This window comes from Rhodococcus sp. IEGM 1379 (assembly GCF_030056815.1).
Lineage (GTDB): Bacteria > Actinomycetota > Actinomycetes > Mycobacteriales > Mycobacteriaceae > Rhodococcus_F.
In genome coordinates this window covers 1-57,671 of record NZ_JASHKR010000029.1, presented here as the reverse complement: position 1 = coordinate 57,671, position 57,671 = coordinate 1, and the positions used below count along the sequence as shown (strand labels likewise).

Annotated in this window: 55 protein-coding genes (1 of these 55 running past the window's edge); 23 read left to right on the top strand and 32 right to left on the bottom strand. The window is 57.8% G+C overall.

From position 1 onward, the window contains the following. Both sufB and QM600_RS17065 read right to left on the bottom strand, forming a co-directional pair. On the bottom strand, nt 1-1,310 hold the 5' portion of the coding sequence (gene sufB / locus QM600_RS17070) for a Fe-S cluster assembly protein SufB (protein WP_283262687.1). Its footprint begins 151 nt before the window's first position; the window shows 1,310 of its 1,461 coding nt (coding positions 1-1,310); its start codon is at nt 1,308-1,310; its stop codon lies beyond the left edge, outside the window. Nucleotides 1,311-1,442: 132 nt separating this feature from the next. Further along, entirely contained in the window at nt 1,443-2,189 is a 747-nt protein-coding gene (locus QM600_RS17065) for a helix-turn-helix transcriptional regulator (RefSeq protein WP_502943009.1), read from the bottom strand. Between the two features lie 129 nt (nt 2,190-2,318). Between QM600_RS17065 and mptB the strand changes: the two genes are divergently transcribed. The 3 genes from mptB to QM600_RS17050 are packed head-to-tail and all read left to right on the top strand — an operon-like array spanning nt 2,319 to nt 5,850. Beyond that, nucleotides 2,319-4,073, top strand: a complete 1,755-nt coding sequence (mptB, locus tag QM600_RS17060; RefSeq protein WP_502943008.1) for a polyprenol phosphomannose-dependent alpha 1,6 mannosyltransferase MptB — start codon at nt 2,319-2,321, stop codon at nt 4,071-4,073. Continuing rightward, nucleotides 4,070-5,011, top strand: a complete 942-nt coding sequence (locus QM600_RS17055; RefSeq protein ID WP_283262685.1) for an ABC transporter ATP-binding protein — start codon at nt 4,070-4,072, stop codon at nt 5,009-5,011. Before mptB ends, QM600_RS17055 begins: the two co-directional genes overlap by 4 nt. Beyond that, nucleotides 5,008-5,850: an ABC transporter permease gene (locus QM600_RS17050; RefSeq protein WP_283262684.1), complete on the top strand. Its 843-nt coding sequence runs from the start codon at nt 5,008-5,010 to the stop codon at nt 5,848-5,850. The genes QM600_RS17055 and QM600_RS17050 overlap by 4 nt, the downstream gene beginning before the upstream one ends. On the opposite strand, the gene QM600_RS17045 is transcribed toward QM600_RS17050, so the two are convergent. Further along, nucleotides 5,843-6,040 (bottom strand): hypothetical protein, encoded by a 198-nt coding sequence (locus QM600_RS17045; protein WP_283262683.1) that lies wholly within the window; start codon nt 6,038-6,040, stop codon nt 5,843-5,845. The two genes, QM600_RS17050 and QM600_RS17045, sit on opposite strands and share 8 nt — an antisense overlap. A 614-nt stretch (nt 6,041-6,654) precedes the next feature. On the opposite strand from QM600_RS17045, the gene QM600_RS17040 reads away from it, so the two are divergent. Both QM600_RS17040 and QM600_RS17035 read left to right on the top strand, forming a co-directional pair. Beyond that, nucleotides 6,655-7,356, top strand: a complete 702-nt coding sequence (locus QM600_RS17040; protein ID WP_283262682.1) for a GAF domain-containing protein — start codon at nt 6,655-6,657, stop codon at nt 7,354-7,356. Between the two features lie 163 nt (nt 7,357-7,519). Then, complete coding sequence (locus tag QM600_RS17035; RefSeq protein WP_502943010.1) at nt 7,520-8,992, top strand: sugar transferase; 1,473 nt, start codon at nt 7,520-7,522, stop codon at nt 8,990-8,992. 10 nt (nt 8,993-9,002) lie between these two features. On the opposite strand, the gene QM600_RS17030 is transcribed toward QM600_RS17035, so the two are convergent. Next, nucleotides 9,003-10,172 carry a polysaccharide biosynthesis protein gene (locus QM600_RS17030; RefSeq protein ID WP_283262679.1) on the bottom strand — a complete coding sequence of 390 codons (1,170 nt, stop codon included), beginning with the start codon at nt 10,170-10,172 and terminating at the stop codon, nt 9,003-9,005. Nucleotides 10,173-10,737: 565 nt separating this feature from the next. Here QM600_RS17030 and QM600_RS17025 point away from each other — a divergent pair. Both QM600_RS17025 and QM600_RS17020 read left to right on the top strand, forming a co-directional pair. Continuing rightward, the gene (locus QM600_RS17025; protein ID WP_283262677.1) at nt 10,738-11,874 is read left to right on the top strand and encodes a hypothetical protein; all 1,137 of its coding nucleotides are present in this window, start codon (nt 10,738-10,740) and stop codon (nt 11,872-11,874) included. Next, on the top strand, nt 11,871-13,358 hold the full coding sequence (locus tag QM600_RS17020; RefSeq protein ID WP_283262676.1) for a tyrosine-protein kinase domain-containing protein: 1,488 nt from the start codon (nt 11,871-11,873) through the stop codon (nt 13,356-13,358). The genes QM600_RS17025 and QM600_RS17020 overlap by 4 nt, the downstream gene beginning before the upstream one ends. Before the next feature lie 26 nt (nt 13,359-13,384). On the opposite strand, the gene QM600_RS17015 is transcribed toward QM600_RS17020, so the two are convergent. Both QM600_RS17015 and QM600_RS17010 read right to left on the bottom strand, forming a co-directional pair. Continuing rightward, nucleotides 13,385-15,007: a glycoside hydrolase family protein gene (locus QM600_RS17015; RefSeq protein WP_283262675.1), complete on the bottom strand. Its 1,623-nt coding sequence runs from the start codon at nt 15,005-15,007 to the stop codon at nt 13,385-13,387. After that, nucleotides 15,004-16,167, bottom strand: a complete 1,164-nt coding sequence (locus tag QM600_RS17010) for a glycosyltransferase family 4 protein (RefSeq protein WP_283262674.1) — start codon at nt 16,165-16,167, stop codon at nt 15,004-15,006. The genes QM600_RS17015 and QM600_RS17010 overlap by 4 nt, the downstream gene beginning before the upstream one ends. Before the next feature lie 252 nt (nt 16,168-16,419). Between QM600_RS17010 and QM600_RS17005 the strand changes: the two genes are divergently transcribed. Continuing rightward, nucleotides 16,420-17,535 (top strand): glycosyltransferase, encoded by a 1,116-nt coding sequence (locus tag QM600_RS17005; protein WP_283262673.1) that lies wholly within the window; start codon nt 16,420-16,422, stop codon nt 17,533-17,535. A 344-nt stretch (nt 17,536-17,879) separates the two neighbouring features. Here the strand turns inward: QM600_RS17005 and QM600_RS17000 are convergent, their stop codons facing one another. Next, on the bottom strand, nt 17,880-18,122 hold the full coding sequence (locus tag QM600_RS17000; RefSeq protein ID WP_283262672.1) for a DUF2188 domain-containing protein: 243 nt from the start codon (nt 18,120-18,122) through the stop codon (nt 17,880-17,882). Between the two features lie 494 nt (nt 18,123-18,616). Between QM600_RS17000 and QM600_RS16995 the strand changes: the two genes are divergently transcribed. Further along, nucleotides 18,617-19,783 carry a toll/interleukin-1 receptor domain-containing protein gene (locus QM600_RS16995; protein WP_283262671.1) on the top strand — a complete coding sequence of 389 codons (1,167 nt, stop codon included), beginning with the start codon at nt 18,617-18,619 and terminating at the stop codon, nt 19,781-19,783. Between the two features lie 39 nt (nt 19,784-19,822). Here QM600_RS16995 and QM600_RS16990 read toward each other — a convergent pair whose 3' ends face one another. The 10 genes from QM600_RS16990 to QM600_RS16950 all read right to left on the bottom strand — a co-directional run bounded on the left by QM600_RS16990 (nt 19,823) and on the right by QM600_RS16950 (nt 27,824). After that, complete coding sequence (locus QM600_RS16990) at nt 19,823-20,227, bottom strand: hypothetical protein (protein WP_283262670.1); 405 nt, start codon at nt 20,225-20,227, stop codon at nt 19,823-19,825. Next, entirely contained in the window at nt 20,224-20,592 is a 369-nt protein-coding gene (locus QM600_RS16985; RefSeq protein ID WP_283262669.1) for a hypothetical protein, read from the bottom strand. Before QM600_RS16985 ends, QM600_RS16990 begins: the two co-directional genes overlap by 4 nt. Before the next feature lie 27 nt (nt 20,593-20,619). After that, nucleotides 20,620-20,946 (bottom strand): hypothetical protein, encoded by a 327-nt coding sequence (locus QM600_RS16980; protein ID WP_283262668.1) that lies wholly within the window; start codon nt 20,944-20,946, stop codon nt 20,620-20,622. 187 nt (nt 20,947-21,133) lie between these two features. Continuing rightward, nucleotides 21,134-21,994, bottom strand: a complete 861-nt coding sequence (locus tag QM600_RS16975) for a phage major capsid protein (protein WP_283262688.1) — start codon at nt 21,992-21,994, stop codon at nt 21,134-21,136. A gap of 189 nt (nt 21,995-22,183) precedes the next feature. After that, the gene (locus tag QM600_RS16970) at nt 22,184-22,621 is read right to left on the bottom strand and encodes a phage scaffolding protein (RefSeq protein ID WP_283262667.1); all 438 of its coding nucleotides are present in this window, start codon (nt 22,619-22,621) and stop codon (nt 22,184-22,186) included. Next, nucleotides 22,618-23,994: a phage portal protein gene (locus tag QM600_RS16965; protein ID WP_283262666.1), complete on the bottom strand. Its 1,377-nt coding sequence runs from the start codon at nt 23,992-23,994 to the stop codon at nt 22,618-22,620. Before QM600_RS16965 ends, QM600_RS16970 begins: the two co-directional genes overlap by 4 nt. A 45-nt stretch (nt 23,995-24,039) precedes the next feature. After that, nucleotides 24,040-26,112 carry a phage terminase large subunit family protein gene (locus tag QM600_RS16960; RefSeq protein ID WP_283262665.1) on the bottom strand — a complete coding sequence of 691 codons (2,073 nt, stop codon included), beginning with the start codon at nt 26,110-26,112 and terminating at the stop codon, nt 24,040-24,042. Continuing rightward, nucleotides 26,109-26,549, bottom strand: coding sequence for a hypothetical protein (locus QM600_RS16955; protein ID WP_283262663.1), 441 nt, complete (start codon nt 26,547-26,549; stop codon nt 26,109-26,111). Before QM600_RS16955 ends, QM600_RS16960 begins: the two co-directional genes overlap by 4 nt. A gap of 306 nt (nt 26,550-26,855) precedes the next feature. Continuing rightward, nucleotides 26,856-27,254: an HNH endonuclease signature motif containing protein gene (locus QM600_RS29925; protein WP_502943007.1), complete on the bottom strand. Its 399-nt coding sequence runs from the start codon at nt 27,252-27,254 to the stop codon at nt 26,856-26,858. Nucleotides 27,255-27,623: 369 nt separating this feature from the next. Beyond that, nucleotides 27,624-27,824, bottom strand: coding sequence for a hypothetical protein (locus QM600_RS16950; RefSeq protein ID WP_283262662.1), 201 nt, complete (start codon nt 27,822-27,824; stop codon nt 27,624-27,626). A gap of 1,310 nt (nt 27,825-29,134) precedes the next feature. Between QM600_RS16950 and QM600_RS16945 the strand changes: the two genes are divergently transcribed. Next, on the top strand, nt 29,135-30,592 hold the full coding sequence (locus QM600_RS16945; RefSeq protein WP_283262661.1) for a hypothetical protein: 1,458 nt from the start codon (nt 29,135-29,137) through the stop codon (nt 30,590-30,592). Between the two features lie 454 nt (nt 30,593-31,046). On the opposite strand, the gene QM600_RS16940 is transcribed toward QM600_RS16945, so the two are convergent. Then, on the bottom strand, nt 31,047-31,790 hold the full coding sequence (locus QM600_RS16940; protein WP_283262660.1) for a tyrosine-type recombinase/integrase: 744 nt from the start codon (nt 31,788-31,790) through the stop codon (nt 31,047-31,049). Nucleotides 31,791-31,870: 80 nt separating this feature from the next. Between QM600_RS16940 and QM600_RS16935 the strand changes: the two genes are divergently transcribed. Then, complete coding sequence (locus tag QM600_RS16935) at nt 31,871-32,836, top strand: COX15/CtaA family protein (RefSeq protein WP_283262659.1); 966 nt, start codon at nt 31,871-31,873, stop codon at nt 32,834-32,836. Nucleotides 32,837-32,906: 70 nt separating this feature from the next. On the opposite strand, the gene QM600_RS16930 is transcribed toward QM600_RS16935, so the two are convergent. Continuing rightward, nucleotides 32,907-33,275: a hypothetical protein gene (locus tag QM600_RS16930; RefSeq protein ID WP_283262658.1), complete on the bottom strand. Its 369-nt coding sequence runs from the start codon at nt 33,273-33,275 to the stop codon at nt 32,907-32,909. Between the two features lie 95 nt (nt 33,276-33,370). Here QM600_RS16930 and QM600_RS16925 point away from each other — a divergent pair, with 95 nt between their 5' ends. Further along, nucleotides 33,371-34,336, top strand: a complete 966-nt coding sequence (locus tag QM600_RS16925) for a quinone oxidoreductase family protein (protein WP_283262657.1) — start codon at nt 33,371-33,373, stop codon at nt 34,334-34,336. A gap of 22 nt (nt 34,337-34,358) precedes the next feature. Here QM600_RS16925 and QM600_RS16920 read toward each other — a convergent pair whose 3' ends face one another. Then, complete coding sequence (locus QM600_RS16920) at nt 34,359-35,342, bottom strand: heme o synthase (protein ID WP_283262656.1); 984 nt, start codon at nt 35,340-35,342, stop codon at nt 34,359-34,361. Between the two features lie 218 nt (nt 35,343-35,560). On the opposite strand from QM600_RS16920, the gene tkt reads away from it, so the two are divergent. Genes tkt through pgl form a run of 5 tightly spaced genes read left to right on the top strand, consistent with a single transcriptional unit; the run spans nt 35,561 to nt 41,983 of the window. Next, on the top strand, nt 35,561-37,663 hold the full coding sequence (gene tkt, locus QM600_RS16915; RefSeq protein WP_283262655.1) for a transketolase: 2,103 nt from the start codon (nt 35,561-35,563) through the stop codon (nt 37,661-37,663). A gap of 5 nt (nt 37,664-37,668) precedes the next feature. After that, nucleotides 37,669-38,793, top strand: coding sequence for a transaldolase (gene tal, locus QM600_RS16910; RefSeq protein WP_283262654.1), 1,125 nt, complete (start codon nt 37,669-37,671; stop codon nt 38,791-38,793). Between the two features lie 4 nt (nt 38,794-38,797). Next, a complete protein-coding gene (zwf, locus tag QM600_RS16905; RefSeq protein WP_283262653.1) occupies nt 38,798-40,342 on the top strand; it encodes a glucose-6-phosphate dehydrogenase in 1,545 nt (514 codons plus the stop codon). Next, nucleotides 40,342-41,250, top strand: a complete 909-nt coding sequence (opcA, locus tag QM600_RS16900) for a glucose-6-phosphate dehydrogenase assembly protein OpcA (RefSeq protein ID WP_243621809.1) — start codon at nt 40,342-40,344, stop codon at nt 41,248-41,250. The genes zwf and opcA overlap by 1 nt, the downstream gene beginning before the upstream one ends. After that, the gene (gene pgl, locus QM600_RS16895; protein ID WP_283262652.1) at nt 41,243-41,983 is read left to right on the top strand and encodes a 6-phosphogluconolactonase; all 741 of its coding nucleotides are present in this window, start codon (nt 41,243-41,245) and stop codon (nt 41,981-41,983) included. Before opcA ends, pgl begins: the two co-directional genes overlap by 8 nt. Nucleotides 41,984-41,991: 8 nt before the next feature. On the opposite strand, the gene QM600_RS16890 is transcribed toward pgl, so the two are convergent. Then, entirely contained in the window at nt 41,992-42,117 is a 126-nt protein-coding gene (locus tag QM600_RS16890; RefSeq protein ID WP_283262651.1) for a hypothetical protein, read from the bottom strand. A 170-nt stretch (nt 42,118-42,287) separates the two neighbouring features. Between QM600_RS16890 and QM600_RS16885 the strand changes: the two genes are divergently transcribed. Next, nucleotides 42,288-43,208: an SDR family oxidoreductase gene (locus QM600_RS16885; RefSeq protein WP_283262650.1), complete on the top strand. Its 921-nt coding sequence runs from the start codon at nt 42,288-42,290 to the stop codon at nt 43,206-43,208. 51 nt (nt 43,209-43,259) lie between these two features. Here the strand turns inward: QM600_RS16885 and QM600_RS16880 are convergent, their stop codons facing one another. From QM600_RS16880 to QM600_RS16865, 4 genes are all read right to left on the bottom strand, one after another. Further along, nucleotides 43,260-43,967, bottom strand: a complete 708-nt coding sequence (locus tag QM600_RS16880) for a hypothetical protein (protein ID WP_283262649.1) — start codon at nt 43,965-43,967, stop codon at nt 43,260-43,262. Then, nucleotides 43,967-45,016, bottom strand: a complete 1,050-nt coding sequence (locus QM600_RS16875) for a COG1470 family protein (RefSeq protein WP_283262648.1) — start codon at nt 45,014-45,016, stop codon at nt 43,967-43,969. The genes QM600_RS16880 and QM600_RS16875 overlap by 1 nt, the downstream gene beginning before the upstream one ends. A gap of 101 nt (nt 45,017-45,117) precedes the next feature. Further along, a complete protein-coding gene (locus QM600_RS16870; RefSeq protein ID WP_283262647.1) occupies nt 45,118-45,669 on the bottom strand; it encodes a hypothetical protein in 552 nt (183 codons plus the stop codon). Between the two features lie 198 nt (nt 45,670-45,867). Beyond that, complete coding sequence (locus QM600_RS16865) at nt 45,868-46,779, bottom strand: hypothetical protein (RefSeq protein ID WP_283262646.1); 912 nt, start codon at nt 46,777-46,779, stop codon at nt 45,868-45,870. A gap of 825 nt (nt 46,780-47,604) precedes the next feature. Between QM600_RS16865 and QM600_RS16860 the strand changes: the two genes are divergently transcribed. Further along, a complete protein-coding gene (locus QM600_RS16860) occupies nt 47,605-47,925 on the top strand; it encodes a TfoX/Sxy family protein (RefSeq protein ID WP_283262645.1) in 321 nt (106 codons plus the stop codon). Nucleotides 47,926-48,132: 207 nt separating this feature from the next. Then, nucleotides 48,133-48,579 carry a hypothetical protein gene (locus tag QM600_RS16855; protein WP_283262644.1) on the top strand — a complete coding sequence of 149 codons (447 nt, stop codon included), beginning with the start codon at nt 48,133-48,135 and terminating at the stop codon, nt 48,577-48,579. Between the two features lie 4 nt (nt 48,580-48,583). Here the strand turns inward: QM600_RS16855 and QM600_RS16850 are convergent, their stop codons facing one another. Then, nucleotides 48,584-49,057: an ArsI/CadI family heavy metal resistance metalloenzyme gene (locus QM600_RS16850; RefSeq protein ID WP_283262643.1), complete on the bottom strand. Its 474-nt coding sequence runs from the start codon at nt 49,055-49,057 to the stop codon at nt 48,584-48,586. A gap of 93 nt (nt 49,058-49,150) precedes the next feature. Here QM600_RS16850 and QM600_RS16845 point away from each other — a divergent pair, with 93 nt between their 5' ends. The 3 genes from QM600_RS16845 to QM600_RS16835 all read left to right on the top strand — a co-directional run bounded on the left by QM600_RS16845 (nt 49,151) and on the right by QM600_RS16835 (nt 51,844). Then, entirely contained in the window at nt 49,151-49,510 is a 360-nt protein-coding gene (locus QM600_RS16845) for an Rv2640c family ArsR-like transcriptional regulator (RefSeq protein ID WP_283262642.1), read from the top strand. A gap of 179 nt (nt 49,511-49,689) precedes the next feature. Then, on the top strand, nt 49,690-51,147 hold the full coding sequence (locus QM600_RS16840) for an MFS transporter (protein WP_283262641.1): 1,458 nt from the start codon (nt 49,690-49,692) through the stop codon (nt 51,145-51,147). 1 nt (nt 51,148) lies between these two features. Beyond that, a complete protein-coding gene (locus QM600_RS16835; protein WP_283262640.1) occupies nt 51,149-51,844 on the top strand; it encodes a TetR/AcrR family transcriptional regulator in 696 nt (231 codons plus the stop codon). Nucleotides 51,845-51,963: 119 nt separating this feature from the next. Here the strand turns inward: QM600_RS16835 and QM600_RS16830 are convergent, their stop codons facing one another. The 6 genes from QM600_RS16830 to secG form a co-directional block, all read right to left on the bottom strand. Continuing rightward, entirely contained in the window at nt 51,964-52,131 is a 168-nt protein-coding gene (locus QM600_RS16830) for a hypothetical protein (protein ID WP_283262639.1), read from the bottom strand. A gap of 64 nt (nt 52,132-52,195) precedes the next feature. Next, nucleotides 52,196-52,336 (bottom strand): hypothetical protein, encoded by a 141-nt coding sequence (locus tag QM600_RS16825; protein WP_283262638.1) that lies wholly within the window; start codon nt 52,334-52,336, stop codon nt 52,196-52,198. A gap of 49 nt (nt 52,337-52,385) precedes the next feature. Then, entirely contained in the window at nt 52,386-52,532 is a 147-nt protein-coding gene (locus QM600_RS16820; RefSeq protein WP_283262637.1) for a hypothetical protein, read from the bottom strand. Nucleotides 52,533-52,884: 352 nt separating this feature from the next. Then, nucleotides 52,885-54,180, bottom strand: coding sequence for a PucR family transcriptional regulator (locus tag QM600_RS16815; protein ID WP_283262636.1), 1,296 nt, complete (start codon nt 54,178-54,180; stop codon nt 52,885-52,887). A 330-nt stretch (nt 54,181-54,510) separates the two neighbouring features. Then, a complete protein-coding gene (ppc, locus tag QM600_RS16810; protein WP_283262635.1) occupies nt 54,511-57,300 on the bottom strand; it encodes a phosphoenolpyruvate carboxylase in 2,790 nt (929 codons plus the stop codon). Between the two features lie 77 nt (nt 57,301-57,377). Then, nucleotides 57,378-57,611: a preprotein translocase subunit SecG gene (secG, locus tag QM600_RS16805; protein ID WP_094272797.1), complete on the bottom strand. Its 234-nt coding sequence runs from the start codon at nt 57,609-57,611 to the stop codon at nt 57,378-57,380. Nucleotides 57,612-57,671 lie beyond the last annotated feature (60 nt).

The window sequence follows — 57,671 nt, the reverse complement described above, 5'->3', positions numbered from 1 at the left end:
AAGAGCTGATCGTCGCTGACCTTGGAGACTGTGGCCTCGTGGCCCATCGTGACGTCGTCCTCGCGGATGTCGACGTACGGGTACGTGTCGCTGCGGCTGATCTGGTCGACCAGCAGAGCGTCACACTTGACGGTCGACTTGGAACCGTGAGCACCCTTGTTGATCTGTACCAGGCCGCGGTACGACGCGCGTCCACCGCCGCGGGCGACGGACTTGCTGATGATGGTCGACGAGGTGTGCGGCGCGAGGTGGAGCATCTTGGCGCCAGTGTCCTGGTGCTGTCCCTCGCCCGAGAATGCGACGGAGAGGACTTCACCGCGGGCGTACTCACCCATCAGCCATACGGCCGGGTACTTCATGGTGACCTTGGAACCGATGTTGCCGTCGATCCACTCCATCGATCCACCGGCTTCGACCTTGGTGCGCTTGGTCACCAGGTTGTAGACGTTGTTGGACCAGTTCTGGATGGTCGTGTAGCGGCAGTGGCCGCCCTTCTTCACGATGATCTCGACAACCGCCGAGTGCAGTGAATCGGACTTGTAGATCGGCGCGGTGCAACCTTCGACGTAGTGCACGGAGGCGTTCTCGTCGACGATGATCAGGGTGCGCTCGAACTGCCCCATGTTCTCGGTGTTGATGCGGAAGTACGCCTGCAGCGGGATGTCGACATGCACGCCCGGGGGGACGTAGATGAACGAGCCACCGGACCACACAGCGGTGTTGAGCGCGGAGAACTTGTTGTCGCCGGCCGGGATTACCGAACCGAAGTACTCGCGGAACAACTCCGGGTGCGTCTTGAGGCCGGTGTCGGTGTCGAGGAAGATGACACCCTGCTGCTCGAGATCCTCACGGATGGAGTGGTAGACGACCTCGGACTCGTACTGAGCTGCGACGCCGGCAACGAGGCGCTGCTTCTCCGCCTCGGGGATGCCGAGCCTGTCGTACGTGTTCTTGATGTCCTCGGGCAGGTCTTCCCAGGACTCGGCCTGCTTCTCGCTGGACCGCACGAAGTACTTGATGTTGTCGAAGTGGATGCCTTCGAGGTCGGAGCCCCAGTTCGGCATCGGCTTCTTATCGAAGGTTCGCAGAGCCTTGAGACGGATGTCGAGCATCCATTCCGGCTCGCTCTTCTTCGCAGAGATGTCCCGCACGACAGCCTCGGAGAGTCCGCGCTGGGCGCTGGCTCCGGCTACGTCGGAATCGGACCAGCCGTAGCCGTAATGACCGAGTGAAGCAATGGCCTCGTCCTGCGTGAGCGGCTCGGTGCCTGCAGCTGCAGTGGTAGTCGCCTGGTCTGATGTGACGGTCATGCGAGCTCCTTCCGGAGTCTTGTTTCTTGACGGCTGCTTACTTCGCAACGAGGGCTGAGTTCGAAGCGAGGAAAGCAATTCTGACTGTGAAGAACTAACGAGAAACTTTGGGGGTTAAAGGGTCTGGCGGTTTCATCTACTCCCGTTCGATACGAGGGGAACGTGTGTCGTACAGGCACAGTCACCGTTCGCGATGGTCGCGAGACGTTGAACATGAGTGCCGAGCAGTTGACGGAACGCTTCCTGTTCGGCGTCGCACAGCTCCGGAAACTCCTCTGCCACATGCGAAACGGGGCAGTGGTGCTGGCAGATCTGAACGCCGTTGCCCACCGGCCTGGTCGAGGCGGCAAATCCGACGGAGTTGAATGCTTCGGCGATAGCGTCTGCCGTCGCCTCTACATTCGCGACATCGGTGGGATCGGCCGGTTCGACGTCTCCCACGATTGCCTGGACCCGACGCTTCGCGAACTCCTCGATTGCCGCATCTCCGCCGATTTCGCGGAGCTGACGCATTGCGGCTCCGGCAAGATCGTCGTAGGCATGACCGAGACGGCCGCGGCCAGTGGCAGTGATCTGAAACTGCTTGGCCGGGCGTCCACGTCCACGCTGACGGAGCGCCGACGCCGAAGCAGCGCGAGCTTCACCGGATTCGATCAATGCGTCTATGTGACGTCGGACACCTGCGGCGCTGAGGCCGAGCCGAGTGCCGATTTCGGAGGCTGTGATGGGGCCCTCTTCGAGCAGCAACTTGACCACTGCAGCACGGGTCTGCCCTTCGACGCTCACCGTCACCGGCGTTGCGACAGCACTCTGCGAGGAAGCTGCAGCATTCTGACCTGCATCTTCCTTGCTTCGAGTACCTGTCGCATTTCTTTTCACAACACAAGTGTGACGGAATTCCCCTCGCAGGTCCACTAAGGGCATCCTGCATTACATTCCGGAATAGTCGGACTGCCCGCATTGTTCGCAGTTGCCTACGCACAAAGACGGAGCCGCTACGCTTCCTGGGTGCCACAGACCCCCACGCAGAAGACGACCGCGCAGTCCACCCGCGCGATCCTGCTGGACAAACCCAAGCATCTTGCCCTCTCCGTACTCGGCGTCCGTCCCTTCGGGTCGAAGCCGCGACAGTCGATGACAGCCGCTCTTCACGGCGACGAAGACGAGCGCCCCGTGCTCAACGAAAAGGAAACCGCGCAGCTGCGCGGGATTCGGCGATTCGGAGCCACCGGCTCGGTACTGATGGCAATCGGCGCCCTGGGCGCCGGCGCACAGCCGGTCCTCCAGAACCCGACCGCCGGACTGCGGGTGTTGAGCCTTCCCGGCCGCATGCCGACTGTCTCTCTCACCATGACGATGACCGGCACAGTTCTCGTCGTACTCGCGTGGTTGATGATGGGCCGCTTTGCCGTCGGCGATCTGCGCAGCCGCAAGGGTGCGCCGCGGAGAATGAGCCGATCCCAGCTCGACCGGACGCTCCTACTCTGGATCCTTCCGCTGTCCGTGGCACCGCCGATGTTCAGTCGGGACGTGTACTCGTACCTCGCGCAGAGCGAGATCGCGGCGCGTGGACTCGATCCCTACTTGATCGGCCCCAAGGCTGCTCTCGGCGTCGATCACGTTCTCACCCGGACGGTCCCGACGATCTGGCGCGACACCCCCGCGCCGTACGGGCCGTTCTTCCTGTGGCTCGGACGTGGAATCAGCTCACTGACCGGTGACAACATCGTCGCCGGCATTTTCCTTCATCGCCTCCTCGTCCTCTTCGGTGTCGCACTGATCGTGTGGGCCCTGCCTCGGTTGGCCAAACGCTGTGGGGTATCCGCAGTCAGCTCACTGTGGCTCGGTGCAGCAAATCCGCTTCTGCTGTTCCATCTTGTCGCCGGAATCCACAACGAAGCCCTCATGCTCGGACTCATGCTCGCCGGAATCGAGGTGGCGCTTCGAGCCGTCGAAGGCGCGGGCCCCATCCGTGGACGCTCACTTTCGCTACTGATCGCCGGTTCCGGACTGATCGCATTGTCAGCGACCGTGAAGATTCCGTCCCTGCTTGCGCTCGGATTTGTCGGTATGGCCTTGACCCGCCGCTGGGGCGGTAACTGGAAGTCGTTCTTCTCGGCCGCGGCGTTGTTGGCTGCGGTCACCGTTGTCGTGATCGGCTTCATCAGCCTCGCCAGCGGCCTGGGTATGGGGTGGGTCAACACGCTCAATACCGCGACGGTCGTTCGAAGCTGGATGTCGATACCCACGATTCTGGGCGTCGGAACCGGATTGGTCGGTGTGCTCCTCGGACTTGGCGACCACACGACCGCGATTCTCACCATCACCCGCCCCATCGCCTACCTGGTTGCAGTACTGATCACGGCCCGAATGATGATGGCCGTCTACATGGGTCGTATCCACGCGGTCGGCGGACTCGGCATCGCGCTGGGTGCCATCGTTCTGCTGTTCCCGGTTGTCCAGCCGTGGTACCTACTCTGGGCGATACTGCCCCTCGCCGCCTGGGCAACCGCACCGATCTTCCGCGTACCGGCCGTTGTTTTCACCTCGATCGTCAGCGTCATGCTGATGTCGAACGGCGCCGAGTACCTGCCATTCATGATCGTGCAAGCAGTTGTCGCCACCATCGTCACCGCAGGATTGTTGATCTACATCACCCGGAAGTCACTTCCCTGGCGCATCGACAAACCAGTAGTGGAAATCACGAATGCCGGGCCAGCGGACCAAGTCGGCTCCCCGGGGGCTTACGCTGATTCCCCGTGACCTCGAGAGCTTCAAGATCGTCGACGCCGGCCGTGCGCATCGAAGGTGTCGTCAAATCATTCGACGGTGTGCGCGCCGTGGACGGAATCGATCTCACCGTTGAGTCCGCGCAGGTCGTTGCCCTGCTCGGACCGAACGGTGCCGGAAAAACCACCACCGTCGAGATGTGTGAAGGTTTTGTCACACCCGATTCAGGCACTGTGCGCGTGCTCGGCCTCGATCCCGTCGCAGACTCCGGAGAAGTTCGTTCCCGGATTGGCGTAATGCTCCAAGGCGGCGGAGCGTATCCCGGATCCAAGGCCGGCGAGATGCTCGACCTCGTCGCCGCCTACTCCGCTGATCCCCTCGATCCCACGTGGCTCCTGTCCAAGCTCGGACTGACCGATGCCCGGAAAACCCCGTACCGACGCCTCTCCGGTGGCCAGCAACAGCGCCTGTCGTTGGCCTGCGCTCTCGTCGGGCGTCCAGAGCTTGTCTTCCTCGACGAGCCGACGGCCGGACTCGACGCCCAGGCCCGCCTGTTGGTGTGGGAATTGATCGACGCACTGCGTCGTGACGGCGTCAGCGTCCTGCTCACCACTCACCTCATGGACGAAGCCGAAGCACTTGCCGACGAGTTGGTCATCATCGACCACGGCCGCATCGTCGCGTCGGGAACTCCGGCCGAGGTGACCAGCAAGGGCGCCGAAGGTCAATTGCGGTTGACCACGACCGCCGGGTTGAGCGTCGACTCCTTGGCGACGTCCCTGGCCGGATTCCGCGTCGCCGAATCGAATCCGGGAACGTATTTGATCGAGGGTGCGATCGAGCCGTCGACAGTCGCGACGGTGGCGACGTGGTGCGCTGAGCAGAATGTACTGATCAACGACATTCGCGTCGATCAACGTAGTTTGGAAGACGTCTTCCTCGAGTTGACCGGTCGTGATCTGAGGGGATGACGGGAATCAAGGTCGTGAACGAAACAGCGTCGAACAGTCAGAGCAGCGCCCGGGACCGACGGTTGGCCGAGAACCGCTTCGAGCCCGGGACGTTCTCCCCCGATCCTCGCGCAAACTCCGCGTCGAAAATGATGGCGGCACAGACCAAACTCGAGTTGACGTTGTTGCTGCGCAACGGTGAGCAATTACTGCTCACCATGTTCATCCCCATCACGTTGCTCATCGGACTGTCACTACTTCCGATCGGCGATCTTGGCGATTCCCGGGTCAGTACCGTACTTCCCGGCGTCATGATGGTCGCTGTGATGTCGACGGCTTTCACTGGCCAAGCCATCGCGGTGGGCTTCGATCGCCGATACGGCGCCCTCAAACGCCTTGGCGCGACGCCACTTCCACGTTGGGGAATCATCGCGGGCAAGAGTGCATCCGTCATCATCGTCGTCGCCCTGCAGTCGCTACTGCTCGGCGCGATCGGGTTGGCGCTGGGTTGGCGTCCGACGTTTACCGAACTCTTGCTCGGCGCAGTTGTCATCGCTATGGGCACCATCACATTCGCGGCACTCGGACTTCTTCTCGGTGGCACCTTGCGCGCGGAAATCGTTCTCGCACTGGCCAACATCCTGTGGTTCGCAATGGCAGGCATCGGCAGCATGGTCTTTGTCAGCGGCGACATTCCCGACGCTGTACAGACCTTGGTGCGGTTGGTTCCGTCCGGAGCATTGGCCTACGCACTCGACGCCGCCCTCGCCACATCCATGGACTGGTTCGCGATCCTGGTCCTCATCGTCTGGGCAGCACTCGGCACTGTCGGCGCAGTACGTTGGTTCAAATTCACATAGGCCGTGCGCGGACAGTAGCCCGAATCGTTGGCGCGGTCGGCGCAGCGATGTTGTTGGCGGCCGGTCCGGCAACTGCATCCGCGACGGCGCAGTCGACACCACTCCACTCGGCGACTGCTCCTTCTCGGTGATCGATTCGACGGACGGCACGCAGGCCGGTTCGACGAAGATACCGGCGAACATCGTTCACGACACCTTGCAGATGTCGGCGCTCATCACCGCGACAGGCGAATACTCCTCTGGACCGTGCGCGTTCGCGCGAACTGAAAGTGGCAGACGCCTGCGGTTGCGGATCACTGTCGATGTGCATTGAAGTCCAGATTGACGTTTGCGGAATCCCCCATTGCGGGTGCGATCGAGCCGTCATGAGCCGGTGCTGAAGATTCGCTGTGCGGATCGTGATCTCGACAAGCTTCGGGTGGGCCGGCAAGATCGTCAGCTGTCACCGGGCACGTGATCGACTCCCCTGCAGCTGAACCTCTCGCGTCCTTGCCCGAGATAGCCACTGGAGGAAGGCGCTGATTTCGGAGGAGGCATCGGCGCTTCGCGGCGTCGGACAACGCTGAACCAGGTGTCGCCTTCCCCGGACGGCCGGTGTGGTACTACGGTGACTCACAGGGTCGGCTTTGCTCGAGAGCGGTTGTATCGCAACTCCCATGCCCAGGGTCGGCCCGTCGATTTCAGTCCCGCATCGACTGCGTCCATACTTGCAAAAGGTCGCAAGGGCGAGGGCCTGTAAATGCGGTACAGGTGGACTAATTATGGTAACTGAAATAGTTGCTACCGATTCACGAAAGAAGAGATATGAATCCACCAAGCCCGTTGGACGCAACGAATCCTGACAATTCAAACGACGACAGCGCGAATAAGCCCGAAGAGTCGACTGCGGGTACACCCGCGCAAACCGACGGCGCTACTCGTGAGACCTTCGCCGAAATAACCGGGACGTATAAGGATCCCGCACTCGATGCAGTCTTGGAAGGGCTGCGCGCGAGCGTCATCGGGGGGCAGTCGCCAGTGTGGTCGGTAATCAACGACAGTGCGCGCCTACGGGCGGTGTACGACACCGGACTACTCGAACCTGGACCACATCCCGAAATCGATCGGGTAGTCGGATTGACCATCGAAGCGATCGGTATCCCGAACGCCGCCCTGAACATGATCACCGACGCCGAGCAGGTCCATGCCGGGATTGCATCCCGCTCAGGCGATGTCGGAGGCCAACGGACTCATGATCTTCCCGACTCACTCTGCGTATATACGGTGGTCAGTGGCTCCCCACTCATAATCGACGACATCGTCGACCATCCGGTGCTCCGAAATCACTCGGCCGCTCTGAGCGGCGCGGTGGGCGCCTACATCGGCATCCCGATCGTCAACGACGCGGGTCACCGGGTTGGGACCCTGTGCGCCTGGGACGACCAACCGCGGCATTGGTCGAGCGGCGAGATTCAGATCATGACCGACCTTGCCGACGTCGTCCAAAACGTTATCTTCGATCACTAGAATCCAGACTCCGAACCTTCTTCTGTTCGCCGACTGAGACAGCAAATCGCTCTCGAACAGGTGCGGTTGTCACGGCCCATGTTGTTACACCCATAAGAGTGTGATTAATTGTGAGTGCACCAATTGTTTAAGTGTCGTGAATGGAGTGGAATTGCCACAATTGTTGGAGGTCGATACTTCGACCGCCCCCGGCGGCCCCTCATCCGCTGCTTTGCATTCACGGAAAACATTCGCGCAACGCATTCGAACCGACCCATTGAGTACCGTCATCACAGTTTCCATCGATGTGCTCTCGGCTTCGGTTGCGGTGGCACTCGCGGGATGGTGGGCTGCCACGTCGAGTACCCCTCATCCACCGTTGTGGTGGCTCGTACTTTTCGTACCTGTGGTTGTGATCGTCATGGGTGCGCGCTCGATGTATCGCCGCTCGCTCAACCGCCGATTCCTCGACGAGTTCTTCGGGATCCTCTCCTCTGCTGCGATCGCGTCGATGCTCGTGCTGTGCACGCTGGTCCTGTCGGGAATCACCGATCGCCCCGGTGCCGCCGTGACGAAACTGTGGGTATGCGCAACCATTGTCATCCCGTTCGGCCGCTTGGTTCGCGTGGTGGTCCAACGGCGCCTGCAGCGGCACTCCCGTCTCGTCTCCCCTACCTTGGTTATCGGGTCCGGACAGGTCACCCAACACGTCATCGCTCGCATGTTCGCGGCTCCCGAACACGGTATGAACCCCGTCGGGGTGTTGTCGGACGAAGTCCCCGCACGCGGCGACTATGGTTCGACGGACCATCAGGTGCCCTACCTGGGCACTATCGACCACCTGGAAGACGCTATCGCCAAGACCCAGGCAGAGCGTCTCGTCATCGCATTCACGACAGTTCGCGGGGAGCTACTGACCGGAGCTGTCCGCATCGCGCACTGCCACGGACTCCGGGTGTGGGTGGTGCCTCGCATGTACGAGGTCATCGGCTCGAAGAGCCTTATCGACCACATCGGCGGTATGCCTTTGTTGTCAGTGCCTCACACCAATCCCAGCGGCTGGCAGTTCCGGGCCAAGCACATCAGCGACAGAATCGTCGCCGGCTGCATACTTCTTGCGATCTCCCCCCTCTTCCTGACTCTCATGCTCTTGGTGCGCTGGAGTTCACCCGGACCGATCTTCTTCGCTCAAGACCGAGTGGGGCGTAACGGCCAAGTCTTCGGCTGCCTCAAATTCCGTTCGATGCGTCTACCCGATCCTCACGACGAGACGTTTGTTCCGAAAACCGGTAGCGCGCCGGGCGGAGTCGAGGGAACTGATCGCCGGACCCGGATCGGTAAACTCATGCGGTCGACATCGATGGACGAACTCCCACAACTGCTCAACGTCCTGCGTGGTGAGATGAGTCTGGTCGGTCCCCGGCCGGAACGCCCCGAGTTCGTGACGCTTTTCGAGGCGCAGATCCGGCGCTACGGCGAGCGACACCGTGTGAAGGCGGGTGTCACGGGGTGGGCTCAAGTCAACGGCTTACGCGGACAGACATCCATCGCCGACCGCGCCGAATGGGACAATTACTACATCGAGAACTGGTCCCTGTGGCTGGACCTCAAGATCTTGATGCTGACAGTGCTGGCAGTTTTCAAACGGGCGGAATGACGAGCAGGCTTCACGCCTTCTCGGAGGCAAACCGGGGAGCTCGCTTTCTGCTGACCAGTAGCGCGTTGTATTCCGGCGCTGACCTCGAAGCTGCCAGATGGTAGGGAACGAACATGAGCACCTCGGTGATGACAAACGAAAGAAATACCGCCGCGCTGGAGTTGAAACCGAACAAGAAAGTCAGTCCTAGTACCACGTAAAGTGCGGTGTTCACTGCTCTCAGCCAGAAAACCGTCTTTGTTCGACCTGCCCGGCGCAGGGCTGCAAAGGGGATGGTTGTCACGAGCAAGCACAACTTCCACACGCATGCGATTGCCAGAGCGACATACAGTGAACTGTTCCAGGCAGGACCGAAAATCAAACTCCACATACCCAGGTAGGCGCCGACAAAAATCGCCGTCGTGCCGGCCACAAGAAGCATCGCGACTTGAGCTACTTCGCCCTTGTGCCCGTGAGCGAGTTGACGCACTCGTCCGTAGGCGAGGATCGGTTCGAGAATCCCCGAAATGGTGGAGACAACTCGGAAGCCAACAGCAGCGGACGGTCCGAGAACGGCCAGGATGAAAGTCGACAATGCCGGCTGCACCATCCCGACAGTCGCGGTTTCTCCGGTGACCCACGCAGCTTTGGTCAAGTCAGGTGGAAAACCCAGGTCACGGCGAGCGGGCAATGGCCAACATCTGATGAGAATGGCCAATAGAGCACCCGTGGCCAAAACCCTGACGCAATTGGCGTTGTCGTGAACGGCAAGGACCAAAGCGCTCAGACAACCCACCATGAGGATTGACGCTGCCACCGATTCCAGCTTCCATCTGCCCCGCACCACGCCGATAGTTCGGGCCATCAGCAAACCCGACGACAGTCCCAAGACTCCGATCAGCGTGACGGGCGTTGGCGGAACCGTCGGACTCACGATGAGAAGGGTCCCGGATACTGTGCTCAGCAATGCTATCCACCAGGGCATCGATATCTTGTGATCAGCTTCTGGGGTGGCCAGTCGTGACTCTACGACGAAAGCTGAAAGCAGTTGCGCCACATAGGTTCCGATCGCTAGCGAAACAGCAAGACGGCCCTGTTGCTCGATGGGCGCAACTCGCGCGAACACTGCGATGAAAATTGCCGGGAATGCGTTGAGCGCCAATCCCGCGACGATCTGCACCAATGGCTCAACGCTTTTCACGTTTACCACTGACCGAACTCGCGTCAGCACTCCCCAGCCTCGGCAGGCACGATAGGCATCGTCAATTTTCCGGAACAAATGCAAATGGCTATTTCGTGACGCGGCAACCCAATGTTTCTCGAGTGGGCATCCAATTTGCTCAAGACAATTCCTGGTGGCACCTGTAGTAGTGTATGCGACGGATCGGCTGCCGTGCTCGCTGAGATCGAGCCACTTTTATGACGAAGGGAACTCGGCGATGAATGATTCGAGGTCGTTCTTCGCCGAGCGAAGTCTCAGTGCCGATCGTAATCTCAGTACTGCCCCGCCGCAGAATGTTGCGCAATGACGCACCAAGACAAACATGCACTTTGATTTCTTGCCGAAAGTGGCCGGCGAAGATTTGCCACACAACAGCACGCCGACATGGTGGCTCGCACCGGCCGTCATTATTCTGTTGCCGGTTCTAGGGTCGTTTACTGCATGGGCCACCTTGATCGGTTGGTGTTCAGCCGGGGGGTGCCCGGCCGGCTCATGGCTGGATCTACGCGGATTCCTTCAACCTGCACCTTTCACCGTTGCCGGCGTGACGTTGCTTGTGGTCTGGTACATCGCTGTGGTCGTACTGGCAACGATCGGTTGGCGATTGGGACTTGGAACGACGCCGACACCAGAAGTCGTCGAGCGAACCACCAGCACGAAATTCGAGCGACGTTATTTTTTCCTCATCCTCGCTGTCGCCACTATCGGCGTTGGGTATGCGTATTACCGAATCACGTCCGCGACATCCATCGTCGACGCCCTGACTACCCAGACCGGGAATGCGTTCACCGAGGCGCTCCCCGACTCCGCCGGAATAGCGACGCTTCGGTACGCGACCATCCTGGCCGCGCCCATCAGCATTTACCTCTGGCGAAAAAAGGTGCTCCACCTCGGATTCATGCTGTTCGCTGTCTTCCTCCTAGTGGCGAACTCGATGGTCGCATCTCGCCTGTCGCTGCTGATGGCTGTCGTGGTGTACGTGGTCATACAGGCGGTAGTGCCCCGCCAAACGGAGAGTCCGGACCGCAAATCGGTACGTCCCTGGCAGATAATCACCGCGATCGCGATCATGTTCACGCTGCTCACGGCGCTCAACTACGTCCGGAACGGCAACTACTACCGCGACGCGGGCGTCTCGAACCCCATCGCGATGAACCTTTATCAATCGGGCGCCTACCTCGCCGTGCCAGCTCAGGTGTCAATGGGAGTGTCAGACGCAGTCATGCGCGGAACCTTCGACAGGCCAGGGGGTGTCGTGACTTCTGCGGCGGCCGCGCTTCCCACCTTCCTGGTCCCGGCGCACGAGGTCAGGGCCAAGGAGTCACTTGGCGCTGACTCCTATGAATTTTCGGTGTCATTTGCACCGAATTTCACGACCAACTCGGCGTTCGCTGACATGTACGCAGATTTCGGAGCTTGGGGTTGGTTCTACACGCTCCTGTTGTTTCCGCTTGCAGGCTACGTTTTCGGCCGGTTTCAGACGTACGGTCCAGTGGTCGCCGGATCGGCGGGCGTTATCGCTTACTGCTTTGCCGAGGTTTGGCGTATTCAGCTTCTTACCCAAGGAATTACCGTTTTCCTTGTCCTCCTGACGCTTGTCTGCATGTTCGTAGCGGCACGAGGGCAGTTCCCCGGGAAAACTGGAGAACATGATTTCGAGAGGAAATGTGAAGTCAGTTGACTAGCAACTTTGCCGGTACCACATATCGGCCGGGCAATGTGGGCAACGAATGGCTCCGTTCAGCGGTTGCCGCAGTCCGCAATCGATGGATGGTCCTGCTGGCAGGTGCACTGGTCGGGGGTTTCCTTGGCGTGATCCTGACCAGTATGCAGTCACCGAGCTACGAGTCTTCGGCGATGATTTACCAGACACCTCACTTCGGGGACACCGATGGTACGAGTCGTCAACGGACCGAGGCTTACACCAAGTTGTTGAGCTCTGACCTCCTCATCGAAACCGCGCTTGGAAACACTGGATTGGAGATGTCAATTTCCGACGTGCGCAAAATGACCACTGCCAGCGCTACTGTCGGAAGCGCAATCTTGACGGTGACCGTGCGTGCGGACGACGCCGATATCTCAGCGGAGCTCGCCAACTCTCTGGCGCAGGCACTCCCCGGTACCGTCGCGGCTTTGGATGGGACCACACCGGTGCCAGACGAGTCCGAAGTGGTGATCGAGGACCCAGCACGGTTGGCGGTCGCCGACCCGGTACGGTTGGCGGTAATCAGCCCTGCTGTGGCCGGTGATGCCGAGGGCGGACCGATGTATGTGCGCAACATCGCACTCGGTGTGATCGCGGGGCTGTTGGTGGGGCTGCTCTACGCCTATCTGCGAACGCAGGTAAGCCGAAAGGTTCAGGGTGCCGGTGCGCTCGGCAAATTTCTGTCGGGGCCCATACTGACCGGCATTCCTGCCGACAAGGCAATGGAAACCGGTGTTGTCGATTTCCCGCGAGACAGTCCTGCCGCCGAGGCGTTCCGTCGGCTTCGCACCGTGATCGCCGACCACGAACCCGGCCGGGCCGAATGCCGAACCATCATCGTTTCCAGCGCAGTCGGCGGTGACGGCAAGACAGCGGTCGCGGTGAACCTGGCAGTCGCGCTCGCCGAGATCGGCAACGAGGTCATATTCGTCGATGCCGCCGTGAGTGGGGATGCGAATACACGTTCCAGACGCCATGGTGTCGACAAGGAAGGCCCTACACCGGCAGGACTGACCGATTACCTACTGGGCGATGCCGAAATCGACCAATACGTCTCTGCGAGTTGGCATCCTAAGCTCTCACTCATTCCAGGCGGACGCGCTGTCGCCGGCCAGTCCGAGCTACTCGGGAGCAGTCGGATGCGCACCGGACTCGCAGACCTTGCTACTCGCGCGAACTATGTCATCGTCGACACCGCAGCGTTGACTGACCGATCTGATGCGCTTGTGCTGGGACGCTCGGCCGACGGTGTCCTGCTGGTGGCGCGATCCGACCACACAAGGTATGCCGAACTGGGTGCTGCCATCGAGCGTTTGTCGTTGGCCGATGTACGAATCTGCGGCGTTGTGCTCAATGACTTTCCGAGGCCACTGGTACGCAGTGCACGCAAATTCCGCGCACGATTGTCAGCTACTCCCCTGCTCGCACACGAGGCCCGCTCCGTCAGAACAAACGTCTGACAGAACGCTGCTCGGCATTGACTCCGTCATCGGCAGGCTACGTAAATCGGCTCTGCCTTCGGCGGTTCGGTGGTCACGGTGCCGACGCTCACCTCTGCGTTCCCCGGAGAGCCATCAACACAGCTGTCGCTGAAGATCAGAATAGGTAGCCACGACGAGGGCGCTTGCTGCCACACCAAATCCGCAGCAACCACTGTTCCGGACGAGCCCTGGATCACGGCGAATGGTCCATCTTCCGAACCGAGCTGTGGACCGGTCACTTGCACGTTGAGCTGATCGATCCTGAATTGTGCCGAGTTATCTGCCGAGAACGCCAGCCCAGATTTAGCGCTCGTGACGGAGACGGTTCCCAGTGAGACATCCTGCGTTCGCTGCAGCCCGACAGCTCCGACGCCTTGAGCTATTTCGGTGTCGGCCACTGTGCAATCCCCCAGCCGAACACCGGTCACCGGAGGGTTCGCAATGGATTCCACGAGGACAGACCAACTGAGACTGTCGCTTACGGTAACTCCCCCTACATCGAGGTCGAACCGACTGAAAGAATCGCCGGTCGACCCGTTCGGTCTTGCGAGCACGTGCAGTCCGGTCTGCGAGTCCGCAACGGTGAGCCCGTCCAGCCTCACTCCGCGCGATGCCACGTAGTGCCATCCAGCTCCCGAGTCGATCGACGCCGAGTCGACCATGACACCGGCGCCGTTCGATACTCCATTGACCACAACTCCAGCTACCGTCGACCTGTTGACTCCGGCGAGCCGCACTCCGTTTGCGGCGCCGCCAGACACCTGGACGTCGGTGACGTCAAAGTCGGTGTTCGACCACTCACCCAAAGCAGGGAAAGAGAAAGTCTCGGAAGCGTTGTCGAACCCGGCTGCCCCGGAGTAATAGGTCACCAGCGCCAGACCATCGTCGCCGGTATTCGTTGCTGAAAAGCGTTCGATGGTTCCGCGTCGACACGCGTTGAAATGGAGACCGTCGGCCATGGTCTTCTCGACGTGCAGGCCGTCGACGGTGACGTCGGAAACCCCCATCATGATCACGCCTGCCTGCGGGCTCGACTCCACTCGGCAATTAAGCAACATCACCTCAGCTGCCGGACCCTGCGAGCCGGTCCAACCAGTGGCCACCGTCGACGTTTCCGATGGGTACCCCACGACGCGGATACCGTCACCCATCGACCGCAGCGCCGGCTGAGTTGCCCATCGCACCGTGACATTGCGAAGAGATATGCGCTCCAACGGACCGCGCAGCACGATGCCGTGGCTCGTACCGGCACCATCGACGTCCAGGTTGTCCATCAGTAGCTCGGCACCGGCGTCGAAGTCGATGGAAACGTCGGAGATCCCCACTATCGAGATCGCAGCGTTGCCTGTCGGGTGACGCTGAGCGAAGCGGTAGCTACCCAACGGAAAACGTAGGGCGCCTCCGGATTTCAACTCGGAGACGGCGTTGCCGATGGCAACGGAGTCATCATGTATCCCATCTCCCACTGCACCGAAATCGCGGACGTCGAGGACCTCGCCAACGTCGGCGACCAAGCGGACGTCACGCCTGGATTCCTGCACAGGAGCCGAGCAGGCGGTGAGCGCCAGCGCTGCCGGGAGCAGGCAGAGGAAGCTGCGACGCGGTAATGCCGCTGCGTTGTCAGTCATAGGGATGCGCTCCTCAGTGCAGAACAGATCGACTCTGCAGTTGCTGTTGACGGGATCTCAGACTGGCGTCGCTGGACATGCGAGCGCCCACGATCACTCAATGCTGCCCTGGCTTGTTCATCGCCGCAATACTTCTTCATGAGCACCGCCAATGCACCTGAATCATGAGGGTCGAAATACTCTGCGCCATCACCACACGTTTCCATTAAGACCGGGATGTTCGACGACAGCACCGCAGTGTGCGATGCCATTGCCTCCAGAGGCGGGAGGCCAGCGCCTTCGTACAGCGACGGCATGATCAGCAGATCCGCTTGTGCCACCAGGGCACGCAACCGGTCGAAGGGAAGGCGGCCCGTGAGCTGCACGCGGTCACCGAGGCTGTCCACGAGCCGGTTCACACGATCGTCGAGCGTCCTGAGCGACTCGTCGCCGCCGGCTATCACCAGCGTGTGCGGGACGGAACTCGAAATTGCTGCGAACGCGTCGAGAAGCAGGGGCAAGTTCTTGTGCCGCTTGATATTTCCCACATACAGTAGGTACGGCGGCTGGATCGGCGACAGTGAGGACTCCGACGGAGAAAACCACACGTCGTCGACGGGAATGGGAGTCACCAGCACTTCGGCGGAAGGGGCGACGGCAACCATGGAACGGGCAGTTGCCTGGGACGGAGTGAATACCGTTCTGGCTCGTCTTGCGCTGAGTTGCAGCATGGTTCGTGCGTACGCGTTCTTGGCGCGATTCTGATCACTCAGCTTGTTGTCTTCGATATGGAGAGTGTCGTGCACCGTGACGAAGAATTGAATATTGCGACTACGAGGAGACAGTAGAGCAAGAGGAAATGGGTAGTGCGGAACCCACAATGCCTTCGGGCGGGTTACCGACAATGCGCGTCTCCACGCACGTTGTTCCTTCGTTGAATACATCCGGGCATCGGCAGGGTCCGCGAAAACCACGCGGGTTTCGGCGCTCACGTCCGGTACCGCATTCCGATCGGCGAGTATGGCCAGATTGAATCGGTGATCGCCCAGAACCCGTTCGAGAACAGGGATTTGGGTCCTGATGTAGGTGCCGATACCGCTCTGACGAATATGCCGGGCATCAAACAACAGATCAACCGACGCGCCGTCGCGGCTCGCCTGACCGGCACGGGAAGTATGCATAAAAGCATTCTTGCAGGTCCGTCAATTCGGTGAAAACAGTCGTTGCCCGGCCAGATGCAGACCCCGAATATTGAATGGTATCTTCGGTATGAAAGAACTGAGATTGTCGAGATCATCGGCGGTTTTCACATGCATTCTCGGCAGCGAAGGGTGACTTTGGGTGAGTACCCGCAATTCTCCATTTTCCGAGTCCTCGAATAAAAAGGGCGTATGCCGAGTGATTTCCACACGTCGCGGAGCCTCGAAGTAGATATGAACGAACCCAAATTGGCGATAGTGCACGAGCGATTCACGGAAATCGCTGGTTCCGAACATGTAGTTGAGCAACTGTCCCTGACGTGGCCGCACGCGGCAGTCCACGTGCCCCTCGCACGACCGGCGGGCATACCGGCGGGTATATCGACCCCTCCAGTGACGACATGGGTCGACGGCGTCTACCGGTTGATGGGGAGGTCGTCGTACGCCCCCTTGATGCCGCTGCTGCCCAGCGCCTTTCGCAGAATGAAACTGGGAGCAGTAGATGCTGTGGTGGTGAGCCATCACGCATTCGCCACGCAGGCCGCCTTCGCCACCGACGCTCCGGTCATCGCGTATGTACACAGCCCGGCGCGCTGGGCCTGGGATCCCGCTTTTCGGGCTCAGGAAACGGGGGGTGTAGCCGGCGCCGCCGTGCTCGCAGCGCTGGCGCGAGTAGCACGTCGGGACGAGTTGAAAGCTGTGGGACGCCTCGAGCAAATCGTCGCAAACTCGACCGAAGTCGCGGACAGAATTCACCGTTGGTGGGGTCGGGAAGCGATAGTGGTGCATCCACCCGTGGATACCGAAGGTTTCACGCCTGATTTTTCAATCGATCGGGAAGACTTCTTTCTGCTCGCCGGTCGCTTGGTGCCTTACAAACGACCGGACCTTGCAATCCGGGCTGCGCGGCAGGCGGGTAAGCGACTCGTCGTCGTAGGCGATGGTCGATGGATGGACGTCTGCCGGGAGTTGGCTGCCGAGGACACCGTCTTCGTCGGTCGAGTCCCCCACGATGAACTCCTGGACCTTTACCGGCGTGCACGTGCCTTGGTGATGCCCGGTGTCGAGGACTTCGGTATCGTTCCGGTCGAGGCGATGGCAACCGGGACCCCCGTGATCGCTTTGGGCGAAGGGGGTGCGCTCGACACTGTCATCCCAGGCGAGACCGGCGTACTCGTCTCTCCTGGCGACGACAGCAAAGTGGTCAGCGGTCTCGCCGAAGCAATGGAGAACTTCGACCCGAGCGACTTCGATTCGAAAAAGATCCGTTCGTGGGCCGAACGATTCTCACGGAAGGCCTTCGGAGAGAACATGACAAGAGTTGTCGACGACGTGATCAGGAACCGCTGACCGCCAGGCAGTCGGGCACGCGATGCCGGCACTCTGCAGTCGACGTCAAAACTATCGATGACGCTGTCAATCGACTACTGGGCGCGGTTGCACCCAACTCGGCCTGCGAGGGTCGGCCCAGCCATCGCGCGGCAGGTTGTGTGCACCGGCGATCGCGAAGTGGGCTGACCCAACGACACGCTGTAGTTGACGGGGAACTACCATCGTTGGCGTGGTGAATCGTGCATATTCCGGATAACCGCATGTAGTTGTACGTTCCACTGCACAGTAGCAGCGAACTTCGGACTGTCCTCGCAATGACAAGCACCCCAGCTCCGAAGAGCTGGGGTGCTTCGTACTACAAGCTATCCCTTGACGTTGCTGGGATCGTTACCAGGGGCGACGGTGTTCTTCTCGCGAATCTGACCATTCTTGCCCTGGATCGATACTTCGCCACCGCCTGCCTTGCCAACGATCTGATTCGCCTTGGAAATAGCTTCCTTCTGGGTATCAGTGTGAGCACTTGCGCGCTTGCCTCCAGGAGCACCCTTCACATCCCATCCACCCTTCGGATTGGGGCTGACGATCCTGTTGTTCTTGGCGGCCATATTCGGGCCTTCCTACCAAAAGCTCTGTGCCAGACACGATCTTGACATCTTTTGCCAAAATCGATCGACAAGACTAGGTTGACTAGTGAACCGTGCAAAGTTCGACAAGCCGTGAAGCCTCGTTCCAGTCCAACACCCGGATTGGTACCGGGGCTATCGGTATTTGAAACACTACACCTAGTGGCCGACAGAAACGCATAACGCGACATGTTGTGGATTACATAGGTGAAATTCCCAGGTCGACTCAGATCAGCGCCCGTATTTTCGTGTCGTAACGGCGTGTCGCCAGTCACAGCTTCGATTCGTCGGTCAACTGCGTCATCCCGCCTCCCAGTTCAGCGATCTGCAACACCTGCATGATGATTGCGCTTCACATCAGTCATCGGGCAAACATGCTCGAGAATCAAGCATGACGAAACATCCTGGGACGCATCACCAGTCAGCACTGGACCACACCAACTCGGATAGGTCCGACCTACCGGTACGATTCCGGCATGACCACAGCAAACACTGAACAGCCTTCGGGGTTCTGGAGCTACGTACACGATGACAACGACGGCGAAGGCGGGAGAATCCTCCGACTCTGTGAGCTGGTACAGAAGGAATTTGGTTCATTGACAGCACGGTCGATCGAGATGTTCGTTGACCGGAAAGACATTGCGTGGGGCGCAAAGTGGAAAATTACAATCGATGATGCACTTACTGAGACTACATTCTTTATCGCAATCGTCACTCCTAGATACCTGAAAAGCGAGCAGTGCCGACGGGAAATCCTTCTATTTACCCAGAATGCACAGGAAAGAAAAGTTCCCGAACTTCTGCTTCCAATCCTCTACTTTCCAGTTGACGATTTAGTAGAAGAATCTACAGACAAAGTTAGGTCTGCAATAGCAGCAGCACAGTATGAACGATTCGACCAACTGAGGCTTGAAGACGAAGATAGCAAACCCTATCGCACTGCCGTCAATAAACTGGCTCTTCGATTGATTGATATCGCTACTGAAGTCGCGAGCCGTCCCGAGATTATCCCATCTGCTACGGCCAAAACCGCAGCTTCGGACGACAGCCCGGATGATGAGTACGATGACTCTCCAGGACTAATTGACGCTATTGCATCGGCCGAAGAGCTCTTCCCTGCATGGCAAGGCACGATTGAGCAGTTCAGTGTGATCATGAACCAAATCTCCGATGTCACTAACCGCTACGCCCCAATCATGTCGAAGGCATCAGATAGGAATGCAGCGGCAAAGCTATTCGTAGCAAAAAACTATGCAAATGAGTTAATGCCTATTGCAGAAGAATTTCGCGACAATGGCTTGCAGTACGCAGAACAAGCAATGAGCATGAACGAGAATATCGTGACAGTTCTTTCACAAATTGCATCGCGTCCTCCAGCGGAACGCAAAGACGAATCTGTCCTCGATTTCATGAACCAAGTGCGCACATTGTCTGAGGCTGGACGATCAGCTATCAGTTCGGTAGAGGGATTTCAGGAAAACGTCAGAGACGTCGCAAAACTGAGCCGCGATGTACGTCGCCCACTCGTAATAATAAGCAAAGGAGCCCAAAGCTTTATCGACGGACAGCAGTTCTTTAACGAGTGGGAACGTAGGATAAACGACATCGAAAATAATCCTGACGGAATCATTGCCGAATCCTGACTGTAAGTGATCTAGCGATTGATCGCTAGATCACTTACTTCATCGAGCAATCTCAGACAACGTAGCGAAGTACTCCAAATACAGCTCGTAGCAGACGATGTTGCCTAGCTGATCGATCTGCGCGTTCACGTTACTGATGTTGAACACGTAGGGATCGTCACCAGGCTGGAAGTACACCGAACCGCGCTTTGACCTCACGTTTCCTGCTTGCTGCGACAGATCGAACTTGCTTGCTGTCTCGATCTTGACGAACTTTTTGTTCGCGTACTGCTTACCGAATATCTCCAACATTTCCTTTGGTTTCAACGCAACGACATTGCAGGCAACAGTTTCAGGCTCGAGATAGTTCCAACGGTTGATCGTCTCGTTCGTATTAGGATCGATTGTCTGCGTATTCGTATAGACATCGATCAGACTCGGATACGACTTCGGAATCAAGTTCACCAGGTCCACCACGCAGGCAGCTTGTCGTGCTTGAAATCGTAGCCTTTGAGATTGATCTTTCTCGAGCTGTACCAACTGAGTCGTTTCACTGCCTCTGCCACTAATGGAGATATTGCATAGACTCTATCTCCGAATGTCACTGTTGAGTTGTCTTGTTTGACTTGCTGCACGTTGGCTTGCTGAAACACGTCAGCATTATCGATGTATGCTGCTTGCCAACTCACTGCATACTTCATCCATTGCTTGTCACGTTCTTTTGTTACCATAGATTCAGGTCTACCGGCGCAAATCTCGACTATCGCCTGAGCGTGTCTGATCTGGTTGTCGTTGACAGTTGTACCAGTGAACGTAAATACGTCATTCATTGAAGCTAATATTTCTGATCAATCCTTTCATTCGATAGCCTCGAACACGTCGATAGCTACCGGGTCTGTGTAATCTACCCCAAAGGGCTCTCTATCTCTCACTAGCTTTATTTGCATCGCATACTCCCCCGGCATAGTGAACGGCGAAGTGCTGCCGAATCTGTAGTCAATACCATGTACAGGATTCACATTTGGATAGGCAAATCCATCCGAGTAGACAGTTCCGTCAGGTCTACGAATCAGCACAGTTGCGCTTTGGTACCAGATTGCAACTTTTCTCGGCAGCTTTCGTTCGTCAACGATCTTGAAGAAGAAATCTCCTACCGGAATCTGCCCTACATAGAATCGGTACATGATTGCTCCGTTATAGATGCCACGATCAAATTGCGTCTGAGGCAGAATTCATGAACCCTGCTTGCAAGTGTCATAGGTGGAGCATTTAGATTTTCAGCGTTTCCTACAGTCGGTAGAACTACAAGAAATTCGATCTTTTCTGTCATCGAAACAGGGTGCGCCACTATCGACGCACCCTGTAGCCTACTTAGGTTGTTGTTACTTCGAGGATGCCGAAGGCTTTTGCTCTACCGACAGCAAAGGCTCTACGTGCTCGCATCTTCAATTGAGGTTCGTCTGTAGCGAATCCTGCATCGTGACTGATCAACGATTCGGGACCACTGCGTACACCCAGAATCAGGTGCTGACGGTTGCCTACCACCAACAGCGGGTTGCCTGTTGGGTTCTGCTGGTTCGTCGCGCTTGTCTTCGCTCCGTCTGAGAACTGCAACGCATAGCCGAACAAGGTTGCTGGCTGTGTTGCCGATACCTGTTCGATGAACAAAGGTCTGCCGTTGCCGTCAACGAGACCACGCAACGATTCCTTCAGACTTGTGTGAGCGATGACGATCACGTCACTGTCAGAGAAGAAACCACCCTGTTCGACCTTGCCGAATGTCTGGCTGATCTTGTCGTATGTGACTGGTCCAGCTGTTGCGATCTTGTGCGCTGCTGCGTTGCTGCTTACTTCCTTGTACACCGATGTAAATGGAACAGTTCCACCGTTACCGGCTGCTGTCGTACCTAGACAAGCGTTGTCCAGAGTCTTGCCGTAGCTGATCGCCCACTGCTTCTGAAGCTCTGAAATAATGTTTACATTGCTGTCAGCGATGTCCTCTTCTGCGAGGATATTTCTACCGCCGAACTTGACTGTATCTAGCAATACCGAATCGAGGTTGACTGCATCCTCTGGGTACGCACTGTTCTTTGCCACTACTGTTACTGCTGATTCACCGATACGGGCAACCTTGCGCGTATCCGTATTCATGTTAATACGTCTACCGTAGTTCTCTACGGCTGAACTTGCTTCTACTGCTGCGATTACCTCTGAGCCGAACTCTTCAGGAATCCAAGCATTTGCGTTTACTGCTGCTATGTTAATGCACTTCTTTTCTTATGAATTTCGTTTATAGCTCGTTAGGCTGTACCCATTTTCCATCTCGGAAACACTCAGGTTAAAGTTCCATCTCGGTTCTTATTACTTCTATTTTACCATATTCTTGCCATTTCTCTTCGAAGACTAAATCGATAGATAGGGTTAGTGATCGTTTCGCTTCAATAGTCGTTCTGCACTAGTCAGAGGTCGTTTCGCTGCTAGCTGATCAGCTGCGTCCACATTAGGAATCTTCTGCTCCCGAGTTACGAACAATTCGGGAAACTCGGTTCTGATCTGTTCGATTTGCTCGTCTGCACCCATCAGGTTTCCATCATCGTCCAACGAGACTTTTTCTCGATCAAACAGGTTGGCAACCTTCGGATTCTTTATCCCATTTCGTTCGAGCACAGAGCTGATCTGCGAGTTCATCGATTGCGACTTGAACCTGTCCGTAGCTTCGGAAAGAGCAGCAAGCTGCTGTTCTAGTTCTTTCACCGTATGTCGATGTGCAGCAGACTCACTGTTTGCGTTCTTCAATGCAACTCGAATCTGCTCTAGCTCGTTCACTGTTTCGCTCTGTTCATTATCTTGTTCTGTCATGCTGCTAAATCTCCTTCATTTTCTGTATTTTGTTCTAACTGGTTCGTCTGCGGATTCAGTACCGGCAAATCCCAGCTTTCTACAATCTGAGTGTCGTAACCCTGTTCAATCAACATCTGCTTAACAGGTAGGCCGGCCTGGACCTTTTTGTAAGCGACTTCCCATCGTTCTTTATCGTCAATCGACTCAGGTTGCACCCAGTGCAACTGCACGTCTGACTTGATTCCGTGCAGCTTCAAGATAAACACGAACATTGATCGAATGGCAGTACCGAACGACAGTTGTCTGTCTCGTACCTTCTTGATCAAAGCTGCTTCGCTGGCACGTAGAGCCTCACCAGAGACATTCGTCTGCGTGTTCTCGAAGTAGTGCAGCGGAGTGCTCGTCACACTTGCCATAGTTCTGATGTATTCCTTGTACGGAGCCAGATAGGTATCCGGCTTCGCTGCATCGAACTGTCCGACCTGCTTGGTGTTCGTCAGCATCCACAGGTCGCCTGGATTTCCGCTCAGGTCTGCGGAATCGTCGTCATCATCGAAGTCGTTGGCTACGTTCGCGTGGTTCTCAGAGAGCACGTAACGCGTCGGAAAGCCGTAGTGCTCCACTGATGCCATTTGTGTGATCACCAGCTTGTTGATGATGTCCTGGGGTCCGTATGCAGCTTTGTGCTCGGGAGTGCCGAACGGACGATCCGTTGCAACGTGGAAGATCGGAATCTGTCCGTATGGGTTCTGCACGTACCCGGCTTCGTCCGTGTCTGCATCGAGGTACGGAGCGAAGTCCGTTGCTTGCACTGTCATCGGCAGACGTTGCGCTGTGCTGATGAACTTGTAGATCGCATCTGCGTAGTACAGGTTGACCCTGTGTCTGGTCTCCCCCGCTACTGGCACAACCCAGACCTTTGCTGCGACTGCTGCAACACGTGGATTTTCTGGATCGTAAAGAACGACAGTGCTTTTCGGGCTGTTGTAGTACGCCTGCACTGAGCCTGAACTGTCAGGCCACACGAACATGTAGGCATCACCGAACATCAGAGCGTTCTTGAACGTGCGTTTCAGCTCTAGTTCCAGCTCTGCGTCCTCGAACACTGCATCGAGCACGTCTGCACCGTCAGCAGATACAGATTTCACCGCATCAATCTCGAGGCGTGCTGCAACGGCATCGACCGGCATTGCAGCGAAGTTGATACGGAAATCAGAACCGATCTTGCTCAGTGCTCTGCGAACCGAAGGTGACGCGAATACCTCGTCAACTTCACCCTTGTAATACTTTTCAGCCTTTTCGTACTCTTGTTGTCGGTCGAGAATTGTCTGTACGGCTAAAGCCAGATCGTTCTCGAGGTTGTACTCAACCAAGTTGTCTTCTAAATTCATGTTTTTGCTATATAACTCCTTTTCATTGTATTGATAATATCATTCTTATATGTAACTTCGCTTGCGTGCAGTTGACTTCTGACTGTTGCCGAGAAAATAGTGAACACCTGTTGCCATAGCATCGAGAATGTCATCATGCGGCACCTTCGGAAAGGCAAACATCTGTTCTTCTAGATCAGCAAAGTTCTTCGTATGGAATACTAGATTCTTCTTGTAGTAGTCCAGCACTCTTGCTGCTCGAAGTTCTTTCTTCTCTGTCTGATGCACAGTTCTGAATTTCGCGGGGATTCCATCGAAGACTGATCGCCATAGGTCACCACCCTGGTTCACTTCGCAATAGACAAGCTTTGCATCGAACTTCTCTATCAGATCACTGATCTTCTGCTTCAGCTCGGTAGAGACAATGCGCAGCTGCTCAGCATGACGAACGTAGCATTTTCCGTCATCCCCGAATGAGACAACCACAATCCCTGTGTAGTCATTTGCTGCTTTTGTCTTGATAGCAGGATCGACACTGATCAGCGTGTATCGATAGCTTTCGAGCTGTGCAATGGGAATATCTGACTCAGACCAATATGCAGCATCGAGACTTGTCGGCTTGTTCAGATAATTCATATAGAAATTTCTGGTATGCCTGATGCTGTTCAGATAGTTCAAAGACCAGAACTCAGGCCACAGTGAACGCTCTGTACCGGCAGAATCAACCACGATTGCAGGGAAGTAGTGAACCTTGATCTGTTCGTCAATCACCCAGCGCAATGCCTGGTCAAGTGACTCGTAGAAGTCTGTTGGTTCGATGATGTTCTGCTGGTCGAACTCTTGCAGTGCTGGTTGAGGCTTTCCCATCAGTTTTTCTAGTTCTGCGTTTTGTCTCGACTGCAACGATTCTGAATTATCAAAATTTGATACCCGGCTTAATGGTGTCGATGTAGCGGTTTCCCACCCATCTGATTTAACATCACTTTTCTGCGCCGAAATCAAGCATTCTCGAGGATCGTTACAAACCAGATTCTTAACAGGCTCGCTAATAAATCCATCTTCCCTATCAATGGTTGAATCTATGTCGGTTGACAAATCATCAATAGAGCTATCCGATTCAATATCTGAACACACCGGAAAACAACCGCCAGTTTCCGAGCTGCCGAACTTTGCACCCTTTTCAGTTAGCGGACGACCAAAAGGTAGGTCAATCGATTCTGCTGCATCTGAGCTACCAATACGAAGATCAGCATCATTTAGGGTACCCTTATCCAGACTTACATAATTATTAATTATCGGTACTTGAGTTGACAATCGATGTCGCTTCAGATGCTCATCAGACGCGTTTGAATCCTGATTCAAGTGTAACGATTTCTCTAGCTCATTCTGCCACGCCAACCGTGCTTCACCGACTTTTCTGAGCTGATCGATAATGCTATTGCTCATCGTAGTAGTACCGATGATCGCAACCCTTGCCTTAATGCTCAGAGGAAAGACACTGTTGAGCACAGTCCCCAATCGCTTCGCAACCTCGAGTGCTGAGTAGTTCGCTTCGGGTGGTTCGATGTCATCGAGCAGCAACAGATCAGGTCTGCGGTTGCCGATCTTCATGCCCAGCGCTTTTGCGTCGATGCCCTTAGCCGAGAAGCTGAATCCGTTCGACTGCTGGATCTGTTCGTTCGACTGAGCAATGTGACGCTTCACGTTGTTGCCCATCAGCGGCTTGCACAACTCTGGGTAATCCTTGCGAAGCAGCTCGTTGCTGTCCAGCTCATGTTTGAACGTCTGCAAGTGCTGCGTAGCCTGAGATGCCGAGTCGCTGAATGCTGCGATGAACTTCAAGTGTTCGTGTGCTGCTGCCCAGAGTGTGAGGATCAGGAACAACCAAGTTGTCTTGCCTGCACTTCGAGGTGCGATGAAGCAGTCTTTGCTTGCATCATCGGTGATCCAGCTCTTGCCGTACTCGGCTAGTGCGATGTGGAACTCTGACAGTGATGGTTCGTCTTGCTCGAACTTCAAGTGATCGATCAGGTAGACAATCGCGAACAACATCGGATCATCCCTGGTTACGAGCTTGCGACCGTTGGAAGTAGATAACAGTTCAATGGGGATATTGTCTAGGTACTCGGTGACTTTCATGCCGAACCGCCGGCGTTGCCGGCCTTCCAATCGTCGTACAGCTTGATCACATCAACTTCGAGCGAGTCCTCTTGTGTGCTGCTGCGACTGGTTGCCTTGCCACGAAGCAGCTGGATGCTGTCGGTAGCTTTCTTCAACCCGCTGACGATCTTGTCGTACTCGGCTGGTGTCAGCTTCGGGTCTTCCAACAGCTCGAGACCACGCGCTAGTGCATCCTGCTGCGCGATACGTAGTTCAGTCTCTTCGTAAAACGAGTTGTACTGTGCTGCTTTACTTTTCAGTGCATCAATCTCTATTTCGATGCCGAACTCTTCGCACCACTTCTTGCCTGTTGCCCAACTCTCTGGGTATCCAAGTTCTCGCTTCGCCTTCGCCAGTCCTACGTCACCTGCCAGTTCTGCGAAGGTTCTTCTTTCCTCACGTTCATACTTTGCCAATCAATTCAAATCCTTTCCTTTTGCTAATTAACTATGTTTCGTTTGATACGTGACTGAACTCGTACCGATGTTTTGAAAATTAAGTATAGAACTGCTGCGTTTCGCTTAAGCGCAGAAGGCTGAACGGAATACCTATATCAACTTTCTGCAACCATCAGCTTCAATCAACGTCTTGAATGTCATACATACTTGGATCATGTCCCGCTAGTTGCCTCCTAGCTTCAACCCATTTATCTGCTTGAATTCTTGTTCTGCACTCGAATGCAATCGTTCCAGCTGCAACTCTAATTACCTGTACTTTATTCATTATTGTTCTCCTTTTCTACTGCTGCCAACTCGGGCAGATATCTTTGCCTTACAAATCTTGCATATCAATCTATTGTTCCATTTATAGCTATTGCTGTATGTCAGTTGATGTCCACCGGCGCAGTATCGAATCTTTGATTCAACTTTGTCCTGCATGTTCTGTGCCTGCGTACCTAGCAGAAGATGATTCGGATTAATGCAGCTTGGCGTGTTGCATGTATGCCGAATGACTAGACCATCTGCTATCTTCCCTTTATGCTTCAGGAACATGTAACGGTGCGCTCTGTAGTTCTTTGTTTTATAGGTGATAATTCCGTAGCCGCTCTTGTCCTTGCACCCGGCGAAAATCCAACAACCTAGCTCATCTACTGCATACTCTAATTCTTTGCTATATTTCATAATTTCAACTAGTTATCTAGTCACTTAATTGTAGTGACTCATTCTATTATAACACCTTTTTCCGTTTACGTTTCATTATAAGCTCATAAATAGAAAGGCCCTCGTGCCGCATGAATGCGGCACGAGGACAGAGGAGAAAATACAATGAATAACACTTACTCTGCGAGAAACAGATATCCTACCAAAGGCTGAGTCTCTTTATCTATTATACCATACTTGACGCTGCATTTAATGTTTATAGGCGGTGCTGCAATTTGACACTCTACCGCCGACTTTGGACAGAAAAATACACCTGAGAGAATTTTGTCTTTCAGGTGCATCTCTTATTCTAGGTAGGCTATTCGCGTATACCTATTATACCATTTTCTGCTACTTCCCTGCTTTGAACAACAGTGCTGCAAGGACAAATGGCACCAGCAGTACGCAGATGCCAATCGCGATCAATCCAATCGCACCCATCGCCGTCAGGATCGCATCGCTGAATGCAACGAAGAACCAGATGACGAGTCCGATCACCACGACGAGACCCAGCAGCAACAAGACTCTCGGATCGACCGTGTCATCGCGCATGACGTTCATGTTCTTCCTGTTGCAGTCCTTGCAATATCCATCAGCCAGCAGATACGTGCCCATGCATCCCTTACACTTCTGCCCCATTGTTGACCTCTCGATTTGTCCGGTTTTCAGACCTATCGGTTGGTTCGATCAACTCGTTACAACCTGATTCTGCTTAGCTAAACTAATCAACTACGTCTAGCTGGGACTGCTGCACAGTGCCGAGGACTAATACTTGACATCGATACTGGATAGCGCCGCAGGAGCAAGGATGCAAGGCTCCCCAAACTCTCAGAACTGGTCAATGCAAACTTAGCCGAAAGGCACTTGCAGAATAGGGCTTCATGCTAGCCTCAGCGAGTCACGTAAACCAACTACAGAAAATGGTGCAATATGTCCATTGATATTGTAAACGCAATACTGTATCCATTCGGGATGATTTTTGCATTCCTGGTAAATTTCGGTGAAGGCATGTATTCCTAGCTAAATGAGCGGGTGTGTGGAGATTTCAATAGGCTAGATTTTCCACATACCCGCATCCGAGTCATTTGCGGAGACGAAACAGTCTTCGGAACCGACTAGTGGCCGTTGGCGTTGCAGCACCCCTGTTGCAGCAAGCACTACGACGATCCCTAGACATAGCACTGCTGCACCTACCAAACAGCGGGACGTCTCGTGTTCCACACATCGGACATCGAGTTCACCCTGCATCCTCTCGCTACAGGCAAAACGAGCGTTTTGACTGGTTCACCCTGTAATCGGCTGATCGCTAGAACTCGTTACAGCCGGGTTCTGCGTAGCCAGACTCATCAGACACGACCTAACCAGAGCTGAGCGCAAATGGGGTTGCAGTCTCGTTTCCCTGCTGGTTCTAGCGAGTACCGCCCTGCTGAGCTGCACTGTCGATTGCTGCCACACAGTTCCTACCTGCGGTTTTGCGTGCTTGCACTTGACCCCAGCCCTACCCGGTTCTACGGATAAAACTCGTTTAACCTTATCCGTCTTTGCTGCCGACTAATACTCTGGATCAATATCAGATAAGGTTATATGCGCATTTGCATTCTATTCGCTGATATGGAAACGTGAACCCTAGCTTCAACGACTCCACCCATCAGCACGACCCTGTCATGCCCTGTGGTGAATCTCGGATAAGTTGCACAAAGGTGCGCGTTTTGGTAGACTGTTCATTAGATCAAATCACCTCGTCTAGTAGCGATTGGAGAATTCTTACATAGTTTTTCTATTAGTGTAGTAGAAAGAAAAAAGACCATCCTGGACTACTAGCCAGTATGGTCTTTTTATTATACTAATAGGAGAAAAATAGAATGAATAATATTGATATCTTTACCCCCAACTTTTGGGATGATGGATCGTTCAACACGAACCGTGCAATAACTAAACTCAAAGATCATGTAACTTGGATCAGAATTGCTTATCGATTTACGTACGAAGGTGAACACGATTACGATAGCAGGTTGCATCAGGATTTTCTAGATCGATTGGAGGCTGCGAATACTGCTGCTCTCAAAAATCTACCAAATAATGACAATGAGGTAGATGAATGGATTGCATCAAGCCTTTCATCCGTTGTGCTTCATCTGGGCTTTGCCAATGCTGCTGCTTGCCGTGGTTCTGACTACAGGCATGCTGCAAACCCATACATCAGGTTTGCAGAACACCCCAGTATGCCAACTGTGCATTCAACCAGCGACTATCGCGATCATACTGAAACTGATGATACTCGGGGAATTGAATCTAAACAGTTCCACGAGAAAACTGCTCAATTCCAACACACAGATTTCAACAATACGGAGCAAGTCACAATTGACAGCTTCGTTGACTACAATGCAAGTCCGAGAACGATCACTCTGTTCGAAAATCTACGCAAAAGCTTCCCTTTGGAATCCGACCAGCAGATTCATACGCGCAGACTTTCAGTGCAGAACAGATGCAGGGAAATTCTCTATGAATCCAATCCCGACCCTGCCGACTACGACTTCTGGGTGTCGGGAAGCAAGCACCATCTAAAGCGCAAGAAGCCGAAGATGAAATATACTCGATACAGTCAGGTAACCAAGGTAACAAGTTCTGTCTGCCGTGACGAGTGTAGAACCAATTTGGACGTTCACCAGGTATTTATGGATGAAGTCCGCAAGTGGGCTTACAACCGACCGCTAGAACCGGGGGAAACTCACGAAATGATTTTCTCTGATGCGATGGAGAAGTACTCTCAGATGTTGAAATCTGAAATAGATCCAAAGCACAGAAACTCGTACTATATGCGCTCCATAGTGAACAACAGAAAGGATATTTGGAAACATCGAAATACCAAGAAGCACTCACACGAACAACCGAGGAATCAAATCCATCTGGACGATGTAGACGAGACCACTGAGCCACCTACTTATGACTACTACCCATCCGATACAGTCGATTGGTTTAACTCCCTATCCGACAGACAGCGTGAAGGGATACGTCAAGCAGTAGAGATAATAGATTCTTCCGCAGACGAACGCCCGAAAATCCCGGAATCAATAAAGAGAATGATTCGAGGACCAGGTGTGCCCCTGACTAGTTCCACGGAAAAATCGAAGAAAACCAACAGCTCGACAGAATTCGGTGCGCGCGCGAAAAGTAGCATGAGCGACCTGCGTGAATACGAATCAGAGGAAGAGCTTCTATCGAAGTATCCAAAGCATCGATATCCCGTCACGGTTCGCTTCGAGAAGCCAACATCACCAACGATCCAGTACTACGCCAAGCAGAACAAACAGTACGAATAGCGATTCCACGTGCACTATATGAGCTACGGTTAATCAGAAGGCAGCAAAGGTACAAACACCCTAGCTGCATACCCGATTACTGCTAGCTCGTATAGTGCATAACTAGCTTTACCGAGCAATATGCTGAATAATAGAGAAAGGCACAGGTTGCCATTTGAAAGGAAAATATGGTTTCGATAGAGTACAAAACAGATACAGATAGTTTATTTGAAGATTTAGAAGCAGTTATCAAGAGATTGCATGAGCTTGGATGCTCTGACTACCGGGCGTTTCTGGGAATCAGACACATCTACTCGAAGGTCTACAAAGTCAAGTTCGAGGATACAGGAACACTGGACAGCAGTATCCAGTTCCCTGAGTTCCATCATCCGAAGAAGCAGAAGCCTCAACGGATAGAAAGATAGATCCAAGTACAAGGAAGGCAGATCGGTTTTGATCTGCCTTCCTTGTTTGCTCAGCGGTCGAACGCTCGTTTGACCTGTGCTTCCACGTCATTGGTCGTGGTCTGCACGTAGAACTTCAACGAGGTCTGCACGTCGTGGTGACGTAACTGTCGGCGCAGAATCTCGGGTGGACAACCGTTGTTGACCAGTTGGGTAGCGAACTTGTGCCTGAGTGCATGCGGAGTGACCTCGATACCGGCATTGCGTCCTGTTCGTTGCAGACCCAGATACACAGTGTTCCGGGTGACCTTCGGATTCCACTCGGCATACTCCGCTACAAACCAGTCAGGGACCACAACAGGACCGGATGACTTGGCCGTACTGAGGCTGCCGTTCGGTAGCAACTGTCGATCAACGAGCATCGTGCTTCCCGTCATGCGCTGTTTCACAACCGATTCGCCTAGTCGCAGACCTGCATAGAGCATCGAGAATGCGTACATTCTGTACCGTGACGATTCGAGGGTCTGGTGAATGGTCTCCAATGGGGCCAACGCATAGATTCGCTGTTCGCCTTTGTAGACCTTCAACGGAACACCCAGCATCGAACGCAGCGCAATCGCGTGCTTGTTGCGGGTCGAAGGGTTCAGCACCGATTGCAGACGGTTGTGCAGAAAACCCAAGGTTGCCTGTTCTATCGGGACATCGCACAGGTCCAGGCATCTGAGAGTGCTCAGATAGTGGTACACAGTCGTTGCTTTGACCTGCTTGTTCGCCAAGGTCTGCTGAGCAACATCCAGAATCGTTGTAGTTGACACTTCCACTCCTCACTTCGGAGCGGTAACCCGGGAAGCACCCAACGACACGCTGTAGTTGACGGGGAACTACCATCGTTGGCGTGGTGAATCGTGCATATTCCGGATTTTTGAGCTTGGTGGATCGACTACCTCTCCCCTCGCTGAAGACGCAGAAGATCATCGCGTTCATCGTGATCTTGACCCAAGGCGGCATCGCTGTCACCGGTGCGGTTGTGCGCGTGACGGCATCCGGATTGGGCTGCCCCACGTGGCCGCAGTGCTTCCCGGGCAGCTTTGTTCCGGTCGGACACGGTGAGGTTGCGTTTATTCACCAAATCGTCGAGTTCGGCAACCGCCTGCTGACGTTTGTCGTCGTCATCGTTGCCGCCGCAATCGTGCTGGCTGTGACTCGTGCGCGTCGTCGTCGCGAGGTTCTCGTGTACGCGTGGATGATCCCGCTCGGCACGGTTCTGCAGGCAATCATGGGCGGCATCACCGTCTTGACGGGGCTGCTCTGGTGGACGGTCGCCATTCACCTGGTCGCATCGATGCTGATGGTCTGGATTGCCACCGTCATGTACGCCAAGATCGCGGAGCCCGACGACGCCACAACCCTGATCGTCATGCCGAAGCCGCTGCGCTGGCTCGCAGCGCTGTCCGGTGTCGCACTGGCCGGCGTATTGGTGGCCGGAACCCTCGTGACAGGCGCTGGTCCCCATGCCGGAGACAAGAACCTCGACCGGATTGTGCCCAGACTCCAGATCGAGATCGTCACCTTGGTGCATCTGCATTCACAGCTGCTCGTCGGATATCTCGCGTTGGTCGTCGGATTGACGTTCGGTCTGTACGCAGTCGGAACGTCAGCGGCAGTGAAGAAACGCCTGCACGTTCTGCTCGTTCTGATCGTCGCTCAGGCCTTGATCGGAGTCGTTCAGTATTTCACCGACGTCCCCGCAATCCTGGTTATCTTCCACGTTGCCGGCGCCGGATTGTGCACGGCTGCAACAGCAGCCGTCTGGGCAGCTGGTAAGACGAGGCAGTACGAACCCGCGGCTGTACCGGCCTGATACCGACAAAGACGAGTGGGGCGGTCAGAAAACACCGACAAGGTGTTTTCTGACCGCCCCACATCTGTTTTCAGGATTCGTTGCGCGCCTGCGGGAAACGCGTCTGGTTGGCGACCCATCCGGCCATCTTCTTGAAGTGACCGTCCACCGGAGTGACGACGCTGGTGAGCTCACGCTCCCACTCGGCAACAGTGACAGTGTCGAAGGACGCGACGACGGCGTTTGCCGTCGCAAGGTCCTCGACTACCTGGTCGCCCAGGCTGCCGTCGGCACCCACGAGCGTGATGCGAACGCCTGCAAGGCCGACAGGCTGAATGACGGCGCTGGCAGAGCCACCGTGCTCAGCGACAAACTTGGTGATTGCCTTGACCGTGGACTTCGGAAGTTCCGGCGCAGCAGCGGACGGCGTGGCGTCCGACTTCTCGGTATCGGTGCTCATAGCTCGACAATACTGGGCAGTAGTAGCGCTGCAACACGAGGCATGGACCATGCGGCAACATGAGGCATCGACCCAACCGGTGTAGAACAGAAAACATGCAAGCCATCTACGTTTCCGAAACCGGCGGACCAGATGTTCTCACTGTGTCCGAACAACCCGACCCCACGCCCGGTGCGAACGATTTGCTCGTTCGCACCGAAGCAATAGGCATCAATTTCATCGACACCTATTTCCGGATGGGCATGTATCCGAGAAATCTCCCCTATATTCCGGGCGACGAGGGCTCCGGCGTCGTCGAAGCGGTTGGCACAGATGTGACGGAATTCTCCGTCGGCGACCGGGTTGCCTGGGCGGCAGCCACCGGAAGTTACGCCGAAAAGGTGGTTGTCCCGTCCGATGTAGCCGTGAAAGTTCCGGATGGTGTTCCGGCTCCGGTTGCCGCGTCCGCACTCCTGCAAGGGATGACTGCGCACTACCTCGCGAAGTCGACCTACCCGATCCAAGCGGGCGACACTATCCTCGTTCATGCCGGTGCCGGCGGAGTGGGTCTGATCCTTACGCAGATGGCAGTAGCCTTCGGCGCACGGGTCATCACGACGGTGTCTTCGGATGCAAAAGAACAACTCTCACGCGATGCAGGGGCGTCGGAAGTTCTGCGGTACGACGACGACATCGCAGCCCGTGTTCGTGAGCTGACGGACGGCGAGGGTGTGGCAGTGGCCTACGACGGAGTTGGAGCCACGACGTTCGATGCCAGCCTGGCGTCGGTGCGAATTCGCGGAACAGTAGCGCTTTTCGGAGCTGCCAGTGGTGCTGTTCCGCCGCTGGATCCGCAGCGGCTCAATGCGTCGGGATCACTGTTCCTGACACGTCCGACGTTGGCTCATTACATCCGCACCCGCGAGGAAATGCTGTGGCGAGCCGGTGAGGTATTCGACGCCATTGCCGCGGGAACTTTGGCTATTCGCGTCGGCGCCGAGTATCCGTTGGCCGATGCCGCGCAGGCTCATCGCGATCTGGAAAGCAGAGCGACTACGGGATCGATCGTGCTGATCCCGTAGTCGATTCAGATGCTGCAGGCGATCAGCTGAACATGTTTCCGATCGTCTGCAGCCCGAGTACGGAGTCGATGGCCAGGCCGACGAACAGCACAGACAAGTAGTTGTTGGACTGCAGGAACAGCTTCAACGGCTTGACCTCGGCGCCGCCGCGAACGCTGCGATACAACTGGTGGCCCATGAGCAGGAACCAGGCACCGGCAAGCAGAGCAACGATGCCGTAAACCAGGCCGGCGGCCGGAACCAAGAGGAAGCTGGTGAGAACCATTGCCCAGCTGTAGAACAGGATCTGCTTGGTGACGTGCTCTTCAGTCGCGATGACGGGGAGCATGGGGACGCCCGCAGCCTTATAGTCCTCTTTGTAACGCATGGCGAGGGCCCAGGTGTGCGGAGGCGTCCAGAAAAAGATGATCAGGAACAGAACGATGGGTTCCCAGCTGAGCGAACCGGTAACGGCAGACCAGCCGACCAAGACGGGCATGCAACCGGCAGCGCCACCCCAGATGACGTTCTGCCAGGTACGACGCTTGAGAACCATCGTATAGATCAGCACGTAGAACGCGATGGTGACCACGACGAGGATGCCGGCCAGCAGGTTGGCGCGCCACCACAGCCACAGGAACGATCCCAGTCCGAGAACCAGGCCGAAGATCAGCGCATTGCGCGTCGGGACGGCTTCTCGTGCCAGTGGGCGCTTTGCGGTGCGCTTCATCACCTTGTCGATGTCTGCGTCGACGACGCAGTTGAGGGAGTTGGCGCTTGCGGCGCCCATCCATCCACCGAACAGGGTGCTCAGCACCAGCCAGAGGTCGACATTTCCGCGGTCTGCCATGAGCATCGCCGGAATTGTTGCTACCAACAGCAATTCGATGACTCGCGGCTTCGTGAGCGCGATGTACGCCAGAACCTTGCCCAATGCGCGACCTAGAACCGAGTTCTGGTTGGTCGCCCGCGGGGCTGCTCCGGGGCTGCCGAAGCCATGTCCGCTCGGCTGCTGCCCTGTCCGCACGTTCTCTCCTTGCACCACGCGTTACCGCACTATCTCTTCACGACACACTGCTGACACTTCTGATGGACTCTCGGATTTTCTACTACGCACGATGGTAGACCGCAGGCATCGAGGAACCGAATCGACCCGGACAGCTGGGACCATTAGGCTAGGTGACGCAGTGGAGGGACACCTCACCCCTCGCAATCCACGTACACAATGTCAGGAGACATCTGCCAGTGTCGATCACAGACGAGATCCACGTCCTCACGCAACCAGTCCATCCTTCGGACTGGACCGACCTGGACACCAAGGCTGTCGATACCGCCCGCGTGCTCGCCGCTGACGCGGTTCAGAAGGTCGGCAACGGCCATCCCGGAACCGCAATGAGCCTGGCGCCGTTGGCTTACACCCTGTTTCAGCGCGTCATGCGCCACGACCCGTCGGATGCAGAGTGGGTCGGGCGCGACCGCTTCATCCTCTCCTGCGGTCACTCGTCTCTGACGCTGTACACGCAGCTCTACCTGTCGGGCTACGGCCTCGAACTGGCAGACCTCGAAGCTCTCCGCACGTGGGGCGCTCTCACTCCGGGCCACCCGGAGTTCGGTCACACCGTCGGCGTCGAGATGACGACGGGTCCGCTGGGCCAGGGCCTCGCGTCCGCTGTGGGCATGGCTATGGCTTCACGCCGCGAGCGTGGACTGTTCGATCCGGAGACCCCGGTCGGCGCCTCGCCTTTCGACCATCACATCTACGTGATCGCGTCGGACGGTGACATCGAAGAAGGTGTCACGTCCGAAGCGTCGTCGCTGGCGGGTGTCCAGGAACTGGGCAACCTGATCGTCTTCTACGACGACAACAGGATCTCCATCGAGCACGACACCGCCATTGCTCTCGGCGAAGATGTCGGCAAGCGCTACGAGGCGTACGGCTGGCACGTTCAGCATGTCGAGGGCGGCGAGAACGTCTCCGGCATCCTCGACGCAGTTGCTGCGGCCAAGGCCGTCGTCGATCGTCCGTCGATCATTTTGCTGCGCACCATCATCGGTTTCCCGGCACCGAAGAAGATGAACACCGGTGACGTTCACGGTTCCGCTCTCGGCGCCGAAGAAGTTGCGGCAGTCAAGGAAGCTCTCGGCTTCGATCCGGCCAAGTCGTTCGACGTCGACGCTGACGCTCTGGCTCATGCCCGTGGGGTCGTCGCCCGCGGCGCCGACGCACACAAGAGCTGGCAGGTCGAGTTCGACGCCTGGGCAGCGCGTGAGTCCGAGGCCAAGGCACTCTTCGATCGTCTCCACGCCGGCGAGTTCCCGGCTGGCTGGGCTGACGCTCTCCCGACCTACGAGCCCGACGCCAAGGGTGTTGCCACCCGTAAGGCTTCCGGATCCGCGCTCAACGCACTGGGCCCGATCCTGCCGGAGCTGTGGGGCGGTTCCGCTGACCTCGCGGGCAGCAACAACACCACCATCAAGGGCGCCGATTCGTTCGGTCCCTACTCCATCTCCACCAACGACTGGAACGCGAAGCCTTACGGCCGCACGCTCCACTTCGGTATCCGTGAGCATGCAATGGGCTCGATCCTCAACGGCATCGCACTCCACGGCCCCACCCGCCCGTACGGCGGAACGTTCATGGTGTTCTCCGACTACATGCGTCCGGCCGTTCGCCTGGCTGCATTGATGAAGACGCCGGTCACGTACGTCTGGACCCACGACTCCATCGGTCTGGGCGAAGACGGCCCGACGCATCAGCCGATCGAGCACCTCGCTGCTCTGCGCGCCATCCCGAACCTCTCCGTCGTTCGTCCGGGTGACGCCAACGAGACCTCGTTCGCCTGGCAGGCAGCGCTCGAGCACAAGACCGGCCCGACGGCTCTGGCCCTCACCCGCCAGGATGTCCCGGTTCTCGAAGGCACCAAGGAGAAGGCAGCCGCCGGCGTCAAGCGCGGCGCCTACGTGCTGACCGATGCCGCCAACGGTGCACCCGAGGTCATCTTGCTGGCCACCGGTTCCGAGCTGCACCTCGCTACCGAGGCTCGTGAGACCCTCGAAGCTCAGGGCGTCGCCACGCGCGTCGTCTCTGTTCCTTGCCTCGACTGGTTCCTCGAGCAGGATCAGGCGTACCGCGACGAGGTCATTCCGCCGGCCGTCCGTGCACGCGTGTCCGTCGAAGCCGGCATCGCGATGCCGTGGTGGCGCATTCTCGGCGACGCCGGCCAGGCCGTCTCGATCGAGCATTACGGCGCTTCCGCCGATTACAAGACCTTGTACCGGGAGTTCGGCATCACTGCCGACGCGACTGTCGCGGCCGCGCAGCGCTCCCTCGCAGCTGTGAAGGGATGATCTCGATGACACAGAATGTGAACACCGAAAAGCTCTCCGCTGCAGGCGTTTCCATCTGGCTGGATGATCTTTCGCGAGATCGCATCCAGTCCGGAAACCTGCAGAACCTCATCGACACCAAGTCGATTGTGGGTGTCACCACCAACCCGTCGATCTTCCAGGCCGCACTCTCCAAGGGCTCGGATTACGACGCGCAGGTTCGTGAACTCGCCCAGAGCGGCGCCGATGTCGACGCCACCATTACGGCAGTCACCACCGACGACGTCCGCGCAGCGTGCGACATCCTGGCACCGCAGTTCGAGGCCTCCAACGGCGTCGACGGTCGCGTGTCCATCGAGGTCGATCCTCGCCTGGCTCACGACACCGATGCGACTGTTGCGCAGGCCATCGAACTGCACAAGATCGTGGATCGTCCGAACGTTCTCATCAAGATTCCCGCGACGCTGGCCGGCATTCCCGCCATCGCCAAGGTGATCGGTGAGGGCATCAGCGTCAACGTCACGTTGATCTTCTCGGTCGAGCGTTACGAAGCCGTCATGGGTGCGTACCTCGACGGTCTGGAGACAGCCAAGGCTGCCGGGCGCGATATCTCGTCCATCGAGTCCGTCGCGTCGTTCTTCGTCTCCCGCGTGGATTCCGAGATCGACAACCGCCTGAACGCCATCGGCACGCCGGAAGCTCTCGAGCTTCGCGGCAAGGCTGCTCTGGCCAACGCTCGTCTGGCGTACAACGCGTACCAGCAGGTTTTCGAGGTTCAGCCGCGATTCCAGGCTCTCCTCGCTGACGGCGCCAAGGCGCAGCGTCCGCTGTGGGCGTCCACCGGCGTCAAGAACACTGCCTACCCGGACACGCTCTACGTCACGGAACTGGTTGCACCCAACACGGTCAACACCATGCCGGAGAAGACGCTCGACGCGCTCGCCGACCACGGCGACGTCACGGGCGACACCATCTCCGGCACGGCAGCGGCTTCTCAGGCGATCTTCGATCAGCTTGTAGCCGTCGGCATCGATCTCACGGACGTGTTCAACGTTCTCGAGACCGAGGGCGTCGACAAGTTCGAGGTGTCCTGGAACGAACTGCTCGAGGCCACGGCCGAGCAGCTCCGCGTAGCAACCCAGAAGAGCTGAGCCAGTGAGCGATTCCGCGGCGGCAGCAGATTGGGTCAATCCCCTCAGGGACAGCACGGACAAACGTCTTCCGCATATCGCCGGGCCTTGCGCCCTGGTGATTTTCGGGGTCACCGGCGACTTGGCCAGACGCAAGCTGATGCCGGCAATCTACGACCTTGCCAACAGAGGACTGCTGCCGCCCGGATTCGCTCTGGTCGGGTTCGCCCGGCGTGACTGGACTGACGAAGACTTCGCCCAGGTAGTCCTGGACGCAGTCAAGGACGGTGCACGCACCAAGTTCCGTCAAAGTGTGTGGGAGCGTCTGGCCGACGGCATCCGTTTCGTCAAGGGCAACTTCGACGACGCCGAAGGTTTCACGAACCTCACTAACACGTTGGCGACGCTCGATTCCGAGCGTGGCATCGGCGGCAATCACGGCTTCTACCTGGCGATTCCTCCGGACGACTTCCCTCAGGTTCTCGAGCAGTTGTCGGCATCCGGGCTCGCCCAGGCCGAAGAGGGTCAGTGGCGACGCGTAGTCATCGAGAAGCCGTTCGGTCACGATCTCGAGAGTGCTCGTGAACTGAACGCAGTCGTCAACAAGGTGTTCCCCGAGGACACGGTCTTCCGGATCGACCACTACCTCGGCAAGGAAACGGTTCAGAACATCCTGGCTCTGCGTTTCGCAAACCAGTTGTTCGATCCGATCTGGAACGCGCACTACGTCGACCACGTGCAAATCACCATGGCCGAGGACATCGGTCTCGGCGGCCGCGCGGGTTACTACGACGGCATCGGTGCAGCTCGCGACGTCATCCAGAACCATCTGCTTCAACTGTTGGCGTTCACCGCGATGGAAGAGCCGATCAGTTTCGAGCCGCTCAACCTCCAGGCCGAGAAGATCAAGGTCCTCTCCGCCACCCGTCTCGCCGAGCCACTCGACGAGACCACTGCCCGCGGTCAGTACGCGGGCGGATGGCAGGGTGGTCTGCCCGTCATCGGACTCCTCGACGAGGACGGATTCGCAGCAGATTCCACCACGGAGACGTTTGCGGCCATCACCCTCGAAGTGGATACCCGCCGCTGGGCAGGTGTTCCGTTCTACCTGCGCACCGGCAAGCGTTTGGGGCGGCGTGTTACGGAGATCGCGGTCGTATTCAAGCGTGCGCCGCACCTACCGTTCGACAAGACCATGACCGAGGATCTCGGTCAGAACGCACTGGTCATCCGCGTGCAGCCCGACGAGGGCGTCACCATGCGATTCGGTTCCAAGGTTCCGGGATCGAGCATGGAAGTCCGCGACGTCAACATGGACTTCTCCTACGGCCAGGCCTTCACCGAGTCCTCGCCGGAGGCGTACGAGCGTCTCATCCTCGATGTCCTCCTCGGCGAGCCGTCACTGTTCCCGGTGAACGCCGAAGTCGAATTGTCTTGGGAGATCCTCGATCCCGTCCTCGAACATTGGGCAGCCGGCGGCAAGCCGGAACCCTACGAGGCCGGCACGTGGGGACCACCCTCAGCCGACGAGATGATGAACCGCACCGGACGCGAATGGAGACGGCCCTAGTGATTCTCGATTTGCCTTCCACCACAACGGTTCAGGTCAGCAAGAAACTGGTCGAGCTGCGTAAAACCGGCGGCGCGGTCACGTTGGGTCGTGTGTTGACACTTGTCGTCTGCACCCGCGACACCGGCAACGCCGAAGAAGCAATCGAAGCCGCCAACGAAGCAAGCCGCGAGCACCCGTGCCGCGTCATCGTGCTTCTGCGCGGCGACGAGCAAAGTGAACCTCGTCTCGACGCTCAGATCCGAGTCGGCGGCGACGCCGGTGCCTCGGAGGTTGTGGTGTTGCGCCTCTACGGTCCCCTGGCGGATCACGAGAGCAGCGTTGTCATCCCGTTCCTGCTCCCCGACACACCGGTCGTGGCTTGGTGGCCTCTCGAGGCTCCCGAGATTCCGGCCAAGGATCCGGTGGGCAAGCTTGCGATCCGTCGTATCACCGACGCCACGGGCGCACCCGATCCCACCGCCACCATCAAGGCTCGACTCGCGTCGTACACCGCGGGGGATACCGACCTGGCGTGGAGTCGCGTGACGTACTGGCGTGCACTTCTGGCGTCGGCGCTCGATCAACCGCCGCACGAGAAGATCGTCTCGGCAGTGGTCTCCGGCCTGAAAACCGAACCGGCACTGGATATCTTGGCCGGTTGGTTGGCTGCCAAGATCGACGGTCCGGTGTACCGCCGCACGGGCGAGCTGTGTGTCGAGATGAAACTCGAAACCCGCAGTATCTCCATCAGCAGGCCCCAGGAAGGCACCACGGCAACCTTGATCCGCACAGGTCAGCCGGATGCGCTTGTCTCGCTGGGTCGCCGCGAAACCCGCGATTGCCTGGCTGAGGAATTGCGCCGACTCGATCCCGACGAAATCTACGAAGAGGCTTTGGCCGGTTTGGAGAAGGTTACCTATGAGTGATGTTGTCGTAGAGAAGTTTTCGGACGCAGGACAGCTCGTCGATGCGGCGGCAGCACGACTGGTGGCAACTATCGTCGACGCCCAGAAGGCTCGAGGCTTCGCTTCCATCGTCTTGACCGGCGGCGGCACCGGCATCGCATTGCTCGAGAAGTTGCGCAAAGCTTCCGGCGACATCGACTGGGCGCAGATCGACCTGTACTGGGGCGACGAGCGTTTCCTTCCCGCCGGCGATCCCGAACGCAATGAAGTACAGGCGCGGGAAGCTCTCCTCGATCACGTCGCGGTCGATCCGGAACGTGTGCACCCGATGGCAGCGTCAGACGGCATCTACGAGGGCGATCCGCAGGGCGCAGCAACGGCATACGAGCAATTGCTGGGTGCGCAGGCACACGGAAATCAGGTTCCGACGTTCGACGTTCACCTCCTCGGGATGGGCGGTGAAGGGCACATCAACTCACTGTTCCCCGATACCGACGCCGTTCGCGAAGAATCTCGATTTGTTGTCGCGGTCACGGACTCCCCCAAGCCCCCGCCGGTTCGCATCACCCTGACGTTGCCCGCTGTCCAGCGCGCAAAAGAGGTGTGGCTGTTGGTCTCGGGCGCCGCAAAAGCCGAGGCTGTTGCAGCCGCCGTCGGCGGCGCCGCAGCTGTCGACTGGCCATGCGCCGGTGCCACCGGCTTGGTCGCCACTCGCTGGTTCCTCGATTCGGACGCTGCATCACAGTTGTCCTGATCTTCGATTCACACCGACTGGGAGTCGTCCTCGGGCGACTCCCAGATCGGCGGAACGTCTGCGGCGCGGCAGATGTCAGCCAATCGCAATGCCGCTAATCTCCCCGAGTTTCGACGCGATACAACCGAACTCATAGACGAAACACCATTTCTCCAGTGGGCACTCTGCCCCACGCAACGATTCATGTTCCCCCCGGTCCACGTTCTTTCAGTAGTCACAAACTTTGACGCGCCGTCGGCCCTTTCGGTTCCTCGAACGGTAGGAGGCCTTGAAACGAAACGGCTACTGCGAGAAGAATCAACCGATGACGTGGTCACCGAATGCAGATGCCCTGCGCGGGCGCGTAGCAGTTGTTGCCGGAGCAACCCGAGGCGCGGGCCGCGGCATTGCCGCAGCTTTGGGGGAAGCCGGCGCGAGCGTCATCTGTACCGGTCGGAGTAGTTCCACGGGCATACTTCAGTCCGACTATCCCCGTAGCGAAACCATCGAAGAGACTGCGACGCTGGTCGACGAGTTGGGCGGCATCGGAATCCCGATTGCTGTCGATCACCTCAAGAGCACTCAGGTGGCGCACCTGGCGGAACGATTACGCGCCGATTTCGGCCACATCGACATCCTGGTCAACGACATCTGGGGTGCGGAACTACTCAAGGGCGGCCCCGACGAGTGGAATACACCGGTCTGGGAGCACGATCTGGACAGAGGATTTCAGATCCTGCGCCTCGCCCTGGACACGCATATCATCACGTCGCACCATCTCTTGCCGCTGATGATCGACCGACCGGGCGGCCTGCTGCTCGAAATGACCGACGGCACTACCGAATACAACGCGTCGAACTATCGCATATCCGTGTTTTACGACTTGGCAAAAGTATCGGTGAACCGACTCGCGTACTCGCAAGGGCACGAACTCGCACTGTTCGGTGGTACCGCAGTAGCTCTCACGCCCGGATGGTTGAGGTCGGAGATGATGCTCGATAACTTCGGTGTCGCAGAATCGAATTGGCGACATGCCCTCGATCCGAAACGTGAAGGGCCAACCGCTCCCCCCGATTTCGCGCGGTCGGAATCCCCGCGGTTTGTGGGCCGAGCGGTTGCTGCCCTCGCAGCAGATCCGGAACGCGGCCGATGGAACCAGCGCTCGATCAGCTCCGGCGAACTAGGAATCGAATACGGTTTCACCGATATCGACGGCACCCGGCCCGATTTCTGGCGGACCGCCTGACATCGCCGGGAAAGCCGCCGCAACCGATCCTGCTGGTGCGGCGACTGCGGGTCAGTACACCGAGTGTGTGATGGTCAATGAGTAGTTGTCCGGTGCAACATCGGCGGGAATTTCGACTCCCACGTCCGATGTCCAGCGCGCATCGGGGCAGCTCTGCTGCGACGTCGCCACGGTCGTGGTCTGCGCTGTCAACGGCATGGTTCCATTCGAGGAACTGCATGCGGTGTCGAACGCGCGATAGTAGGAATCAGGGCCGGGCGTGAAACTGCCGCCGCCGCTGCCGCGCGCGTCCGTGGTCTTGACATCGACATTCCACCCCGTGGACCGGGGCCGGGTGTCCTCCACCTGGACCGTCATCTGTCCGCTCACGACGCTTCCCGGCTTCGGTGCCGCATTCAACACAAGCGGACCCGTCGACACTGTGAGTCCGCCGGCGTCCTCATGCTTGTCGACGGACTCGACGAGTGTCGCGCTCGTAGTCGGCGACACTGTGGTCGTGGGATCTTCGTCGGTGCTCGTTGCGGGCTCATCGGAATCGGGCGTCGGCACGCGAGTGCGTGTGGCCTTCGGCGTTGTTGTCACCGATGTTGCACTGGGGGTTGTCGTATCCGATTCCGATTCGATCGGAGTGGATGTCGCAGAGGTGGTCGACGACGTTGGCTCGGCCACCACCGCGGGGGCACTGGCAAGTACCAGCGCCCCAGCGGCGACGAGGCCAGCCAACAATGAAGCGGACCGGCGTGCGGATTGGGAATGCATCACGGCAGATCCGCCCCATGCGAACTGTCGCTGCGGTCAGACTGGCTTCCGGCTGCGGCACGGCGGCGACCGATCACAAAGAATGCGGCGGCGATCACCAAGACAAGTGCTGCAATCGCACCGAGGATCGCACCTAAGGACATCGAGCTGGATTCACTGACCGAATCACCAATTCCCTTGTCCGGGAAGGTAACTTCTAGCGACGACTCATGCTTGTTGAATCCGCTCTCCAATTTCACTGTTCCCTGCCAGGGCCCTGCAGGCAGGGCGGCGCTGTTCGGCAGAGCGAAGACAACCTCGCCGCCATCGCCCGGCACGATTGTTGTTGTACGTGCGCTCACCGTGTTTGCGGTAAGGCCACCCGGCCCGTCGGCGAGGTCCAGCGTGCCGGACACATCGATTGCCCGTCCACCGGTGTTTTTGATGTTAGCGACCACCGTTGCGTTGCCGTCGGCATCACGCTGCGGGGTGAGGCTCGAGATGGAGAAATCCGACGGCGGGCCGTTCCCCTCGCCAACAGAGAGGTAAACACGGACTCCGACTCGGGAGACAACCTGGACTTGATCGATGCTGTCAGCCGCCGGCTGGGTAGACGCCCAGATAGCTCCGAATTGCTCCGCCTCGGGGGCGTCGGCGGGCACAGCGATGGTGACGGTGACGTCTTGGGACTGACCGTCATCGAGTTGGAGTTCCGACTTGTCGAGGGAAATCCAGGAGGTCAACTCCGAATCCACGCCACGATTCTCCGGAGTGAATGCACCGTCGACGATCTTGGCAGAGCCGGCGTACACGTCCAGGGTGGCCGGCGCTCCGGTGTTGTTGGTGACGCGGACTTGATGCGTGATCGTGTTCCCGGGAGGAACATTGTCGGTGATGTAGATATTTGCGCGCGGGTCGTCCTTGAGACTGGTAGCCACGTCGAGAAGGGAAATCGTGACCGAACCCGATGACGCACCGCTGCCGTCGCCCTGACCTGGGTCAGCAAGCGCCACCGCGGGAGAGCCGATCATCAGAACGGTGGCGGCCAACAGAGCGAGTAGTGCACGCATAAATCACCTTCCATAGCTGTTCGGGGCGCCGCTCGTGGCGCCCCGAACAGTTGATTCTTGCCTGTGCCGACTACTGCTGCGCCGGCAAGGCAGTCCTGAAACTAGATTGCGGACAGCGTCAGCGTGGCCTTGTACTGTCCCAGTGCGACGGACGTCGGAATTTCGACGGACAGAGCATTGTTATTCATCACCGTTGCCGCCTCCAACCACGCTCCCGGACCGCGGTTCGAGCGCGTGATGACAACCGTCGGGGTGTTCTTGAGCTGAGTACTCACAATGGGGGCAGATCCTCCACCGATCAGCCCGTTCACGGCATTCGGCGTATAGGTGGCGTTGGTGGCCGGGATCTTCATAGCTGAATTCGACACATTAACGAAGTCGTCCAGTGCGAGCGAAGCATTCCATCCAGTCGTGCCACCGCGGGAGTCTCCAATCCCGAACAGGGTCAGGTCGCCCTTTGCCGTCGTACCCAGCGATTGAAGCGCGAGCGTGCTCACCGGGCCGCCAATAGTCACCGAGAGGCCGCCACCTGTTGCCGCGGTCACGGTGAAGTCGACAACCTGGCTGTCAGTAGCAGCATTCGCGACGGCGCCCGGGATCAGCAAGCCGGCGGTGGCGGCAATGGCCGCCGCGGCGATGAGAGTCTTACGCATGTTTCCTCTTCTCTTAGGCAATTCCGGAGACCTCCGGAGGCCTGATGTGGAGCGCTCGGGTCGCCATGATCTTCAATCGCGCCCCTACGGCCGACCCGAGCGGCCATGTGCGGGCAACTAGTCCTTGCAAATTTTCACGACAAAACGAATCGTGAACAGCTATCGAGGACGCCGCGGAAAGCCCGCGTCGAGCCGAAGTTACGAACCGAACCCGAGCGATCCGAGCGATCCGGACCCGAGTGATCCGAGCGATCCGGACCCGAGTGATCCGAGCGACCCTGTAGCGGGCGACTCAGCATTCGGAAACGTGATGTTCTTTGTGGACTGATTGGCGAAATACCCATTCTTCAAGCGAGCATCTGCCTTCCACGGACCGTTGGGCAGCGATGCACTGTTCGGGATTACGAACAGCACAGTTCCGCTTGCCCCCGCTGCCAGGGTGGTCGGCTGAGCCAGCACTGCCTCGAGCCACTGGCCGCCCGGTCCGTCGGTCAGATACAGCCTGCCGGTCATGTCTACGGAATGGTTACCGGTGTTGGTCACCGCGGCGGCAACCACGGCAGCGCCATCCGACTGACGCTGCGGAATGAGATCGGTGATCAGGAAATTTGCCGCCGGTCCGTTGGTGCCCCCAACTTTCACGTCCATGCGCACGCCCACCCGGGAATTGCCAATCGCGGCCCAGATCGACCCGTACAAGGTTGCCGACGGCGCAGTGGACGGAACCTTGATGGTGACCGTCACATACGCGAACTGGCCGTCATTCAGATGGACAGTGGGCTTGTCAACGCTGGTCCAGGCGGTGAGTGCATTTACTTCTCCCGCGTTCTCCACGTTGAACTTTCCGTCGTCCATATCGGCGGGACCGGCGTACACGGAAATGTCTTGGGCTGAACCGGCATTGTTGGTCACCCGCGCCTGCCGGGTGATCGTATCTCCTGGCTTGGGGGTCTCCACGATATACGGCTGTCCGCCGGGCGCATCGATCAAACCAATGCTGAACCTGTTTACGGGAATGTCGACAGTTGACTGCAATGGCAGCGCAACGGCCGCTGCGGGCGCGGCGGCAGCGAGTAGAGCAGCAGTGACCAGCGTGAGCAGGGTCCGCATGTAGGGCCTTTCCAAAGTTCCGACAATTGTCAGATTGAGGCACAATGACCTCTTCGCCCGACGATGCTAGACAATAACTGCATTTTGGACATCCGTCCATCATTTTGTGAAACTCGTCTGAAATGCCCACGAATCGCCACCATTGGACGGCACGGTTCGAACCTACGGCGGCGACTTCGAGCCCATTTCATGGTCACTCGCCCCGACCTTGCGACCTACTGTCGGGATTCGCGAGCACTAACTACACCCAGCAGTTGTCAGCCGGTTCTCATCACCCGTCGCAACGCCAGGTTCGGCGGGAATGTCACCACCTCGGCCGCACCGCGAACTACAGGCGAGCGTACGATAATTTCTCAAAGTTGTTGAATCCCTCGCAGTTACATCAATACGAGCGACGTCGTGGCGGTTCGAGCCATGGCCGAAGTGGATCGCTGCCGACGGTACCGCCACCTCCCAATGCCGCCCGCACCAGCAAAGTCCACATCGAGAGCATTGTCAGGCGCAGGGGCTACCGACCGGTCGATCGGTAGCGGTCACTGATCGAGTTGCCGTAGGGTCAGCTGCCCCAATCCCGGTATCCAGGCTGAACTACTATCGCAAGGTCGCCGAGAATTCGCAGGATGTCGCCGACGCTGGACGCGCCGCAGGATCCGAGAATCATTGCTACGCAAGCAGGTCATTGCCGAAAATTGGCCGGAAATAGTGAAAACGAGGAGCGAATTGCACAAAATCAATAGTTGCCTGACGCCGTTCCTTCAACTGGCGGTCTAGTCTGGACTCAGCACAGTGCGGCTATGTACTACGTCACAACCGAGGAGCAGCCCCGTGGCATACGACAAAGCCCTCGCAGAACGCATCCGCGACGCCCTCGAGCACGAGACCGGCGTCAGTGAAGTCAAGATGTTCGGTGGCCTGAGTTTCATGGTCGACGGACAGTTGGCGGTCAGCGCAAACTCACACGGAAACCTCATGGTCCGATGCGAACCGGACCGCGTCGACGAACTACTGACACACAAGGGTGCACATTGGGCCGAAATGCGGGGAAAGCCGATGAGCAACGGTTGGCTGGAAGTTGATCGAACCGGCACGAGTTCCGGTATCGAATTCGGCGCTTGGATCCGAGAAGCACTGAATTTTGCTCGATGACACCGCAACTCGACAAATCAAAAATTGTGGCTGCCTTCTGCGCTGAATGTCGAAGCAGCTGAGCGGATATTGCCAATATGGTCACAACGAGCTGAGCGGACTTTAGACTCCGAAATACGCTCGAGAGAAGCTCGACAGCGGCGCAAGAAATGGATGGTCCACCGAGTGACGTACTCACCGAATCGACCGTACGAACAGTATGCCGTCATGATTCCGCTGGAATTCCCATCGACTATGCCCAGCAATTTTCGGCCGAATCTGATCGTTTCGATTTGGGCCTGTACGGGCATCATCTTCGGAAGCGTCGGGCCGTGGATGACGAACCACACGTCAAGCCGGACCGGCCTTGACGAATGTGGCTCGATTACCCTCGTCCTCGGCATCTGTGCGGCGATTGCTCTGCTCACGCACCTTTTCCGCGGCATCACTCCTGAGGTGAAGAATCACTGGATAGGCCCCTTGGCCGGGGTCGCGGTATTGATCGTCGCCGGGGCCAATGCCGCAACCATCCTTCAACGGGGAATCGAAATCGCCGGAATGTCCGTCGTCCCGTCAATTGGATGGGGCCTGTGGCTGGTGAGCGCCTCGGCGATCGTTCTGTGCATCTCGTCGTCGACGGTTGCGCAACTTATCCGAGCACAGGCAACCGCCTAACCGATCAACAACAGGACGAACCGGTGGGAGCACTCACATCACCTTCGGTGGTGACGCAGCACGCGCTACCTGAAGCCACGACGTCGAGATGCGCCGGACTGGAACCAAAGGTCTCGGAGTCGGCCAAGACCGTGTAGACCTCCCACTTCTCCCCGGCCGGTCCGGTGACCCACACCTTGTCTTGCGTCGCGAAGCAGCAGGTCGTGCCGATTTCCTCGTCGGTGAACAGACCTTCGTCCGTCAGCCGGGCGATCTCACTGTGCACAGTTTCGCTGGATTCCACCTCGACGCCCAGATGGTTGATGGTCCCGCCAGTTCCGGGGTTCTCGAGGAGGACCAGTTTGAGTGACGGCTCGTCGATCGCGAAGTTCGCGTAGCCCGGCTTCAGTTTCGCAGGCTCGGTGTTGAACAGTTTCGAGTAGAACGTCACGGCCTGATCAAGGTCGTCGACATTGAGGGCAAGTTGAACGCGGGACATGGAAACCTCCACCTGTGTGACATATGTCGAATTACCCATTCAGTATGCTCTACCTTTTTGACGTATGTCAAGAAGGTAGAGCACAATGGACGCATGCCCAAGGCCCTGCCTGTCATCGACACAACCGCACCGATCTGCTGCTCCCCCGTCGCAGCCGGCCCGATCTCCGATGACGCCGCACTACAGGTGGCCGTCCGACTCAAGGCACTCGCAGACCCAGCACGCATCAAGCTGATGTCGATATTGCTGACACATTCCGACGGCGAGGTGTGCACCTGCGACCTCGCCGAGAGCGTCGGACTGAGCGAATCGACGGTCAGTCACCATTTGGGTCAGCTGAAAAGAGCCGGCATGGTAATCGCCGACAGACGGGGAATGAACGTCTATTACCGAGCGCGCCCCGACGCCCTGGAAGCCCTCCGCCTTGTCCTGGATCCCAACTGCTGCAACTGATTCGAGGTTTTGACGGCTAACCTACTTGCCGTCCGGTTCAGTACTCACCCTGTCGCCTCAGTCCTGAACCGAACGGATACACGTGGCAACGGCCGCAAGTACCAGAATGATGATTCCGCTTACCGTGCTAATCTCCCAGAAGCGGAATTCCCATTCCGCTTCGCAAGAGGAGCAACGCTATGAACGAGACGCCGCTGCACAAAAATGCAGCCGTTCCCTACCAGCTCATCTATCTGGTACTCGCGCTTGCCATTACGTCCTACTCGTTGTTGCAGTCACTGGTCGCGCCGGTACTGCCACTGCTACAGCAAGACCTACACACTGATCGAAATACCGTCACCTGGATCCTGACGGCCTACTTGCTCGCCGCGGCCGTCGCCACCCCGATCCTCGGTCGGATCGGCGATATGATCGGCAAGAAGAAGGTGCTGACCGCAGTAATGATCATCGCCTGCGTCGGTTCAATTCTGGGGGCATTGGCATCGTCGATCACCGTCATGATCGTGGCCCGAGCAATTCAAGGAATCGCAGGCGGCGTCATCCCCTTGGCGTTCGGGATCATTCGCGACGAATTCCCCCGACACAAAGTGACCGGAGCGGTGGGTGTCATATCTGCGTTGATCGGCGTCGGAGGCGGCCTAGGCCTGGTATTGGGTGGTCCGATCGTCGACACGCTCAACGCGCACTGGCTGTTCTGGATTCCCGCTATCGCCCTCGGTGTCGCCGCAATCGTGACACACCTGATCATTCCCGAGTCCCCCGTACGAACTCCCGGGCGCGTGAGTTGGATTGCGTCCGTGCTGCTCTCGTCCTGGTTGATTGCATTGCTCGTCGCAATCAGTGAGGCTCCCAAGTGGGGTTGGGCGTCGAGTCCAGTTCTCGGCCTGCTCGTTGTGGCTACCGTTCTTGCAGCGCTCTGGATGAAGAATGAATTACGCAGTGCCAGTCCGTTGATCGACATGGCAATGATGCGCATCCCCGCAGTGTGGACGACGAACCTGGCGGCCTTGCTGATCGGCATCGCAATGTATTCGATATTCGCATTCGTACCGGCTTTCCTCCAAGGAACATCGGAAGCCGGCTACGGTTTCAATTCATCGATCACCGAATCCGGTTTGATCGTGTTGCCCCTTTCCGTGGCGTTCCTTCTTTCCGGTATCGGGTCTGGTGGCCTGTCGCATCGTTTCGGAGCGAAGGCAGTACTGGTGGGCGGTTCTGTAGCCGCATGTGCGTCGCAGTTGATCTTGGCGTTCGCACACTCGGAGATCTGGCAGGTTGTGCTGTCGATGCTGCTGATGGGCGCCGGTTTCGGCCTCGCCTTCTCCTCGATGTCAGGCATCATCGTGCATGCAGTTCCCTCACATCAGACGGGGTCGGCCAGCGGCACCAACGCCAACATTCGCACAATCGGTGGAGCGATAGGTTCAGCAATGATGGCCAGCGTCGTAACCGCGCACCTACTGCCGGACGGACTTCCCGCTGAATCCGGTTACACCACAGGGTTTGCCATCCTGTCCGTCGCCAGCGCACTCGGTGCCGCCGCGGCACTGCTCATTCCGAAGGAGCACACGCCCATCGCGATTCCGAATGACGCGCAACGCGCGGACGCGACGAGCACCGCTACTATTTCGAACTGACATGGCGACACAGAAGACTACGAGTGACAAACCGCTCCGCAGTGACAAACCGCTCCGCAGTGACAAACCGCTCCGCGAGGACAAACCGCTCCGCAAGGACGCGGCAGAAAACCGCCGACGGATCCTGGATGCCGCGGCTCAGGTATTCTTCGCATCCGGCCTCGACGCAGCTGTTGAAGAAGTTGCCCGCGTTGCCGGTGTCGGCGTCGGCACGTTGTATCGACGGTTCCCCAGCAAGCAGGCTCTGATCGATGAATTGGTCGGCGAGATGAGGCTGGGTTTGGCTGCTGCAGCTCGCGAGGCGACGGGTCGAGAGGACGGGTCGGGCCTCGAAGCGCTGGTGCTCGAAACCGGCAAACTCCAGTCGGTGCAGTGGGCGTGCCTGCCCCAGTTGTGGGATCACTCGAATGCAGAACCGGATGCTCTCGAAGAGTTTCGCACCCGCACCGCCGAGCTCCTCACTAGCGCCCAGCGGTGTGGTCGCATCCGAAGCGATATCACTCCCACCGACATCACCATGTTGTTCTGGGCGCTGCGAGGCATCAGTGAGACATCGCATTCCGTTGCACCCGAAGCGTGGCGGCGTCACCTGGAGATCCTGTTCGCCGGAATGCGGCCGGTGGTCGACGGGCCCTTCACCGCACCATTGCAGGCGAAGGCCCTCTCTGCCGCACAGGTACGGAAGATCAACAGGTAGGTCGTCAGCCGATTTAGTCCTGAAGGATTTCACTCGGTGAGCGAACAATATCCTTCAGAAGCACGAAAGGGCCTAAGCCCGGTGCAATACCGGATTCAGGCCCTTTTCGAGTGTGGTTCCTAAGCAGTGCTGCCCAGGCTCGCTGAGTCGAAGCTGCCTAGTCCGGTGCTACCGAGACCGCTGCTGCCGACGCCGCCCATAGCGAGTGCGTTACTGCTTCCCGCGCTGAAGAGCTGGACAATTATGTTGATGACAACGGGGTCACCGGTGAGCGGAATTGTGGGCACGGAGTGACCTGCTTTCTGTTTCGCGAGTAAATACGCATGTGAGCGTGTGGGACGGCGGTGATTGTCAAGATCCGCCGAGACTGCTGAATTGAACACTTCCGGCGCTGCCGAACGACACCACTGAGCCGTTGCCGAAGCCGAGTGCCCGGGAAAGAGAGCCGAAGTCGATTGCCAGGCTTCCCTGGAGGTACTGACCGTAGTTCACGTTAATTCCTGTCTGCGCCGCGGCGGGGTTATGCGAGCGGGTGAAGCGATTAGGGTGCGGGCGGCGTGGTGGTGCCGCCACCGCCGCCGAAGAGATCCGAATTATCGGTGTACAGGAAGCTGCTACCCGCGTTGAACAACTGCAAGACAGTGTTCATAACGACGGCCAATGCGCCTGTAGTTGGTGAGGAAATCATAAGTTTGCTCCTGGTTTCAGCGGGGGCCGTGGCAAGGCCACCCCCCAAGTTGGGGGGCTAGAGCAGGGTCCTGCGCGAAGGATTTCGCGCAGGACCCCGAAACGCGTCTCTAGATTCCGACTCCGCCACCGTCTACCGAACCGGTGTTGCTGCTGCCAGCATTAAATACCTGAAAGATGGTGTTGAGGAAAGCACCGAGAACTGCGTTTGCCTGGCCGTTGTTCATGTAGATCCCCTTTGTTGTTACCGATTTGCGCGGTGATTCGCACCACACTTTTATAACCCGTTTCCGGGCGGGAAAGTGGGGCCGAAGCGCCAAGAGTGGATAGTTACTAGTGAGCTATGTGAGGTTTCACAATTTCGCTGGACGAATGTCCATATCGGTGCTGGCGAAGGCCAGCGAGATCATTGCGGCACGCAGTTTGAGCAGCTCAGAGGGCAGAGTCGGGTCCAATCCGGTCAGGTGAGCGATGCGCTTGATGCGGTTGTCGACGGTGTTCGTGTGCAGTCCCAGCGCCGACGCGGTGCGCTGCCTGTGCTGGTCGTTCGCCAGGTGCACCGAAAGCGTCTGCAGCAACTCCGGGTTGCTGTCGAGCGGCTTGAGCAGGTTGATCAGGCTGTCACGGCCTGGGCCGTTCCGAGTCAGCTGATACTCCAGCGCGAGGTCCTCCATCCGGTATGGACGGGCCGGCAGCCTCAGTCGCCGGACGAGGTGGGCCAACTCGCGGGTAGTGGCCTCGGCGGCTGAGATGTCCTCGAGAGCCGAGTTCTCGCCGATAGCCGTGATCTCCACCCCGATCTCGTCCTTCGCCTGTCGGATTACCTCACACACCGATCCCCAGTGGGGCGTTCCCTCGATGAGCACCAGCCCACGTTGCGGTGCGGGAGCCTCCAACAGAGTCACCCCGAAGTGGGCGGCGATCTTGGCTTGTACTGCAGCCAAACCGCGGTAGGCCTGCAATCGGTGGTGTGCACCGTCCTTGGCCCCCGGCCGCGGCCGCGGCAAGCTCACAAGGAGCCGCAGTACGAGATAGCTGGGTGTGAGCTCGATGCCCATCTGCAACGCGAGCTGAGTGGGATCATTTCCGTCCAGCATCGCTTTGACGAGAGCGCCGACCGAGTACTCCTCCAGCTCCACACCGGTGGGCATCGCAGCCAGATAGCTAACCGACACGAACGAGTGAAGTCGCTGCGCGAGTGCGAACAGGAGGTGGTTGAGCTCCTTGAGATTCGCGGAATCCTCGGCCTCCGCGCGGCTGAGGATGAGGTTGCGGAAAGCTGTAACGCCCTCGTCGGTCAGAGCGAGAATGGCACCGAGCGGGACCCCTTTACGTGCCTGACGGACAGTCAGGGTGTGAATGCTGCCCAGGTCGGCGTCGGTAGGTAGTTTCTTGTGGTCCATGAGCTGGATCGTCAGTTGCAGACCCTGCTCGGTCGCCGCAACCAAGTCCTCCTGCACGGATTCCATGTGGAAGGACTTGAACATCGGACTCTCGCGGGAGAAGTGATTCACAAGTTCGGCCGCCAGCGGGACGAAGTCGCGGACAACTGCGGAGGCGGGTTTACCTCCCAGCATGAGCGGCCCCGGGGTTTTCGGCAGCGCAGGAGTATTCAGCAGAGCAGGGTTGTTCAGCAGAGCAGGGGACATTGCGGGCGGACCTCCTCTAGACAAGTACGTCGCATGGCGCGATGGCCAGCGGCTCGGCGCGTTACGGAGTGCGGAACCCGCTGCGGTGAACGATTTGATGACCGATTCACCGCTAACGTCCGCCGTTCCCGATTACGCCAGGCGTTGTGATGTCTACCACATGAACGGGCGTCCAACTGTGAAATGGACCAATGAGTAATCGAACGAACTATCCCGATAGATCCGGGTGAGGTAGCGGTGAAATTACCCGGTGGATCGACAAAGCTGTCCGTCGTGTCGTCATCACTCTGCGCCGACAATCATGGGTCGGTTGAACACCCGCCAGCCGACCTACCCGCTGTTACGCAGCGCCGTCGCCAAACCGTTCATCGTCAACTGAATACCGCGCCGAACCTGGTCGCCCTCATCACCAGATCGGTAACGCCTGATCAACTCCACCTGCAGGTGATTGAGCGGTTCCAGATACGGGAAGCGATTGTGAACCGAACGTTCGAGACCAGAATTGTCGGCAAACAGGTCGTCGTATCCGGTAATCGCCTTATACATACGAATGGTGCGCTCGTGCTCCTCGGTGATCATTCCGAAGACCCGATCACGCAGTTCGACGTCGGGAACCAACTCGGCGTACCGAGCAGCTAGTCCCATATCGGATTTCGACATCACCATCGCCATGTTGGACAGCACAGTGCGGAAGAACGGCCACTGCTCGTACAAACGAGCGAGCGTCGCGAGGCGATTGGGATCGCTGTCGATCCATCGCTCGAAAGCCGCACCCGTGCCGTACCAACCGGGGAGCATGACGCGAGACTGGCTCCAAGACAGCACCCACGGAATCGCACGAAGGTCGGAGATCGCCTCGGTCTGCTTGCGTGAGGCCGGCCGGCTTCCGATATTGAGCGCACCGATCTCGGCGACCGGCGTCGACGCCTCGAAGTACTGAACAAATCCTGGTGTGTCGTGAACTAATTCGCTGTACGCGCTACGAGCCAAAGCAGCCAGTTCATCGAGGACCGCATAGGCTTCGTCCGCGCCACTGCCGAGTCCTTCGACATCGAGCAGGGTCGATTCGAGAGTCGCCGCGATCAGAGTTTCGAGGTTGCGATGCGCCAATCGAGGTTCCGCGTACTTGGCTGCGATCACCTCGCCTTGCTCGGTGATGCGCAGCGAACCGGCGACAGCCCCGGGAGGCTGAGCGAGAATCGCCTCGTAGCTGGGTCCACCGCCACGGCCGACGGTTCCACCGCGGCCGTGGAAGAGCCGCAACCGGATTCCGCTCTTTCGGGCGGCCTCTACCAAATCGAGTTCCGCGCGGTACAACGCCCAGTTGGCAGCGAGATATCCGCCGTCCTTGTTCGAGTCGGAATACCCGAGCATCACTTCCTGACTCTCACCCCGCGAAGTGACGATGGCTCGGTAGATCGGGATATCGAGCGTGGCCAACAATGTCGCGGCGCCGCCCTGCAAGTCCTCGATCGTCTCGAACAGCGGAACGATGCCGATGGGGCATGACGGATCGCCTCCGACACCGGGGTCCAGCACTCCCACCTCTTTGAGCAGGACCGCGGCCTCGAGCATGTCACTGACGGAGGTGCACATGCTGATGATGTAGTTGGGAACGGCGCCGGCTCCCAGAACTCGCACGGCGTTGGCGCCAGCCGCCATGATCGCCAATTCCTTGGTGGTCAGTTCGGAGAACTCCGCGTCCGGAGAAGTGAGCGGTCGCCTCGTGGCGAGTTCGGCGGACAGCAGTTCCACACGCTCCGCTTCGGAGAGCGACGTGTAGTCCGGATGAACGCCCGACCACGCGAGCATTTCAGCGACAACACTCTCGTGAACGTCGGAGTTCTGACGCATATCCAATCCGGAGAGGTGAAACCCGAACACCTCCAAAGCTTCTCGCAGACGTTCGAGTCGATCATCGGCGATGGTCGCATCACCGTTGCGGCGCAGCGACGTATCGATGATCGAAAGGTCGCGTTGCAGTTGCGCGGGTTCGGTGTACGCGTCGAGTCCGTCGTCGGACCCATGTGCGGGCAGCTCCCCCAACACGGAAATGCCGGTGGCGCTGAGCCGTCCCCGAATACCACGAATTGCGCGGCGGTAGGGCTCATCAGCACGGAAGGCGGAATCGTCACCCGACTTCGATGCAAGGAGGTCCAATTCCGGTGTCACCGACACCAACCGAGCCGACATCGACAGTTCACGTTCGAGATGCTCGAGTTCAGCCAGGTGGTGCTCGATCGCGGTGGCCGCAGCCCGAGTCGTAGCGCGCTGGACGATCTCCCCCGTCACATACGGATTACCGTCACGGTCGCCGCCGATCCAGGAACCGGGACGCAGTATCGGTTCACGCAACAGATCGGCGTCGGGCCAGCGACCTCGAAGTGCTTTGCGCACTTCGGCATTGATCTTGGGAATGACCTCGAACAGGGCCGCGTCGTAGTAGCGCAAGCCCACTTCGATTTCATCCTGAATACGCAGGCGCGAGAGACGAATGAGCGCAGTTTGCCACAGTGTGAGGATCTGGCGACGCAAATCCAAATCAACGTCCGCGGTTTCGTCGACGCTCAGGGATGTGCGTTCACGAAAGCGCATCAACTCCGTAATGCGGGACTGGGTCTCGAACACCGTCCGGCGCCTGGTCTCCGTCGGATGAGCAGTGATGACTGGTGACACCAGCGCCCCTCGCAATGCGTTCTCGACGGTCGCCGAATCGATATCTGCACCGTCGAGCTTTGTGTAGGTGGCGGCAAGAGTGCTGTCACGCGGAGGCTCACCGGCGTTGATATGAATAGCGCGGCGACGCTCACGGTGGATGTCCTCGGCGAGATTGGCGAGCAACGCAAAGTGGCTGAACGCTCGAATGACCGGGATTGCATCATCGGTGCTGATTCCTGCGAACAGTGATACCAATTCTGCGCGGTCAATTTCGCTGCGACGAACCCGGAACGATTCCACCCGGGCACGCTCGACGAGATCGAAGACGGCATCACCGGCTTGTTCCCGAACAATTTGCCCCAGAATTCCTCCGAGAAGCCGAATGTCCTCGCGCAGTGGCTCAGTGGCTTCACGTGGTGTTTCACGCGGATGGTCTGTGCGCTGGGCGGCAAATTCAGTCATTGCTCAATTATCGGCCGAAACACAGAACCCCGCTCGATGGCGGGGTTCTGTGGCAAAAACGTGATGCGGAAGAGAAATCAGGCGAACTTGATCTCCAGGCCGATGCCGATGATCGAAATCAGCCAGATCAGGGCGGTGAAGACCGTCAACCGATCAAGGTTCTTCTCGACAACTGTCGATCCGGACAGGCTGGATTGGACACCTCCACCGAACAGACTCGACAAACCGCCACCCTTAGCGCGATGCAGCAGCACCAGCAGAATAAGGAGCAAGCTGGTGACGACCAGCAGGATATCCAAGAACAGTTTCATGTCTGTCTACGTCCACCAATCCAATAGGGACAACTACAACCGATAACACCATACAGGCGC

Coding starts and splice junctions, on each gene's coding strand:
- QM600_RS17050 (WP_283262684.1), top strand. CDS start 5,008: ATGACGGGAATCAAGGTCGTGAACGAAACAGCGTCGAACAGTCAGAGC.
- QM600_RS17040 (WP_283262682.1), top strand. CDS start 6,655: ATGAATCCACCAAGCCCGTTGGACGCAACGAATCCTGACAATTCAAAC.
- QM600_RS17015 (WP_283262675.1), bottom strand. CDS start 15,007: ATGACTGACAACGCAGCGGCATTACCGCGTCGCAGCTTCCTCTGCCTG.
- QM600_RS17010 (WP_283262674.1), bottom strand. CDS start 16,167: ATGCATACTTCCCGTGCCGGTCAGGCGAGCCGCGACGGCGCGTCGGTT.
- QM600_RS17005 (WP_283262673.1), top strand. CDS start 16,420: ATGAACGAACCCAAATTGGCGATAGTGCACGAGCGATTCACGGAAATC.
- QM600_RS17000 (WP_283262672.1), bottom strand. CDS start 18,122: ATGGCCGCCAAGAACAACAGGATCGTCAGCCCCAATCCGAAGGGTGGA.
- QM600_RS16995 (WP_283262671.1), top strand. CDS start 18,617: ATGACCACAGCAAACACTGAACAGCCTTCGGGGTTCTGGAGCTACGTA.
- QM600_RS16985 (WP_283262669.1), bottom strand. CDS start 20,592: ATGAATGACGTATTTACGTTCACTGGTACAACTGTCAACGACAACCAG.
- QM600_RS16980 (WP_283262668.1), bottom strand. CDS start 20,946: ATGTACCGATTCTATGTAGGGCAGATTCCGGTAGGAGATTTCTTCTTC.
- QM600_RS16970 (WP_283262667.1), bottom strand. CDS start 22,621: ATGACAGAACAAGATAATGAACAGAGCGAAACAGTGAACGAGCTAGAG.
- QM600_RS16965 (WP_283262666.1), bottom strand. CDS start 23,994: ATGAATTTAGAAGACAACTTGGTTGAGTACAACCTCGAGAACGATCTG.
- QM600_RS16960 (WP_283262665.1), bottom strand. CDS start 26,112: ATGAAAGTCACCGAGTACCTAGACAATATCCCCATTGAACTGTTATCT.
- QM600_RS29925 (WP_502943007.1), bottom strand. CDS start 27,254: ATGAAATATAGCAAAGAATTAGAGTATGCAGTAGATGAGCTAGGTTGT.
- QM600_RS16950 (WP_283262662.1), bottom strand. CDS start 27,824: ATGCGCGATGACACGGTCGATCCGAGAGTCTTGTTGCTGCTGGGTCTC.
- QM600_RS16945 (WP_283262661.1), top strand. CDS start 29,135: ATGAATAATATTGATATCTTTACCCCCAACTTTTGGGATGATGGATCG.
- QM600_RS16930 (WP_283262658.1), bottom strand. CDS start 33,275: ATGAGCACCGATACCGAGAAGTCGGACGCCACGCCGTCCGCTGCTGCG.
- QM600_RS16925 (WP_283262657.1), top strand. CDS start 33,371: ATGCAAGCCATCTACGTTTCCGAAACCGGCGGACCAGATGTTCTCACT.
- tal (WP_283262654.1), top strand. CDS start 37,669: ATGACACAGAATGTGAACACCGAAAAGCTCTCCGCTGCAGGCGTTTCC.
- pgl (WP_283262652.1), top strand. CDS start 41,243: ATGAGTGATGTTGTCGTAGAGAAGTTTTCGGACGCAGGACAGCTCGTC.
- QM600_RS16890 (WP_283262651.1), bottom strand. CDS start 42,117: ATGAGTTCGGTTGTATCGCGTCGAAACTCGGGGAGATTAGCGGCATTG.
- QM600_RS16885 (WP_283262650.1), top strand. CDS start 42,288: ATGACGTGGTCACCGAATGCAGATGCCCTGCGCGGGCGCGTAGCAGTT.
- QM600_RS16880 (WP_283262649.1), bottom strand. CDS start 43,967: ATGCATTCCCAATCCGCACGCCGGTCCGCTTCATTGTTGGCTGGCCTC.
- QM600_RS16875 (WP_283262648.1), bottom strand. CDS start 45,016: ATGCGTGCACTACTCGCTCTGTTGGCCGCCACCGTTCTGATGATCGGC.
- QM600_RS16870 (WP_283262647.1), bottom strand. CDS start 45,669: ATGCGTAAGACTCTCATCGCCGCGGCGGCCATTGCCGCCACCGCCGGC.
- QM600_RS16865 (WP_283262646.1), bottom strand. CDS start 46,779: ATGCGGACCCTGCTCACGCTGGTCACTGCTGCTCTACTCGCTGCCGCC.
- QM600_RS16855 (WP_283262644.1), top strand. CDS start 48,133: ATGATTCCGCTGGAATTCCCATCGACTATGCCCAGCAATTTTCGGCCG.
- QM600_RS16850 (WP_283262643.1), bottom strand. CDS start 49,057: ATGTCCCGCGTTCAACTTGCCCTCAATGTCGACGACCTTGATCAGGCC.
- QM600_RS16845 (WP_283262642.1), top strand. CDS start 49,151: ATGCCCAAGGCCCTGCCTGTCATCGACACAACCGCACCGATCTGCTGC.
- QM600_RS16840 (WP_283262641.1), top strand. CDS start 49,690: ATGAACGAGACGCCGCTGCACAAAAATGCAGCCGTTCCCTACCAGCTC.
- QM600_RS16835 (WP_283262640.1), top strand. CDS start 51,149: ATGGCGACACAGAAGACTACGAGTGACAAACCGCTCCGCAGTGACAAA.
- QM600_RS16820 (WP_283262637.1), bottom strand. CDS start 52,532: ATGATTTCCTCACCAACTACAGGCGCATTGGCCGTCGTTATGAACACT.
- QM600_RS16815 (WP_283262636.1), bottom strand. CDS start 54,180: ATGTCCCCTGCTCTGCTGAACAACCCTGCTCTGCTGAATACTCCTGCG.
- ppc (WP_283262635.1), bottom strand. CDS start 57,300: ATGACTGAATTTGCCGCCCAGCGCACAGACCATCCGCGTGAAACACCA.
- secG (WP_094272797.1), bottom strand. CDS start 57,611: ATGAAACTGTTCTTGGATATCCTGCTGGTCGTCACCAGCTTGCTCCTT.